This window comes from Pseudomonas sp. MF6751 (genome assembly GCF_016613265.1).
Classification (GTDB): Bacteria; Pseudomonadota; Gammaproteobacteria; order Pseudomonadales; family Pseudomonadaceae; genus Aquipseudomonas; species Aquipseudomonas fluorescens_BV.
Genome location: NZ_JAENSV010000005.1, coordinates 172,047 through 229,717, shown reverse-complemented (window position 1 = coordinate 229,717; position 57,671 = coordinate 172,047). Strand labels below are relative to the sequence as shown.

General features: G+C 60.4%; 49 protein-coding genes and 1 pseudogene (2 of these 50 cut by a window edge). 33 read left to right on the top strand and 17 right to left on the bottom strand.

Annotated features, from left to right (window positions below; genetic code table 11):
• The 3 genes in view from JJD66_RS07085 to JJD66_RS07075 are tightly spaced (at most 27 nt apart) and all read left to right on the top strand, a layout consistent with a single transcriptional unit that may run on beyond the window.
• Positions 1–40, top strand: partial view of a MexC family multidrug efflux RND transporter periplasmic adaptor subunit gene (locus JJD66_RS07085; protein ID WP_200647859.1) — the 3' end only. 1,112 nt of this gene lie to the left of the window's left edge; the window shows 40 of its 1,152 coding nt (coding positions 1,113–1,152); the start codon falls outside the window, past its left edge; the stop codon is at positions 38–40.
• Between the two features lie 27 nt (positions 41–67).
• Entirely contained in the window at positions 68–3,199 is a 3,132-nt protein-coding gene (locus tag JJD66_RS07080) for an efflux RND transporter permease subunit (protein WP_054918955.1), read from the top strand.
• A gap of 3 nt (positions 3,200–3,202) precedes the next feature.
• Complete coding sequence (locus JJD66_RS07075) at positions 3,203–4,612, top strand: efflux transporter outer membrane subunit (protein ID WP_054896429.1); 1,410 nt, start codon at positions 3,203–3,205, stop codon at positions 4,610–4,612.
• Between the two features lie 98 nt (positions 4,613–4,710).
• On the opposite strand, the gene JJD66_RS07070 is transcribed toward JJD66_RS07075, so the two are convergent.
• Positions 4,711–5,277 (bottom strand): TetR/AcrR family transcriptional regulator, encoded by a 567-nt coding sequence (locus JJD66_RS07070; protein WP_198715778.1) that lies wholly within the window; start codon positions 5,275–5,277, stop codon positions 4,711–4,713.
• A 207-nt stretch (positions 5,278–5,484) separates the two neighbouring features.
• Entirely contained in the window at positions 5,485–6,066 is a 582-nt protein-coding gene (locus tag JJD66_RS07065; protein ID WP_198715779.1) for a TetR/AcrR family transcriptional regulator, read from the bottom strand.
• A 97-nt stretch (positions 6,067–6,163) separates the two neighbouring features.
• Here JJD66_RS07065 and JJD66_RS07060 point away from each other — a divergent pair, with 97 nt between their 5' ends.
• The 13 genes from JJD66_RS07060 to JJD66_RS07000 all read left to right on the top strand — a co-directional run bounded on the left by JJD66_RS07060 (position 6,164) and on the right by JJD66_RS07000 (position 22,875).
• On the top strand, positions 6,164–6,361 hold the full coding sequence (locus JJD66_RS07060) for a hypothetical protein (protein WP_198715780.1): 198 nt from the start codon (positions 6,164–6,166) through the stop codon (positions 6,359–6,361).
• Positions 6,362–6,471: 110 nt separating this feature from the next.
• Positions 6,472–7,896: a DUF1329 domain-containing protein gene (locus tag JJD66_RS07055; RefSeq protein ID WP_200647858.1), complete on the top strand. Its 1,425-nt coding sequence runs from the start codon at positions 6,472–6,474 to the stop codon at positions 7,894–7,896.
• A gap of 21 nt (positions 7,897–7,917) precedes the next feature.
• On the top strand, positions 7,918–9,561 hold the full coding sequence (locus JJD66_RS07050) for a DUF1302 domain-containing protein (RefSeq protein ID WP_325167094.1): 1,644 nt from the start codon (positions 7,918–7,920) through the stop codon (positions 9,559–9,561).
• An 89-nt stretch (positions 9,562–9,650) separates the two neighbouring features.
• A complete protein-coding gene (locus JJD66_RS07045; protein WP_234452179.1) occupies positions 9,651–11,972 on the top strand; it encodes an efflux RND transporter permease subunit in 2,322 nt (773 codons plus the stop codon).
• A gap of 10 nt (positions 11,973–11,982) precedes the next feature.
• Positions 11,983–12,927, top strand: coding sequence for a WD40/YVTN/BNR-like repeat-containing protein (locus tag JJD66_RS07040; protein ID WP_200647856.1), 945 nt, complete (start codon positions 11,983–11,985; stop codon positions 12,925–12,927).
• Positions 12,928–13,170: 243 nt separating this feature from the next.
• The gene (locus JJD66_RS07035) at positions 13,171–14,454 is read left to right on the top strand and encodes an acyl-CoA dehydrogenase family protein (protein ID WP_200647855.1); all 1,284 of its coding nucleotides are present in this window, start codon (positions 13,171–13,173) and stop codon (positions 14,452–14,454) included.
• Between the two features lie 54 nt (positions 14,455–14,508).
• Positions 14,509–15,642, top strand: a complete 1,134-nt coding sequence (locus JJD66_RS07030) for a saccharopine dehydrogenase family protein (protein ID WP_054896436.1) — start codon at positions 14,509–14,511, stop codon at positions 15,640–15,642.
• Between the two features lie 10 nt (positions 15,643–15,652).
• On the top strand, positions 15,653–17,212 hold the full coding sequence (locus JJD66_RS07025) for an AMP-binding protein (protein WP_198715785.1): 1,560 nt from the start codon (positions 15,653–15,655) through the stop codon (positions 17,210–17,212).
• A 13-nt stretch (positions 17,213–17,225) separates the two neighbouring features.
• The gene (locus JJD66_RS07020) at positions 17,226–18,464 is read left to right on the top strand and encodes a thiolase family protein (RefSeq protein WP_200647854.1); all 1,239 of its coding nucleotides are present in this window, start codon (positions 17,226–17,228) and stop codon (positions 18,462–18,464) included.
• 11 nt (positions 18,465–18,475) lie between these two features.
• A complete protein-coding gene (locus JJD66_RS07015) occupies positions 18,476–19,843 on the top strand; it encodes an NAD(P)/FAD-dependent oxidoreductase (RefSeq protein WP_198715787.1) in 1,368 nt (455 codons plus the stop codon).
• 191 nt (positions 19,844–20,034) lie between these two features.
• Positions 20,035–21,507, top strand: coding sequence for a flavin monoamine oxidase family protein (locus JJD66_RS07010; RefSeq protein ID WP_198715788.1), 1,473 nt, complete (start codon positions 20,035–20,037; stop codon positions 21,505–21,507).
• A 9-nt stretch (positions 21,508–21,516) separates the two neighbouring features.
• Entirely contained in the window at positions 21,517–22,173 is a 657-nt protein-coding gene (locus tag JJD66_RS07005) for a c-type cytochrome (RefSeq protein WP_198715789.1), read from the top strand.
• Between the two features lie 39 nt (positions 22,174–22,212).
• Positions 22,213–22,875 carry a hypothetical protein gene (locus JJD66_RS07000; protein ID WP_200647853.1) on the top strand — a complete coding sequence of 221 codons (663 nt, stop codon included), beginning with the start codon at positions 22,213–22,215 and terminating at the stop codon, positions 22,873–22,875.
• Positions 22,876–22,963: 88 nt separating this feature from the next.
• Here JJD66_RS07000 and JJD66_RS06995 read toward each other — a convergent pair whose 3' ends face one another.
• The 5 genes from JJD66_RS06995 to JJD66_RS06975 form a co-directional block, all read right to left on the bottom strand.
• On the bottom strand, positions 22,964–23,620 hold the full coding sequence (locus JJD66_RS06995; RefSeq protein ID WP_200647852.1) for a c-type cytochrome: 657 nt from the start codon (positions 23,618–23,620) through the stop codon (positions 22,964–22,966).
• Entirely contained in the window at positions 23,620–25,104 is a 1,485-nt protein-coding gene (locus tag JJD66_RS06990; RefSeq protein WP_200647851.1) for a flavin monoamine oxidase family protein, read from the bottom strand. The genes JJD66_RS06995 and JJD66_RS06990 overlap by 1 nt, the downstream gene beginning before the upstream one ends.
• 187 nt (positions 25,105–25,291) lie before the next feature.
• Positions 25,292–25,954, bottom strand: coding sequence for a TetR/AcrR family transcriptional regulator (locus JJD66_RS06985; RefSeq protein WP_198715793.1), 663 nt, complete (start codon positions 25,952–25,954; stop codon positions 25,292–25,294).
• Between the two features lie 90 nt (positions 25,955–26,044).
• Positions 26,045–26,461 (bottom strand): RidA family protein, encoded by a 417-nt coding sequence (locus tag JJD66_RS06980; RefSeq protein WP_198715794.1) that lies wholly within the window; start codon positions 26,459–26,461, stop codon positions 26,045–26,047.
• A gap of 13 nt (positions 26,462–26,474) precedes the next feature.
• Positions 26,475–27,308: a phytanoyl-CoA dioxygenase family protein gene (locus tag JJD66_RS06975; protein WP_198715795.1), complete on the bottom strand. Its 834-nt coding sequence runs from the start codon at positions 27,306–27,308 to the stop codon at positions 26,475–26,477.
• Between the two features lie 727 nt (positions 27,309–28,035).
• On the opposite strand from JJD66_RS06975, the gene JJD66_RS06970 reads away from it, so the two are divergent.
• On the top strand, positions 28,036–28,374 hold the full coding sequence (locus JJD66_RS06970; protein WP_089041730.1) for a hypothetical protein: 339 nt from the start codon (positions 28,036–28,038) through the stop codon (positions 28,372–28,374).
• 120 nt (positions 28,375–28,494) lie between these two features.
• Here the strand turns inward: JJD66_RS06970 and JJD66_RS28435 are convergent, their stop codons facing one another.
• Complete coding sequence (locus tag JJD66_RS28435) at positions 28,495–29,220, bottom strand: methyl-accepting chemotaxis protein (RefSeq protein ID WP_370712708.1); 726 nt, start codon at positions 29,218–29,220, stop codon at positions 28,495–28,497.
• A 132-nt stretch (positions 29,221–29,352) separates the two neighbouring features.
• Positions 29,353–30,108, bottom strand: a pseudogene (locus tag JJD66_RS28430) (MCP four helix bundle domain-containing protein); the annotation flags it as partial.
• A gap of 157 nt (positions 30,109–30,265) precedes the next feature.
• On the opposite strand from JJD66_RS28430, the gene JJD66_RS06960 reads away from it, so the two are divergent.
• Positions 30,266–31,477: a multidrug effflux MFS transporter gene (locus tag JJD66_RS06960; RefSeq protein ID WP_105226847.1), complete on the top strand. Its 1,212-nt coding sequence runs from the start codon at positions 30,266–30,268 to the stop codon at positions 31,475–31,477.
• An 83-nt stretch (positions 31,478–31,560) separates the two neighbouring features.
• On the opposite strand, the gene JJD66_RS06955 is transcribed toward JJD66_RS06960, so the two are convergent.
• On the bottom strand, positions 31,561–32,475 hold the full coding sequence (locus tag JJD66_RS06955; RefSeq protein ID WP_200647850.1) for a site-specific integrase: 915 nt from the start codon (positions 32,473–32,475) through the stop codon (positions 31,561–31,563).
• 108 nt (positions 32,476–32,583) lie between these two features.
• Positions 32,584–33,396: a M949_RS01915 family surface polysaccharide biosynthesis protein gene (locus JJD66_RS06950; RefSeq protein ID WP_200647849.1), complete on the bottom strand. Its 813-nt coding sequence runs from the start codon at positions 33,394–33,396 to the stop codon at positions 32,584–32,586.
• Between the two features lie 411 nt (positions 33,397–33,807).
• Between JJD66_RS06950 and arnC the strand changes: the two genes are divergently transcribed.
• The 12 genes from arnC to JJD66_RS06890 all read left to right on the top strand — a co-directional run bounded on the left by arnC (position 33,808) and on the right by JJD66_RS06890 (position 46,897).
• Positions 33,808–34,842: an undecaprenyl-phosphate 4-deoxy-4-formamido-L-arabinose transferase gene (gene arnC / locus JJD66_RS06945; RefSeq protein WP_003191219.1), complete on the top strand. Its 1,035-nt coding sequence runs from the start codon at positions 33,808–33,810 to the stop codon at positions 34,840–34,842.
• Positions 34,839–36,830 carry a bifunctional UDP-4-amino-4-deoxy-L-arabinose formyltransferase/UDP-glucuronic acid oxidase ArnA gene (gene arnA / locus JJD66_RS06940; RefSeq protein ID WP_105226851.1) on the top strand — a complete coding sequence of 664 codons (1,992 nt, stop codon included), beginning with the start codon at positions 34,839–34,841 and terminating at the stop codon, positions 36,828–36,830. Before arnC ends, arnA begins: the two co-directional genes overlap by 4 nt.
• Positions 36,830–37,714, top strand: a complete 885-nt coding sequence (arnD, locus tag JJD66_RS06935; protein ID WP_200647848.1) for a 4-deoxy-4-formamido-L-arabinose-phosphoundecaprenol deformylase — start codon at positions 36,830–36,832, stop codon at positions 37,712–37,714. Before arnA ends, arnD begins: the two co-directional genes overlap by 1 nt.
• Complete coding sequence (gene arnT, locus JJD66_RS06930) at positions 37,711–39,366, top strand: lipid IV(A) 4-amino-4-deoxy-L-arabinosyltransferase (RefSeq protein WP_200647847.1); 1,656 nt, start codon at positions 37,711–37,713, stop codon at positions 39,364–39,366. Before arnD ends, arnT begins: the two co-directional genes overlap by 4 nt.
• Positions 39,363–39,710 (top strand): 4-amino-4-deoxy-L-arabinose-phosphoundecaprenol flippase subunit ArnE, encoded by a 348-nt coding sequence (gene arnE / locus JJD66_RS06925; RefSeq protein ID WP_105226854.1) that lies wholly within the window; start codon positions 39,363–39,365, stop codon positions 39,708–39,710. Before arnT ends, arnE begins: the two co-directional genes overlap by 4 nt.
• Positions 39,707–40,120 (top strand): 4-amino-4-deoxy-L-arabinose-phosphoundecaprenol flippase subunit ArnF, encoded by a 414-nt coding sequence (gene arnF, locus JJD66_RS06920; protein WP_200647846.1) that lies wholly within the window; start codon positions 39,707–39,709, stop codon positions 40,118–40,120. The genes arnE and arnF overlap by 4 nt, the downstream gene beginning before the upstream one ends.
• A complete protein-coding gene (locus JJD66_RS06915; RefSeq protein ID WP_105226856.1) occupies positions 40,117–41,499 on the top strand; it encodes a UDP-glucose dehydrogenase family protein in 1,383 nt (460 codons plus the stop codon). The genes arnF and JJD66_RS06915 overlap by 4 nt, the downstream gene beginning before the upstream one ends.
• Positions 41,500–43,122 (top strand): ArnT family glycosyltransferase, encoded by a 1,623-nt coding sequence (locus tag JJD66_RS06910; RefSeq protein WP_200647845.1) that lies wholly within the window; start codon positions 41,500–41,502, stop codon positions 43,120–43,122.
• 320 nt (positions 43,123–43,442) lie between these two features.
• A complete protein-coding gene (locus JJD66_RS06905) occupies positions 43,443–43,631 on the top strand; it encodes a type VI secretion system contractile sheath small subunit (RefSeq protein ID WP_256595417.1) in 189 nt (62 codons plus the stop codon).
• A 166-nt stretch (positions 43,632–43,797) separates the two neighbouring features.
• Positions 43,798–44,508 carry an HPP family protein gene (locus JJD66_RS06900; RefSeq protein WP_105226858.1) on the top strand — a complete coding sequence of 237 codons (711 nt, stop codon included), beginning with the start codon at positions 43,798–43,800 and terminating at the stop codon, positions 44,506–44,508.
• Between the two features lie 130 nt (positions 44,509–44,638).
• Positions 44,639–45,742 carry an enoyl-CoA hydratase/isomerase family protein gene (locus tag JJD66_RS06895; protein ID WP_200647844.1) on the top strand — a complete coding sequence of 368 codons (1,104 nt, stop codon included), beginning with the start codon at positions 44,639–44,641 and terminating at the stop codon, positions 45,740–45,742.
• A 3-nt stretch (positions 45,743–45,745) separates the two neighbouring features.
• A complete protein-coding gene (locus JJD66_RS06890; RefSeq protein ID WP_200647843.1) occupies positions 45,746–46,897 on the top strand; it encodes an acyl-CoA dehydrogenase family protein in 1,152 nt (383 codons plus the stop codon).
• Between the two features lie 125 nt (positions 46,898–47,022).
• Here the strand turns inward: JJD66_RS06890 and JJD66_RS06885 are convergent, their stop codons facing one another.
• From JJD66_RS06885 to JJD66_RS06865, 5 genes are read right to left on the bottom strand one after another with little or no spacing between them, the layout of a single operon-like run.
• Positions 47,023–47,796, bottom strand: coding sequence for an enoyl-CoA hydratase (locus JJD66_RS06885; RefSeq protein WP_054896511.1), 774 nt, complete (start codon positions 47,794–47,796; stop codon positions 47,023–47,025).
• 11 nt (positions 47,797–47,807) lie between these two features.
• Positions 47,808–48,935 (bottom strand): acyl-CoA dehydrogenase, encoded by a 1,128-nt coding sequence (locus JJD66_RS06880; RefSeq protein WP_034127453.1) that lies wholly within the window; start codon positions 48,933–48,935, stop codon positions 47,808–47,810.
• A 9-nt stretch (positions 48,936–48,944) separates the two neighbouring features.
• Positions 48,945–50,129: an acetyl-CoA C-acyltransferase gene (locus JJD66_RS06875; RefSeq protein ID WP_054896512.1), complete on the bottom strand. Its 1,185-nt coding sequence runs from the start codon at positions 50,127–50,129 to the stop codon at positions 48,945–48,947.
• Between the two features lie 12 nt (positions 50,130–50,141).
• Positions 50,142–50,909 (bottom strand): SDR family NAD(P)-dependent oxidoreductase, encoded by a 768-nt coding sequence (locus JJD66_RS06870; protein ID WP_200647842.1) that lies wholly within the window; start codon positions 50,907–50,909, stop codon positions 50,142–50,144.
• A 21-nt stretch (positions 50,910–50,930) separates the two neighbouring features.
• Entirely contained in the window at positions 50,931–52,580 is a 1,650-nt protein-coding gene (locus tag JJD66_RS06865) for an AMP-binding protein (RefSeq protein ID WP_200647841.1), read from the bottom strand.
• Between the two features lie 420 nt (positions 52,581–53,000).
• Here JJD66_RS06865 and JJD66_RS06860 point away from each other — a divergent pair, with 420 nt between their 5' ends.
• From JJD66_RS06860 to JJD66_RS06850, 3 genes are all read left to right on the top strand, one after another.
• Positions 53,001–54,059, top strand: a complete 1,059-nt coding sequence (locus tag JJD66_RS06860; protein WP_096144636.1) for a tetratricopeptide repeat protein — start codon at positions 53,001–53,003, stop codon at positions 54,057–54,059.
• A gap of 157 nt (positions 54,060–54,216) precedes the next feature.
• Positions 54,217–55,716, top strand: a complete 1,500-nt coding sequence (locus tag JJD66_RS06855; protein WP_034127457.1) for an ATPase domain-containing protein — start codon at positions 54,217–54,219, stop codon at positions 55,714–55,716.
• Positions 55,716–57,386 carry an ATP-binding protein gene (locus tag JJD66_RS06850; RefSeq protein WP_200647840.1) on the top strand — a complete coding sequence of 557 codons (1,671 nt, stop codon included), beginning with the start codon at positions 55,716–55,718 and terminating at the stop codon, positions 57,384–57,386. The genes JJD66_RS06855 and JJD66_RS06850 overlap by 1 nt, the downstream gene beginning before the upstream one ends.
• Before the next feature lie 63 nt (positions 57,387–57,449).
• Here JJD66_RS06850 and JJD66_RS06845 read toward each other — a convergent pair whose 3' ends face one another.
• Positions 57,450–57,671 carry the 3' portion of a response regulator gene (locus JJD66_RS06845; protein WP_032897270.1) on the bottom strand. Its footprint extends 156 nt past the window's final position, so 222 of the gene's 378 nt are visible here — the last part of the coding sequence; its start codon lies off the right edge, out of view; the stop codon is at positions 57,450–57,452.

Genomic DNA, 57,671 nt, shown 5'->3' with positions numbered 1-57,671 from the left:
CGCCCAAGCCCAGGCTCAGTCGCCTGAGTCGCACCAGTAAGGGCGCCGTCGCCGCGAGGATATTCCGATGTCTCTGTTTTTTATCAAACGCCCGAACTTCGCCTGGGTGGTAGCGCTGTTCATTTCTCTGGCCGGTCTGCTGGTCATTCCGATGCTACCGGTAGCGCAGTACCCCAACGTCGCGCCGCCGCAGATCAAGGTGACGGCGACCTATCCCGGTGCCTCTGCGAAGGTGCTGGTGGACTCGGTCACCAGCGTGATCGAAGAGTCGCTCAACGGTGCGAAGAACCTGCTGTATTTCGAGTCGACCAACAACTCCAACGGTATCGCCGAGATTGCGGTGACGTTCCAGCCGGGCACTGATCCGCAGCTCGCTCAGGTTGACGTGCAAAACCGCCTGAAAAAAGCCGAAGCGCGGATGCCGCAAGCCGTGCTGACCCAAGGTCTGGAGGTGGAGCAGACCAGTGCTGGTTTCCTGCTGATCTATGCGCTGAACTATAAGGAAGGCACCCAGCACAGTGACACCACCGCACTGGGCGACTACGCCGCGCGCAATATCAACAACGAGCTACGCCGGGTTCCGGGCGTCGGCAAGCTGCAGTTCTTCTCCTCTGAAGCGGCGATGCGCGTCTGGCTCGACCCGCAGAAACTGGTGGGCTACGGGCTATCCATCGACGACGTCAGCGCGGCCATCCGTGGCCAGAACGTGCAAGTGCCGGCTGGCAGCTTCGGCAGTACGCCGACCAGCAGCCAGCAGGAACTGACCGCCACCCTGGCGGTGAAAGGTACGCTGGATAATCCGGAAGAATTCTCTCGTATTGTCCTGCGTGCCAACGAGGACGGTTCGACGGTCAAACTGGGCGACGTCGCCCGCGTGGAAATCGGTCAGGAAAGTTACAACTTCAACTCGCGCCTGAATGGCAGACCCGCCGTGGCAGCGGCGATCCAGTTGTCGCCGGGCGCCAACGCGATCCAGACCGCAACTGCGGTCAAGCAGCGCCTGGCCGAACTGTCGGCCTACTTCCCGGATGATGTGGAATATTCCGTTCCTTACGACACCTCGCGTTTCGTTGATGTAGCGATCGAGAAGGTGATTCATACCCTGATCGAAGCGATGGTCCTGGTATTCCTAGTGATGTTCCTGTTCCTCCAGAACATCCGCTACACTTTGATTCCGTCGATCGTGGTACCGGTGTGTCTGCTGGGCACGCTGCTGATGATGTACGTGCTGGGCTTCTCGGTGAACATGATGACCATGTTCGGCATGGTGCTCGCCATCGGCATTCTGGTGGACGACGCCATTGTCGTGGTGGAGAACGTCGAACGGATCATGGCCGAGGAGGGCTTGTCGCCGGTCGACGCCACGGTGAAAGCGATGGGGCAGGTATCGGGCGCGATCATCGGTATCACCCTGGTGCTGTCGGCGGTGTTCATGCCGCTGGCATTCATGTCCGGCTCGGTCGGTGTGATCTACCAGCAATTCTCGGTATCGCTGGCGGTGTCGATTCTGTTCTCCGGGTTCCTCGCGCTGACGTTCACCCCGGCGCTATGCGCCACGCTGCTCAAGCCGATTCCACAAGGGCACCATGAAAAGCGCGGCTTCTTCGGCGCCTTCAACCGTGGCTTTGCCAAGCTCACCGATCGCTATTCAGTCCTGAACAACGGGCTGGTGGCGCGTTCCGGCCGGATGATGTTGGTGTACCTGGGCATTATCGCCATGCTCGGTTACTTCTACCTGCGCCTGCCGGAATCGTTTGTGCCGGTGGAGGACCAGGGCTACATGATCGTCGACGTCCAGCTGCCGCCGGGCGCGACCCGTACCCGTACCGAATCGACTGGCGAACAACTGGAGCGTTACCTGGCTACCCGTGACGCGGTTCAGTCGACGTTCCTGGTGTCCGGCTTCAGCTTCTCCGGGATGGGCGATAACGCAGCGCTGGCATTCCCGGTGTTCAAGGACTGGTCGGAACGTGGCGAAGATCAATCGGCCATGGCAGAAGTCAATGCGCTGAACGAGCAATTTGCCGTGGCCAACGACGGTGCGGTGATGGCCGTGCCACCGCCGCCGATTGACGGTCTGGGCAACTCCGGTGGTTTCGCCCTACGCCTGCAGGATCGTGCCGGCCTGGGTCGGGAAGCGTTGCTCGCTGCTCGTGATCAGGTGCTTGGTCAGGCCAACGGCAACCCGAAAATTCTCTACGCGATGATGGAAGGTCTGGCGGAGTCGCCGCAATTGCGCGTAGTGATCGACCGTGACAAGGCGCGCACCCTGGGGGTGAGTTTTGAATCGATCAGCAGTGCGTTGTCTGCCGCTTTCGGTTCGGAGGTGATCAACGACTTCACCAATGCCGGCCGCCAGCAGCGCGTGGTGGTGCAGGCCGAGCAGGGCGACCGGATGACTCCGGAAAGCGTGCTCAAACTGTACGTACACAACAGCGCGGGCGATCTGGTGCCGCTCAGTGCTTTCGTCACCACGCATTGGGAGGAAGGTCCGGTGCAGGTCGTGCGCTACAACGGTTATCCGTCGGTGCGCATCGTCGGTGATGCCGGGCCGGGCTACAGCACCGGTGAAGCCATGGCAGAAATGGAGCGTATCGCCGCGCAGTTGCCGGCCGGTTTCAGCTACGAGTGGACCGGTTTGTCCTACCAGGAGAAGGTCTCCAGCGGTCAGGCCACGCAACTGTTTGCGCTGGCCATTCTGGTGGTGTTCCTGCTGCTGGTGGCGCTGTACGAGAGCTGGGCGATTCCGTTGACCGTGATGCTGATTGTGCCGATCGGCGCCATCGGTGCGGTACTCGCGGTGATGGTCGCCGGCATGCCTAACGATGTGTACTTCAAGGTCGGTTTGATCACCATCATAGGTCTGGCGGCGAAGAACGCGATTCTGATCGTCGAGTTCGCCAAGGAACTCTGGGAAAAAGGTTACAGCCTGCGCGACGCCGCGATCGAGGCTGCACGGCTGCGCTTCCGGCCAATCGTGATGACCTCCATGGCCTTCATTCTCGGTGTGGTGCCGCTAGCACTGGCGACCGGGGCAGGGGCTGCAAGTCAGCGGGCAATCGGTACCGGGGTGATCGGCGGCATGCTCAGCGCGACACTGCTGGGTGTGTTGTTTGTACCGATCTGTTTTGTGTGGGTGCTGTCGATGTTGCGCAGTAAACCGGCTCCCATTGAACAACCCGCTTTGGCTCAGGAGTGACACATGCGTATTTCAGGATTTTCTACGCTGGTGATCGCCATGTTGTTGGCCGGTTGCTCGTTGGCGCCGACCTATGAGCGGCCCGTCGCACCGATTGCGGACAACTGGGCGGGCGAGTCGTTGAAACAGGGCGCTCCGATCAACCAGTTGGCGTGGCAGTCGTTCATCGTCGATCCCGACCTGCGCCGTCTGGTGGGTGTTGCGCTGGATAACAATCGCTCGTTGCGTCAGACCCTTTTGGACATCGAGCAGGCCCGGGCGCAGTACCGCATTCAGCGGGCCGATCGGGTTCCGGGGCTGAATGCAAGCGCGTCCGGCAATCGCCAGCGCTTGCCGTCGGACCTGGCCAGTGACGGCCGGGCAGGGGTGGCCAGCCAGTATCAGGTCGGTCTGTCGCTGCCCGAATACGAGCTGGATCTGTTTGGCCGGGTAAAGAGCCTCAGTGACTCTGCGCTGCAGGAATACCTGGCCACCGAAGAAGCAGCCCGCGCCGCGCAGATCGCGCTGATCGCTGAAGTCAGCCAGGCCTATCTGGTTCACGACGGCGCCCAGCGTCGGCTGGAGTTGACCCAACAAACCCTGAGCAGCCGCGAATACTCGTTCGCGCTGATCAGTCAGCGCCGCTCCAGCGGCACGGCGACAGCGCTGGATTATCAGGAAGCTCTGGGGCTGGTGGAACAGGCGCGGGCCGAACAGGAACGCAATCTGCGCGAGAAGCAGCAGGCGTTCAACGCGCTGGTTTTGCTGCTGGGCACAAAGGACGCGGGCAAGGTGATTCCCGAGCGGCTGACGACGCAGCCGATGCTGGTGCAAGACATCGCTGCGGACACCACGTCGACGCTGATCGAGCGCCGGCCGGACATTCTTGCGGCCGAGCATCGACTGCAAGCGCGCAATGCCGATATTGGCGCGGCACGGGCGGCGTTCTTTCCGCGTATCAGCCTGACCGGCAGCTTTGGTACTTCCAGCGCGCAGATGTCCGGTCTGTTCGACGGCGGTTCGCGCTCCTGGAGTTTCGTACCGAACCTTTCGCTGCCGTTGTTCGATGCTGGTCGCAACAGTGCCGGGCTGAGTCTGGCCGAAGCCCGCAAGGATTCAGCTGTGGCGGCCTACGAAGGCACGATTCAGACGGCGTTCCGCGAGGTCGCCGATGCATTGGCTGCCACCGACACCTTGCGCCGGGAGGAGGCCGCGCGCCGCGCACTGGCCAATACCAGCACTGAAACCCTGAGTCTGGCCAAGGCCCGATATGAAGGCGGTATCGACAGCCACCTGCGTTATCTCGATGCGCAGCGCACCAGTTTCGTCAATGAAACAACGTTTATCGAGGTCAGCACGCAACGCCAGATTGCTCTGGTCGATCTGTTCCGTTCGCTGGGCGGAGGTTGGTCCACGCCGACAACCGTTAGATAACGCCTGACAAGAGCTCCTTTGGTTGGCGCATCCAACCGCCTTTGCCCCGTAGACCGAAAGGTCTCGGGGCTTTTTTTTCCAGGAAAACCGAGTAAGGCTTACAACGCACTCGCTGCGCCGGCCGCGCCATGCAGGAACATCTGTTCCAGCACATTGGCCGAGTTGGCACTGGCCGCGCGCCCACGGCGCTCGGCATCAACCATGCCGAAAATCATGGTCAGGAACAGCTCCGTGAAAACCGCGGCGGTGACATCGATGCGAAACGCGCCCAGTTGCTGGCCACGCAGAAAAAAAGCATCCAGAGCGTCAGCATAAGTCTGCCAGCGGTCGCCCTCACCATTGACCGCAAACGTGTCGGGGCGGTACTGAAAGAGCAGGAAAACCAGCATTTCCCGATGCGCGAGATGCTCGCTGATCAAACTGCGCAACGCCTGTACCGGCTCGCCGTGCAACAGGTCGGTGGTGGTGGTGATCTGGTTTAGCACCGTCTCACCGTGGCTTTCCATCATCTGCACCAGGTTGTCACGGGTGCCGCAAAAGCGATGCAGCGTAGCCTTGCTGACGCCAGCCGCTTCAGCCAGTTCCTTGAGTGTCGCCCGAGGGCGATCAACGATGGCCAAGGCCAGCGCCTTGATGAGTCGTTCGTCTTGAGGAGTCAGGGTCATCAGTCGGTCTCGAATCGAATTTCAATCCGCCGAATTGTGCAGGAAAAGCTCATTACTGCAACGAAAACCACCGAAATAGAGCAAATGACTTCATCTGAGACAGTTTTTGTTCAACACGGAATCGGCGTTGCGCACCGTTCGAATGTCATGAACTGTAAAAAGCCTGGCGCGATCTGATCCCCATGCGGCGCCTGGGCAAGGATCGACTCAGTGACTGGCCACCAACAAGGCCAGCGCAGTGCAAGCAGTCTCGGTTTCGGCTCGCAATCGATCCAGATCACCGTGGGCCGACCAGGCAATGGTCAGCCCGTCTACCAGTTGGATCAGCAAGCGGCTGGTCGCCTTTAAAAACGCTTCGCTCAACTCAGTTCCCATGGCACGCTGCAGCGCCTGCTCGGTGGCTTCAATGGCCACCGAGTAAATCTTGCTGGCCATTTGCGGGTCATTGCGCATTGCCCAGAAGAACAACTCGGTCTGCGCCCTGGCCGCATCCGGGTGATCGATGAACCAGGTGATCAATTGCCGCAGAACTTCGGCTGCCGTCGCCGCAGCAGTGGCCCCGGCCGGTACCTGTTCCAGCGCTTGCGGTGGGAGGCTGAACAGCGATTCGTAGACGGCATAAAACAGGTCGTTCTTGGTATGGAACACGTAATGCAACGAAGCCAACGGACAGCCGGCTTGCGCCGCAATACGGCGGGTCGTGGCATTGGCTACGCCGTGCTCGGCGATCACTCTGATCGTTGCTTCGACGAAATCCTGCCGGCGTAATTCAGCGCCCATTCTGGCCATGGTTCAGCAATCTCCCTTATTCCTGGCGCCCCCGAAAACGAAGAGGGCGATGTCGACGCTTGCGGATCCTACAGCAACAAATCGCCAGACGTCATGAATGAAAACGATACGTGAAACGGTTGCACCAATAATGGTAACAACTGTTTCGTTAATTCCCGTATTGGTGCGTTCCGACGAAACAAACGGGAACATTCTCCGGCAGTTTCCTCGCACCGTCGTTCCGGTGATCGCGCAATCGCTTGATAAAAAACAACTAATTTCTGCCTTGCGGATCTTGGCACCGGGCTTGCTTTGATCACATGACTTGGTCAGTTGATCAAGTCAATTGATTAGGTTAGCGCAGGCAACGGGTTGCCACCGTCAAGACGACCCCGTTGCTGATCAAGGCCCACGAGGATCCTTCCCATGAACACAGTGATTGAGCGCCCCCATAACAATTTTTCTACCGGCGTCGTAATCCGGCATCTGGTCGCGGCCGTCGCGGCCTCGGCGTTTTTCTGTACGGCACAGGCAGCAGATAAGGATCCAGCATTACTCGGCACCAAACTGACTCCGCTGGGAGGCGAGGCGGCGGCCAGTGCCGACGGGGTGATTCCCGCGTGGACAGCACCCGGTCCTCAAGGTGGCAGTTGGACCCATGGCCAAGTGCGCGGCAAGCAATGGACGTTCAAGGATGACAAGCCGCTGTTCAGCATCGACTCGGGCAACGTCGATAAATACGCCAGCAAGCTTTCACCGGGCCAGGTAGAAATGTTCAAGAAGATTCCCGGCTACCGGATGGACGTGTACCCGACACGACGCAGCTGTGGCGTGCCGGATTTCGTCGCGCAGAACACGAAGAAGAACGTCGGTTTCGCCAAGCTCGACGGCGACGGCCTGGCGTTGCAGGAAGCCTATGTTCCAGGCATTCCGTTTCCATTTCCAGCCTCGGGTGCCGAAGTGATGTGGAACATGAAAATGCGCTATCGCGGCGTTGGCTTCGATATGTCGAAAACCGTTTCCGGAATTTCGCCACGCAAGGGCAGTGAAGACTGGCTGCGCACCTCCACCGACTGGTTCATGTACACACCATGGGGCGTGAAGGGCAGCGCGCTGTTCTCGTCATTCGATCGCCTGGAAGTCGCCACCTACTTCAGCTACACCGACCCCGCCGCGCTGGCCGGACAAGCCGGGGTGGTCACCACCAAGGCCGGCGAGCAAGCCACCACGTTCTATTACTTCCCGGGCCAGCGCCGCGTGCGGCGCATGCCGGCGTATTCCTACGACGCACCGCAAATCGGCCTGGACAATCAATACACCATCGATGAATCCAACGTGTTCTTCGGCCCCATGGACCGCTTCGACTGGAAGCTGCTGGGCAAGCAGGAAATGCTTGTGCCCTACAACTCGTTCGGGGCCTACGACAACTCGGCGAAGATCGAGGAGGTGGCCAAGCGCGACTTCATCGCTCCCGAATCGCGTCGCTATGAGCTGCACCGCGTGTGGGTGGTCGAAGCGACCGTCCGCCAAGGCATGCGCCATCAGGCACCGAAGCGTCTGTTCTACATCGACGAAGACAGCTGGAACGCGCTGATGGCGGTGGACTACGACAAGCAGGGGCAAATCTGGAAGGTCCGCGAGGGTTACACGATCCCGGTGTACGAGACCGGCACCTGCGACATGGAAGCCCAGGCGCAATACAACCTGGTTGACGGTCGCTACCTGTACGACATGACCTCCATTGGCACCGGCAAGAACGACCATCGCTGGCTGACCGACGGGGCGAGCAATCCGCGCCTGAAACGCGACTTCTACACCTCCGACAACCTGCGCGCCAACAGCGAACGCTGATAGCGGCTTTCGGGAACAGACATGAAAAAAATAATCAGTAGAACCTCAGGTCTTGTCATCGCGTGTGCAACCCCATTTGCCATGGCGTTCACCTTTGAAACCGAAAACATTCGCGGCTCATTCGACTCTACCCTCGCCGTGGGCATGGGGCTGCGCACCGAGTCGCGCGGCTGCAACCTTATCACCAGCGGCCCCGGCGGGCACAATCCACCCAGCGGCTGTCTGGCGCCCAGCGCCGGTGTTGGTGACCAGGGCGACTTGAACTACGACCGGGGCGACCTGTTCACCAATTACATAAAAGGCATCCATGAACTGGTGCTGAAGTTTCCCGAAGACTACACGTTCATGGCGCGCGGTAGCTGGATTCGCGACTTTGCCGCGACCGACACCAGCGGTGCGCTATCGGCTAACCGGCCCGAAGGTGTCGGTAGCGACGGCCTCACCCGCGGCGCCCGAGACGATCTGGAGTTCAAGGCGCGTCTGCTGGATCTGTGGGTGAGCAAGAGTTTCGATGTCGGTGACCAACGTGTTCGCGCTCGTCTGGGTAATCAGGTGATCAACTGGGGCGAGAGTCTGTTTGCTGCTGGCGGCATCAACAACACCAACGCTTACGATGTCATGGCATTGTCGCGTCCCGGTACCCAGCTCAAGGAAGCCTTGCTGCCGGCCCCGATGTTGAGCCTGGCGTCGGGGCTTGGTGCCGGGGTGAATATCGAGGCGTATTGGCAGTTCAATTGGAACAAAAGTGAGTTGCCGCCAGTGGGCAGCTATTGGTCCACCACCCATGCGCTGGGCGAGGGCAGGGGTACCTACGGGTACGATGAAAAAGAGGCGCGCAACAGCGGCCAATGGGGCGTGTCGCTGCGCTGGCAGCCTGACAACACCGATCTCAACCTGGGTCTGTACGTGATGCGTTATCACGACAAACTGCCGTCACTGAGCGTGCAGGTGGATCCGCAAACCTTCGCCGCGGCGCCGACCTGGGAATATCCGGAAGACCGCATGATGTACGGCATCAGCGCCAATATGCCGGTCGGCGACTGGGCCTTGGGCACCGAGTTGTCCTACCGCCCCAAGGATGCGGTACCGCTCAACCCGGTCATCGACGCCTGCTCCGCCAACGGTGGCAAATGCTGGAAAGACGCAAAGAAACTGCAATGGCACCTGACCGGCATCTACAGCATGACGCCGTCCAACTCGCCGACCTTGCTCGAATTCACCGGTGCCAGCACCGGTACTTTGTTGAGCGAACTGGTGGTCGTGAAATACCCGGGCCTGCATAACGACTACGCCGGAGAACCCATCGCCGCCGGCCTTAATACCTGGCAACTGGACCCGGCCATCGCGCCGAGCGCCAAGGGTAACAAAACCTCCTCTGGCATCAGCCTCGATTTGAGCCTGACCTATGACAACACGCTCATTCCTGGCTGGCAGGTCACGCCGGGAGTGTTCTACTCGCGCTCGATCAACGGACGCACCCCGAACCTGTCGGCCACCTTCACCGAAGACGCCAGCAGCATGAACCTGTACCTCAATTTCGTGCGCAATCCGGCGAGCTGGCAGATCTCGGCCAACTACGCAAAGTTCATGGGCGGCAAGACCCCTTACGATCAACTGCTGCGTGATCGCGATTACGTCGGCCTTGTGGTTTCCCGAACCCTGTGAGGCGCGCCGTGAACAGTTCCCTGAACCTTAAGCAAAGCACTTCGCGCGGCGTGTTACCGCGCATCGAACAATGGCTGTTCTCGCACCGCATGCTGACGTTGGCGAGCCTGGCGCTGTTCACCTTGGGCATGGCTTGGTTTGCCGTGCAGTTGCGCATGGAAGCCGGGTTTGAAAAGCAGTTGCCCATCGGCCACGAATACATCGAGACCTTTGAGACCTATCGCAATGACTTGCTCGGCGCGAATCGGTTGACGGTGGTGGTCAAGGCTCGCCAAGGGACGATCTGGAGCGAGGCAGGGCTCAAGCGTCTGTATGACGTCACCCAGGCGCTGATCTTTCTGCCCAACGTGTCGCGCAGCAGTGTGCGTTCGTTGTGGACGCCCAACGCGTTCGTCAATGAAATCACCGAAGAGGGCTTTCGTGCCGACCCGCTGGTACCAGGGACGGTAACGCCGGAAAGTCTCGATGAGACGAGCATAGCCATGATCGCCAACTCGACGGCGCAGGGTGGTTTTATCGGAACGCTGGTGGCTCGCGACCAAAGCAGCGCGATGATCACGGTCGACCTCAACGAGTTCGATACTAACGGCCAGCGCCTGGACTATGTGGCTTACAACCAGGTCCTGGAGCAGCAGATTCGCAGTCAGTTCGAGGACATGGATTTCGAGATCCAGATCATCGGCTTCGCCAAGCAGATCGGGGACATTGCCGTGGGCGCTTCGGCGGTTTTCGAGTTCTGTCTGCTGGCCTTGTTGCTGACAGCGGCTGCGGTGTTCTGGTACTGCCATTCGCTGCGTTTCACCTTGCTGGCGGTGGGTTGCTCGCTGGTTTCGCTGATCTGGCAGTTCGGCGCTTTGCGTCTGCTCGGCTATGGCCTCGATCCGTTGGCGGTGCTGGTACCGTTTCTGGTGTTTGCCATAGGGGTGTCCCATGGCGTGCAGCAGATCAACTTCATCATTCGCGAGATCGCCTGCGGCAAGTCGGTGGAGGGCGCTGCGCGTGCCAGTTTCAGTGGGTTGCTGATTCCCGGCATACTGGCGTTGGTCACCGCGTTCGTATCGTTCGTGACGTTGCTGTTGATCCCGATACCCATGGTGCGGGAACTGGCAATCACCGCTTCACTCGGGGTGGCGTTCAAGATCGTCACCAACCTGGTGATGCTGCCCGTGCTGGCCTCGATGCTCAGGGTGCAGGACGGTTACGCCGCAGCCGAGGAAGTTTCTCGCCAGCGCCGTGCCCGATGGTTGCACGGTCTCGCCCGTTTGAGCGAATGGCACAACGTGCGCTGGGTGCTGGGTATGGCCGTGCTGATCTTTGTCACGGCGGCGTGGCAAAGCCATGATCGAGTCGTCGGTTCTTTACAGGCCGGAGCCCCGGAACTGCGCGAGGATGCGCGCTTCAATCGGGATGCGCTGTCGATCGCCAGCAATTACGACATTGGTCTGGACTGGCTCAGCGTGGTCTTCGAGGTCAAGGTCGATGGCGGTGCGAACGACTGCGAGAACGTCGCTCTCGGCCAATATCAGGACCGTTTTGTCTGGGCCATGCAAGGTGTGCCTGGTGTGGTCTCGGTGACCTCGTTTTCCAACAGCCTGCGCCAGTTCAACGAGGGCTATAACGAGGGCAACCCGAAAATGAACGCGGTGCCCATCGACCCGACCAACTACTCATCGATGGCCGCCGAGGTGGCTCGGGTACCCGGCATGATGCGGCCTGATTGCAGTATGACCGCGGTGCATTTGTTTCTCGCCGATCACAAGGCAACCACCATTCACCGAGTGATCGCCGCGGCCAAGGCTTTGCGCAGCCAGTTCACTCAGGCCGGCGTGAGTGTACGTCTGGCGTCCGGTAACGCTGGCGTGATCGCGGCGATCAACGAAGAAGTGGAACGCAGCGAGCTGCCGATGATGCTTTATGTCTACGGCGCTATCGCACTGCTGGTGTTCGTCGTCTACCGCGATTGGCGCGCCGTGCTGGTCTGCTGCCTGCCGCTGACCCTGGGGACCTTCATCGGCTACTGGTTCATGAAAGAGCTGCAGATCGGCCTGACCATCGCCACCTTGCCGGTCATGGTGCTGGCGGTCGGCATCGGCGTGGATTACGCGTTCTACATCTATAACCGTCTGCAGTTGCACCAGGCCCTCGGACAGCCGATTACCAAAGCCGTCGAGCATGCATTGCAGGAGGTCGGCGTCGCTACGATTTTTACTGCTATCACCCTGGCGGCGGGCGTCGCCACCTGGGCGTTTTCCGATCTGAAGTTCCAGGCAGACATGGGCAAGCTGTTGGCTTTCATGTTTCTGGTCAACATGATCATGGCCATGACCGTTCTACCCGCGTTCGCCGTATGGCTGGAGCGGACATTTCCGCGGCGGCGCCCAGTGCGCCTGATCGGCTCACTGGTGCATTGAGGAGACAGTCATGCGAAAACTGATGCCTTTACTGGTTCTGATGTTGCCGGCGTTATTGCAGGCTTCGTCCTTGTCGGCTGTACCGGCGACACAAACGGCCAGCGCCAATGCCGCGACGCTGTTGAGCGCTGCCCGAGCCGGGGAGCGAACCGTTGCCGTCGGCGATCACGGCGTGGTGCTGTTGTCGGATGACCACGGTGGGCATTTCCGTCAGGCGACATCCGTGCCGTTGTCCACCCCTCTGACGGGGGTGTCCTTCGTCGATGCCCGTCAGGGTTGGGCCGTTGGTCACTGGGGGGCGATTCTGGCCACTGCTGACGGCGGCGATACCTGGCAGGTGCAGCGCCTTTCCAGTGCAGAAGATCGGCCACTGTTTGCCGTGCACTTTTTCAGTCCGCAGCAAGGGGTGGCGGTGGGGCTGTGGTCGCTGGTGCTGACCACCGATGACGGCGGCAAGAACTGGACCGAGCAGCGACTCGAAGCTCCGCCGGGTTCGAAGCGGGCTGACTTGAACCTAATGGGGCTGTTTGCCGATGGGCAAGGGCGCTTGTACGCCACCGCCGAACGCGGCCAGTTATTGCGCTCAGATGATCAGGGCAAGCACTGGCGCTATGTGGATACTGGTTATAGCGGCACGCTGTGGACGGGTGCGGTGCTGGGCGACGGCTCGCTGCTGGTGGGCGGGCAACGCGGCACGTTGCTGCACGGCTCCGCCGACGGCGTACGCTGGCAGCGCGTGCCGCTGCAAAGCAAGAGCTCGGTCACCGCCGTCGATGTTTCCGGGCAAACAGTCATCGCCGTAGGTCTGGACGGTTTGATCGTGCGCAGCGACGACGGTGGCCAAAGTTTCCATGAACAATCCAGCGGCGACGGGGTTTCGCTCACGGCGACCCTGCTGAACAGGGATGGCTCGCCGATCGTGTTTTCCCGCAGAGGCGTCGTTTCTCAGCGCTGATACCCGCGGGGATGTCGGGAGGCGGGCGCCATGCCGGTTTCCTGGCAGTTCAGCGCGATTTTTCTCAAACAAACTGCTGATTTCCGGCCGATTTTCCCGTGCCAGAAGGACTCTCCGCAGACTCAAAATAATAAACATAACGAATGTTGCGTTAAATAATTTTGCTTGTTAGAGTCGATGACAAATAACAAGACGCAGCATGTTGCACGCGCAGCGGCTGCCACTCTCGATGGAGGTACTTTGATGATCTCGCTCAAGTCGACACTCACCCTACCAGCCGCCGGACTCACCGGTTTCGAAACCCCGCTGACGGAAGAGGAGGCCGCGATTCAGGCCTCCGTGCACCGCTTCGCCAAAGAAGTGTTGCGACCATTGGGTCGCGAGCTGGATCGCATGACCGCCGAAGAGGTGGTTGCCCCTGGCTCGCCTTACTACTCGCTGTTTGCCGAGTTCGCCAAGCTCGGCCTCGACCCGGCGCTGTTGGCGCAGTTGCCACCGGACATGGCGGTGCGAATCGAATCGCTGATCGGTGAAGAACTCGGCTGGGGCGACGCCGGACTGGCGATCTCTTTGGGCTGCGCCGGTTTCCCTCTGCAAATGGCCGTTGCCGCCGGCAATGCCGAACTGGTCGAACTCTGCCAGGGCCGGATCGGCTGCTGGATGGCCACCCAACCCGACCGTGGCAGCGACAACCAGATCTTCGACATGACGCGGGACTGGCCAGCGGGCAAGCCCGGCAATATCGGCAACCTGACCGCCAAGGTGGTTGGCGATGAAGTCATCCTCAACGGCCAAAGCTCGGCGTGGGTCTCCAACGGCGTCATTGCCCAGGTGGCACTGGGCTTGATCTGCGCCGATTACGGTGACGGTTTTTACGATGAGAACGGCCGGCCGCACGGGATTGCGCTGATTATTCCGCTCGATCTGAAGGGCGTTTCCAAAGGCAAGCCGCTGGAAAAAATCGGGCAACGATCCTTGCCTCAAGGCGAAATCTACTTCGACAGCGTACGAGTGCCTCGGCGCTTTGCTATTGCCGAGCGCGACAACTACTACGGCGCCGTCAGTTCTTCCTGGTCGTTCGCCGGCACCCACATGGGCCAGGTGTTTACCGGTGTCGCACGAGCTGCCTTCGAAATGGCCCTGCAGTACTGCCATGAGCGCCGCCAGGGCGGGCACCCATTGATCGACCACCAGATGACCCGTCTGCGCCTGGGCGATATGTTGCGCCGGGTCGAAACGGCCCGTGCGGTCGCCCGACGTTCACTGAGCTTCGCGCGCCTGTCGCCGCAAACCCATCCGTACGCCACCGCCTCCGCCAAAGTTACGGTGACCGAAGAGGCGATGGCCGTTGTGCAGGAAGCTTTCCGCCTGTTCGGCGGCAATGGCACCACCCGTGAATACCTGATCGAAAAACTCTTGCGCGACACCCAGTCGTCATTGATCGAGGACGGCGAAAACCGGGTCCTGACCATGCGCCTGGGGCTGCTCGCCCAGCAGCTGTACGCCGAAGGCTGGGCCAACAACTGATTCTGCATTCACCCGACATTACTCATCCAAAAACAACAAATGAGGTAAATCCCGATGGCCAAATATCCTGTCGTTGTCTACGGCGCCAGTGGTTACACCGGCATGCTGATCATGGACTGGTTGATCGACCAGCACATCCCGTTCACCGCCGTCGCTCGCAACGCCGCCCGTGCTCAGGAAATGATGGCGCAACGTGTCGTCGGTCTGGAGTCGGCCACTTACGAAATCATTGAATGCGCCCACGAGGTCGACGCGCTGGTCTCGGTGTTCAAAGGTGCACGCGTGGTATGCAACACGGTCGGCCCGTTCATCAATTTTGGCCTGACTGCCGTAGAAGCGGCCTTGAAAGCTGGCTGCCATTATCTGGATCCAGCCGGAGAGCAGGCGCACATTCGAGCCTTGCGTGATCAGTTCGGCGAGCTGTATCGCCAGGCCGGGCTGCTGCTGTCGCCATCGCTGGCGTACATGTACACCTACGCCGAGATCGCCGCCGAATTGGCCCTGGAAACTCCGGGCGTCGATTCGCTGGAAACCGCGACACTGACTCGCGGCCCACGCACCGGTGCCGCTGGGGTGACTGTCGGTTCAACGGCGACCATTTTCGAGGGCGTCCGTTACCCCGGCGCCTACCTGTGGGAGAAGGAACTGGTGCCTTATGCGCCGAACACAAGCTTCAACGTGGTTTGTCCTGATCTGCTGGAAGCTGTGTTCTGCCTGCCTTGGGGCGGCACTTCACTACCGGTATTTTACGAAGAGGATGGCCGGGTACGCAGTTGCATGTCCTGTGTCGGCTTCTACGACAACCCGGTGATGAAAATGGTCCACGGCCTGGGTGAGAAGTGGGAAGCCGAATACAAGCACCTGCCCAAAGAACAGCAGGACGCGGTGATCCAGAGCCTCGTGCAATCGACCACCCCGAGCATGCCACCGCGTGAACGCAGCACTCTGCAACGCACCGTTGACTTCGCAATCGGTCGTGGCCAACTGACGGCCGTGCGTGCCACCGTGCATGGCATCACGCCTTACATCGCCACCGGGGCCTTGCACGCCGCAGCCGTGGTCAAACTGTTGAATAACGACACCGCCAGAACTGGTTTCGCCTCGGCCTCGAAAGCCTTCGGTCATCGCTATCTGCTGGGCTTCCTCGAGCAGCGTGGCCTGGCCCGCGCAACCGTTACTCAACTGTGAAGTGACTAACATGGCGATTATTGATTTCTTCGACCGTGGCTGGCGGATCAATCCGCACGGCGCGGCGTACATCCAGGACGATCGGGTGTTCACCTTCACCGAAGTCCGCAACCTGTCTAGCCGGATCGCCAATGCGCTGTTAGCCGCCGACCTGCCCGGCGGCACCAAGGGCGCAGTCTGGTCGGCCAACGATGCGGTGGCCTGGACCTGCACCCTGGGACTCTGGCGCGCCAACCTGTGCTGGATTCCCGTCGGCGCACGCAACAGCGCCGAAGAGAACCGTCACGTGCTCGATGCCTTCGACTGCGAGGTACTGTTTTTTCAACGAGAGTTCGCGCCGATCATTGACGCGTTGCGTCCGAGCCTGCCGAAAATCCGATTGTGGATCTGCATCGACGAGCACTTGCCGGGGGCGCCGTCGCTCAAGTCCTGGATCGAGGATCAGCCGGCCACGGCACCGGAGGTCGGGTATCAACTGGATGATGTCGTGGCGCTCTCGCCAACCGGCGGCACCACGGGGCTGCCGAAAGGGGTGATGAACACTCATCGCAGCATCCAAACGTTCTGCGCGCACTTCATGATCAATTTCCCTTATGCCGATGAGCATCCGCCGGTCAACCTGGCGGCGGCGCCGATGACGCATACCGCCGGCACGCTGTCCCTGCCGTGCACCTCGCGCGGAGGCACCGTGGTGATCATTACTAAGCCGGATCCGGCACTGATGCTGGCAATGATCCCGAAATACAAGGTCACCGAGACCTTTCTACCGCCGACGGTTATCTATCGACTGCTGGATGTTCCGGATCTGGCGCAGAAGGTCGATTTCAGCTCGTTGAAGTATTTTCTGTACGGCGCGGCACCGATGTCGGTGGACAAGCTCAAGCAAGCCATCGAGACCTTTGGCCCGGTAATGGCCGGCGGTTACGGTCAGACGGAAGCGCCGGCCTCGATTTCCAACCTGCCGCCCGCCGAACATTTGCACGGTGGACGTCTTGCAACGGACGAGCGTTTGTCATCGGTAGGCCGTCCTAATCCGCTGGTTCGGGTGGAAATTCTCAGCGACGCCGGAGACATTCTCGGCCAGGGCCAAACCGGTGAAATCTGTGTGCGCGGCGATCTGGTGATGAAGGGTTACTACAAGGATCCGCAGAAAACCGCAGAAACCATCGTCGATGGCTGGCTGCACACCGGCGACATCGGCCATTTCGATGTGCACGGCTACCTGCACATTACCGACCGCAAGAAAGACATGATCATCTCCGGCGGATTCAACGTTTACCCGAGTGAAGTCGAGCAAGTGCTCTGGAGCCATCCGGCGGTGCAGGACTGCGCCGTCATCGGTGTGCCGGATGAGCAATGGGGCGAGGGCGTGAAGGCCGTGGTCGAGTTGAGCGCCGGGCATACCGTCACTGCTGAGGAGTTGATCGAGCTGTGCAAGACCCGGCTCGGATCGGTCAAGTCGCCGAAAACCGTGGATTTCATTGCTGCATTGCCACGCAGCCCGGTCGGCAAAGTACTGAAAAAAGATCTGCGTGCCCATTACTGGCAAAACGTTGAGCGGCGTATTTGAGGGGGATGATCTGATGGAACCTATTTACATCGCCGGCATTGCCATGACCGAGTTCGGTCGCCACTTGGACCGAAGCCTTCAGGATCTGGCGCTGGAGGCCTTGCAAGGCGCACTCGCCGATTCCGGTGCCCTGCGCGCCGATATCGGCGCGGTGTTCTACGCCGGGATCACTAACGGTCATCTGCAAGGGCAACTGTCGATTCCCGGGCAGGTGCTGTGCAGCAAGATCGGCCTCGAAGGGGTGCCGGTGTACAACGTCGAAAACGCCTGCGCCTCAGGCAGTACCGCAGTTCATCTAGCGGTGCAGAGCTTGCGCTCAGGGGCTACCGACGTGGCATTGGCGCTGGGTGCGGAAAAAATGAACGTGCCGGACAAAGCGCGCGCGCTGGCCCTGTTCGAAACCGGCTGGGATGTTTCCACCGCCGAGGAAAACTACGCGACGCTGGTGAAAATGGGCGAGGGCATCGTGGTGCCGCCGGGCTCGGAATCCAATCGTCCGTACAGCAAGTTCATGGCCATCTATGCCGCCATGTGTCGCTGGCACATGAAGACCTACGGCACCACTCAGCGACAGATTGCTGCGGTGTGCGCCAAGAACCATCAACACTCGGTGCACAACCCGTATTCGCAATTTCGCAAGACCTTCACCATTGAAGAAGTGCTCGCCGCGCCGCCGATCACTTATCCGATCACGCTGCCAATGTGTGCGCCGTTATCCGACGGCGCGGCCGCCGCGATTCTCTGTACCGAGGCGGGATTGAAACGCATTGGTGCCGACCCGAAACGTTGTGTGCGGATCGCCGCCAGCGTGATCCGCAGCTTTACCCTGCGTGGGCTCGACGAGCCGCACAAGCACGTCAGCCTGTTGGCAGCGCGTGAAGCCTACGAGATCGCCGGCCTCGGCCCGCAGGACATGCACGTGGCCGAAGTACACGATGCCTCGGCCATGGGTGAAATCATCCAGGCGGAAAACCTCGGTCTTGCGCCGCTGGGGGAGGGTGGCGTGTGTGCCGAACGCGGCGATTTCACCCTGGGAGGCCGTCTGCCGATCAATCCCTCTGGCGGCCTCGAATCCAAGGGGCATCCGCTCGGCGCCACAGGGATCGGTCAGTTGTACGAGCTGACCACCCAGTTGCGCGGGGAGGCCGGTGCACGCCAGGTACGCGGTGCGCGGCATGCCATCCAGGAAAACGGTGGCGGTCTGCAAGGTGTAGAGGAAGCAGCCGTCGCTATTCACATCCTGAGTCGATAGGAGCACATCACATGTCCATGACCTACCAATCACGAGAGCTGGAAAGCCACTTCGCCGGCGGGCATTTCCGTCGGCTGGGTGGCTGGGTCGAAACTCCGGCTGATCTGCAACCCGAGCTCGAGGGCGATGTCAGCGCGGACGTCATCGTGATCGGTGCGGGTTTCGCCGGCCTGTCCACCGCCCTGGAACTGACGGTGTTGGGAGCGAAGGTGGTGGTTCTGGAGCAAGCGTTTGCCGGTTTCGGCGCCAGCGGGCGGAATGCCGGCTATTTGGGCGGCAGCGTCGGCATTGAGTTCGAGTTGTTCTTGAAACGTGTTGGCAAGGAAAAAGCGCAAAAAATCGTCAGGTTCTATGACGAAGCTGTCGCCTACGTCGAAGGTCGGTTACGCGAACTGGGGATCGACTGCGACTATAACGCCTCGGGCATCATCAGGGCGGGCATCCATCCGTCGCAGGAGAAAAGGCTGCGCAAAAGCATGGCCGTGGGCCACGAACTGGGTTCGCAAACGGAGTTTCTGGATCAGGCACAAATGCGCGCGCGGGGGATTCCACCGGCCTTTCTGTTTGGCTGCCTGCAACGCCACGGCGGTACGCTGGACCCTGGCAAATATGTGATGGGTCTGCGCCGTGCTGCACTTCAGGCGGGAGTGAGGCTGTATGAAAACACCAAGCTTGAGTCGTGCTCCGACGGGCCGACGATCACCTGCCGGACGCCATGCGGGCGGGCGAGCGCGCCGATAGTGGTGCTGGCCACCAATGCCTATACGCCGCAACTCGGTCTTCTGCGAGACAAAGTCGTTCCATTTCGAGTGTCGGCGGTCGAAACCGAGCCATTGACACCACAGCAGTTGGCATCGCTGGGCTGGGCAGGGCGGGAAGGGTTGACCACGCCGCACCTGGTGATGGAAAGCCATCGCCTGACCGCACGCAATACGCTGCTGATGACCACTAAACGGCTGGGTTATGCCTACGGCTCGAAAACCCCGAACATTCCCGATGAGGTGACCTACCGCGCGTTGCAAGACAACCTTGGCGTGCGTTTCCCGACGTTACGCGGTGTCGGCATTCAAGCGTGCTGGAGTGGTTATGTCAGCATGGCCTACGACGCGTTACCGGTGGTGGGCGAAACCGGGTCGCACCACAACATTCTCTACACCGCGGGTTGCTCCGGACACGGCGTCGCATCGCAGTCGCTGATTGGTCACCTGCTGGCAGAAAGAATCGGCGGTATCGAGCATCCGCTGCTCGCCGCGTTGCGGCATAAAACCCCGAAAACCCTGCCCGAACCGCTGCAGTGGTGCGCCGTGAATGTGGCGCTGGGAGGAGCACATCTGCTGGACGAATACACCAACCGCAAAGTTGCGCGCCCTCATGCCTGACGGCTGAGGCTTATAGAACCAACACGCTGAGTTTGCATGGTGACGCTGACCTTGAAGTCCTGGGGCCGGCAGGCGTTCGCCTGCAGAAAGACAAACGAATGTTTGCGTTTTCGTCGCTACTTTTTTACTGCCGCACCCACGCTCGGCCACGGGCGTTCAATCCAACAATAACGTGATGTGAGGCAACGAACATGAGCACTGACGCCCCTCCTGATTTGAAGCGCAGGCAACTACTCAAACTGGCCGGTGCCACTGCCGCCGTGGGATCGATCGGTTTGAACATTGGGCTGGCCAATGCCGCCGATGCGCTACTCAAAGGCAACCCGGACGATGTGTTTGATGTGGTGATCATCGGTGCCGGCCTGGCTGGTTTGACCGCCGCCCGTGACCTGCATCTGGCGGGTTGCGAGTCGCTACTGGTGCTTGAAGCGCGTGATCGTGTCGGTGGCCGCACGCTCAATCATGACTTGGGTTCCGGCTACATCTCCGAGGCCGGAGGCCAGTGGATCGGCCCCGGACAAACCGCCGTAGCGGACCTGGCCCGTGAGCTTGAGGTCGGCACCTTTCCCAGTTTCTATGAGGGGGAGACCGTGATCCTCGGTGGCGATGGACGTGTCGCCGTCGATTTGAAAGGCACCTTCGGTACCGACGAAAGCGTCTCGGCAAAACTCAGCGAGCTGTCGCGTGATGTGCCGTGCGGCGCGCCATGGAAATCCCCCCGAGTGGCCGAACTGGACAAGCTCTCGGCAGGCGACTGGCTTGCTCAGCAAAACATCAAACCGCAAGACCGCGCAGGGTGGAATGCCAGCTTTCTCCTGACCTGCGGTGTCACGCCGGCGAAGATGGGCTTCTTGCATTTTCTATCGATGATCAATTCGGCCGGTAGCGAATACATGCGGCTCGATTCAATCAAGGACAGCGCGCAAGGCACGCGGATCGTCGGCGGTTCACAGGTTCTCAGCAGCAAAATGGCGCAATTGCTGGGTGACAAGGTTCGCTTGTCGTGCCCGGTGCGCAAAATTGCTGACTGGAACGGCGACATCGTCAGACTGCAAACGGATCAGGGCGAGATCCGCGCCCGGCGCGTGATCATGGCGATTCATCCAGCACTGTGCCAACGCCTGCAGTTCGATCCAGCGCTGCCCGAAGCCCGCGCCGCTCTGCAGCGAGCCTGGCCGGCGCACTCGCCGGCGCGCAAGACGGCAATGGTCTACCCGCGGCCTTTCTGGCGCGACAAAGGCTTGAACGGCCATATCATTCAGGTCGGTGGGCCGGTCATCTGGGCATACGACAACTCGCCGCCAAATGGCGAAATCGGTGTGATCAATGCGTTCATTTTGAATGCCGCAGCCCCCACCAACCTTGAGGCCGCGAAGCGTATGCAGACCGAAATCTATGCACGTGCCCTGGGGGACGCAGCGCTCGAGCCGGTTTCCTATCACGATCATGACTGGGCGCATGCCGACCCGTGGACCATTACGTGCGTGTCGCCGATTCCCCCCGGTTTCTGGTCGACACATGGCGAGGCACTGCGTCCGCCCTGCGGCAATCTGTTCTGGTCGGGCACCGAAACCGCTGACATCTGGGCAGGTTACATGGACGGTGCCGTGCGCGCCGGACGCCACAGCGCCTTACAGGTGCTCAACGCGTTACGTAGGGTGTAGGAGGCGGCAATGAAAAAAATCATAGCGCTTGGCGTCATGGTGGTCATTGCGGTGCTGTTGGCGATTTTTGGCCGCGATCTGCTCGATCTGTATCGGCTGCAGAGTTACATCACCACCTCCACTGAGGCCTACCAGGCCGAACGCGGAAACTGGCCCCATCTGACCGATGCCTGCACCGGTTGCCATGGCAGCCACGGTAACTCGCTGAACTCGACGTATCCGAGCCTGGCCGGGCAACCCGCCGCGTATCTGTCCGCCCAGTTGCGCAATTTTGCGAGCGGACAACGGCTTGCGCCCAACATGGAGCCGTTGGCGATGACCCTCAGCCCGGATGAAATTGATCAGCTGGCGAAGTTCTACGCCCGGCAATCGGTCGGTGCCCATGGGGCTGTCAGCTCTGACGAGGGTCTGAAGGATCAAGGCAAACAACTGGTGCAAACCCGAGGCTGCACCGCCTGCCATGGTGCACAACTGATGGGCCACGAAGCCTACCCACGCCTGGCTGCACAAGGGCAGGACTACCTTTTGGCCCAGCTCAACGCTTTTGCCAGCGGCGAGCGCATTGAGCCCAGTGGTGCCATGCAAGCCATGGCCGCGGCGCTGTCAGCGCAGGAGCGACAAGCGATTGCGGCTTATCTGGCCGCACTCGTTCCTCAACCCCGCTAATCCATCAAATTATCTGTCAGCTGTACCGAGGCTATCGTTATGGAACCGAGAAATATTGTGCTGTGCCTTGCCTGTTTCTTGCTGCTTGCCAATGGGCTGACCTTCGGCATCAGGTTTTTGAAGAAAAGAAACCTGTTACTGGCTCTGGAGTGGTTTGTGGTTGCCTTTTCCGCAACAAACTTCCTGGTTTTTTTCCTGACGGGATCGGAGCATGCGTACCTGATTTCATACTTTTGCGACGCGTTCTCCAGAGCCTTCGGAATTCCGCTGATTACCGTGCTCGGGCTGATGGCGGTGACGCATGCCTACAAGCCGTCTGTGGGCAAGGAACTCATGATGTTTGCCGGCGCTATGCTGGGCACACTCGCGTTGATCTCGACCAAGGTTCTGGTCACGCTCCTACCGTATTTCTACGTGCTGATGTGGGTGATGTTTTCGGTCTACCTGGTGTATTTCGCGGTACGCCTGGCAAATGTCGGCGAGTCACTGCACGCGATCGGTGTGATGTTTGGCATGCTCGCATCACTGACCATTGCCTGCATCTACGATTTTTACAAGATCCCCGGCGACGACAGCAATGTGCTGCTGAACTTCTATGTGCTTGCACTGACCACCTGGGCTTATCTGCTGGTGCACCTGTATTACGCGTATTGCGCGCTGGAGCGCGCGAAGGGCGCAATGGCTGTTCTGCAAACGCGCTAGGGGGTAGTTGAAGTGTTCGAAGCCGCCGATCTGGCGGCTTTTTTGCGTGATGCAGAGGAGGGCGGGGGGCATCCTTGCCCGTGCAGGATCAAGGGTTCAGCTTGGCCAGATAATGCGCGACGGCCTTGATGTCTTCATCGGACAGGGTGCTCGCCATGGCATTCATGGCCTGCGTCGGATCGGTGCGTTGGCCACGCTTGAAAGCGCTCAGTTGATCGCTCAGATAAAGCTGCCCTTGTGCGGCGATACGCGGAGCCAGGGGACCGCCAGAGAGTTTTTCGCCGTGGCAGGCTGCACACCCATTGGCGGCGACCACACGCTGACCGCGCTGGTCCAGGGCATCATCCTTCGTCGGGACTTCAGTCACGCCAGGTTTCTGTTCGGAAAAATAGCCGGCCAGACGCTTGATCTGCTCGTCCGTCAGATTGGCCGCCAGTGGCTCCATCTGTGCGCTGTGGCGACGTCCTTCGGCAAACGCGTGCAACTGGTTTTCGATGTACGCTGCGGTCTGCCCTGCAAGCGCTGCGTATTGAGCGTCGCGCGGTTGACCGTTAGCGCCATGGCAAAGCGCGCAGGTGTCCTGTAACTGTGGCCACGCACCGCCATTGGCTTGGTATGCCGCGTCGTGCTGATCCACGGCCTGCATGAAACGATAGCCCGCCAACAGTTCCGGTCCATACATCGCAATTGATCCGGCCAACGCTGCGCTCACGACGATGGTTCCAACCATCATAATCCGCTTCATCAGGCGTTCCTCCGTGGTTGAAGCAACGCCTGCAGCGCTTCCATTGCCGCGCGATGTCCGGCGCGGACTGCACCGTCCATTGCCCCGGCCCAGATCTGCGCAGTCTCGGTACCCGACCAGATCATGCGCCCGACCGCTGGCGTCAGATACTCGCCCCATTGCGTCCAAAAACCGGGGGGCATGGGGGAAATACAACTCAAACTCCACGGGTCGATCTTGCCCCAGTCCAGATCATAAAACTGAATCGGGTGCAGGGCTTGTTCGCCCATGGCGCTGGCGTAAATCGCCGACAGGGTGTCCTGCGCAGTTTTGGGGTCATGGGGTAATTGGCCGGTTTTGACGAAGCCGCTGAGCACACCCAGGCTGCCGTCCGCTGGCGAATTGTCAAAGGCCCAGATCAGCGGACCTTCCACTTGCACGATCTGGCCGTTGAGGCCTTGGTCGCGCCAGAACGGGCGCTCATAGACGTGCACGGTCTTGCGCATCGGTGCATGGGCCGGCCAATGCCGCTGCAGCTCGGCACGCCCGGAGGGCAGGGGGGGATCGAAGACGATCTGATTGCACAACGCGGGGCTCAGCGCGGCAATCACCTGCCGCGTGCGCATGATGCCTTGATCGGTATGCAACTCGACGACATCACGGTCCCAACCGACAATCTTGCGCACTGGACACGCCAACCGGACTTTATCTGCGAGAGCGTGCGCCATCTTCAAACTGAGGATTTGCGAGCCGCCTACCAAACGTGATTCCTGCGCACCGCCTTGGACACCTTCGAGCTTTTCGAGGCGGCAGTCAGAGGAGTTGATCATCGCCAGGTAATGCAGGAGCCCCATGCCCGCCGGCGTGGTACCGAAGGTGAGGCTCACGGACATATTGAAGCCGATCTTGTCGACATTGCTAATGCCTTGCCCGGCCAGCCATTGGCCAATCGAGAGTTTGTCCAGCTCAACCGCATCCTTCGCTTTCCACGGCGCTTTGCTGGGGACGCCTTCGGCGAGTTTGTTCAGTTTTGCGACGATGTCAGTATTGGAATTCGGACCATCGCTGACGTCCTCTTGGACTCTTACCTCTTCTATCAGATAGACCGCCTTGCCCTTGTAGTACGTAGGGAAGGTTGCGACATCAAGCTGTCTGGCCAGATCGGCGATTGACGTTTGACCGGGGCCGATCCATTGCCCACCGGCCTCGCAGATTACGCCATTGCCTAGGTCATGGTTAAGTGTGCGACCACCGACGCGATCGCGGGCTTCAAGCACGACAAACGACTCGCAGCCAGCGGCCTGGAGGTCTCTGGCAGACGTAAGCCCGGACAGGCCTGCGCCAATGATCACCACATCCAGTATCGAGGTGTCTAAAGGTTGGGTTTGCGCCATCGCACGCCCGGTGACACCGAGCCCTCCGGCGAGGGCCGCGCCTCCAGCCGCTTGCAATAACAATCGTCGCTGTCGTGATTGCGTCGACAGTTCATCGAGATCCGCATCCATCTTCACCTCCGTCTTTTTATTTATAATAACAGATGTTATGCAAATATATGACGGAACAGGAATTCAGCAAAGTGAAATCGGCGCAATGACGATTAACCGAGGGGTGGTGAGAAAGGCGGGCGCCATTAAGCAGGATTCGCTGCGCAAATGAAGCGAATCTTCTTGATGCCTGAGGGCAGGGTATGGTTTAGCGAGCGGGGCTGATCAGCGTGATGACCGCATCCATCAAGGTCTTGCTGCGTTTGGCTTCAAATCGCTCTGGCTCGATTGGCAACATCATCATCCAGCCGTCACTCAGCGCGCTGAGCTGATCGGCGAGCAGATCGGCAGCAATGTCTTTGCGAATGATGCCCTGGGTTTGTCCTTTGCCCAGAATGCTTGCGAGATTCTCGCGAAAGCGCGAGTAACGTTTCTGGATTACGTCGGCAAACACCGGTTCGTGCCTTGCGTGGGCGAGCATCTGAAACAAGGCCAGCCAACGCGCCGAGTCATTGGCTTGAGTCAGGTTCAACCACTGCTCGATCATTGCCCTGACATCGACCTTTTCCTGATCGGCATCCAGCAAGTGATCGAACTCGTCAAACAGACTCTGCGCCGCCGCCGTGATCATTTCTTCTTTATTGGCAAAGTAATAGGTCACGGCGCCAGTGGTGCAGCCGGCATGACTGGCGACTTTGCGCAGAGACGTCCCGGCATAACCCTCCTGGGCAATGACTTCAATCGCTGCAGTCAACAGTTCACCGCGTTTTTCCAGACGATTACCTACCGGACGGCCGCGACGTGGGGCGGGCGCTGAATCACTGTCAATGGAGTGCTGACTATCCGTGGAAGGCGCTTGAGCATCATTCATGAGAGAAGGTGATTCCGTTGGTTGAAGGCGTTGAGCCGGCAGCGGCTGCGAACGCCATTTTGGCTTGGCACGTCGCGATCATGCAATCGTTCAGATTCGACCGCTGCCAATCACCGCGACGGCCCGAACTTCCACGCGCAAGCCCGGCATTGCCAGTTGTGAAATGCCGACAGCGGTCCAGGCTGGATAACGTTCAGGGAAGTATTCGTCCTTTACCTGTCCAAAAGCGTGCACTTCGACCTGCAGATCGGTATGAAACGTCATCAACTCGACTACATCGGCCAGGCTTGCACCCGCAGCTTCGAGGATGGTCCGCAAAGACTGAAGCGCCAGATGGGATTGCGCCTGGATGCCTTCGGCTGGAACCATGGCCTCGTCGATACCGACCTGGCCGGACACCCAGATCATGTTGCCGACGCGTGTCGCCTGGGAAAAGTGGAAGTTGTCGTAGATTGCCTGGGTGTGACCAGGGTTGAAGGACTGACGCTGCAGGTCTTGAGTGTTCATGGCAATGCTCCTTTTATATTAATTGGCGGAACGTTGGGTGGCGGAAGCCGTCTCCCGCTTTCAGGGTCGACAGCTCTTCAGTAAACAGCACGCCTTGCTGCGGGTAACCGCTCGCGCTGTTTTCTGGTAAAGGATGGAAGGTGGCGTCGTCGCCAAAGAAACGGAAAACGAAGGTGTGACGATCCGGGAAGGCATCATCCACCGGAGCGCCACCATGCAGTGAACCCGGATGCAGCAAGACGATATCGCCGGGCTCGGTAGCCCACGAAATGATGTCGAATGATTCGGGATCGTTTTGGCGCAGCGCCTCGATATCCGGCAGGCGTGGCAATGCGTCGCCGCCATGCAGCGGCTGAGTCGGATCGTTTGGATCGCGAAACGTAGTGCCGTCGTAGCGTGGTCCTTTGTGTGAACCTCGAACGATTTCCAAAGCGTTTTTCTTCGGCACTGATTCAAAACTGACCCAGGCATTGGCCCAGTGGTTTCCGGCCCACGGCAGATAAGACGTGTCCTGATGCCAAAGCGTGCGAGATCCGCGCCCACCTGCTTTGAGAAACACCTCTTCGGCGAAGTACCACACGTTTTCCGAGCCCCAGAGCTGCGCAAACAGCTGGCCAAAGGGCAGGGAGGTTACGAGTTCTTCAAGACGCGCCTTGGCGACGGGGTTGGCATTGTCAACATGGGACTGTTGCTCAGTCCCGTCGAACATTCGGGTTGCATGAGGGCCGTGATTTTCGACTGCCCAGTCATAGGCTGCCCGGCACTCAGCCAATTGATCTTTGTTCAGAAAACCTTTGATCAGGACGGCCCCGTCTTCCAGGAACGCCTTTCGCACAGAGAGTTGCATGAGAGCTTTCTCCTCGAAAATGCCACGTGGCAATTTCGATGCTAGCAGCCCTCAAAATTAAACACAACGATAGTTATGTTAATTATGAAGAGCCATTACGATGACAGAATCTTGAAGATCTGTGCATACCAGCAACGGCGCCGTCACGATCAAAGATGAGGGTTTCAGCTGCGCAGTCCTCACTCGGCGCCAAGCATCACCTTGTCTGAGCGCACAGCCCCGGCTTTTTGCGTAGCTATAGAAAGCCTGGATCGCTCGCAGATGCGCCGCCGCAGTATTGAAAGCGCGGTTCCTGAGTCTGAGTTGGACGTACATAAAGGGGCAAGCATGGGCAACGGTGCCACGTCATCAGCTTGCACGAGCAGCGGTAGTCGTTGACTTGAAGAGAAACGGCACATGGGCATGGCCCGTTGAAAGAGTAGGCGTAAAAACGAATTCGTCGAATCAGTGACTTACGTGGCTTATGAACATTTCTAACATGGCCTGTCGTTTAACATAATATACATTATGCGTACCATCATGTACGGGACCGGGGGGCTCTGGTGATGAGATTTCGAGCCTGGCACAGGCTTCGATCACTTGGCAGCAACCCGTACCTGGATATCAGTAAAGCGTAAGTCAAACAGGCTCGCGACACCTGACGACAACTCCGTCACGGTTGGCTTATCCGAGCACGTCATGAGAATCTACACGCTCAAACCACAGCTACCGATAATTGAGGTCATGGATGAAATTCAAGTTGTCCTTCACGCGCAAGAACAAATCAGACTCAATGGAAATGGACATTTTCACACTTGAAGTCGATGCTCATGTTGAGCCAAAACGAATCGCTGATTTTGATCAAGGCACAGCTTCAGTTAGCTTTGGATACCCAGGAATCACTGAGGAATACAGTATTGTCAGTCCACCTACCCAAGATGACCTAGTAGTTTTGGAGCTGGCCGGCAAACCGATTTTCAGGCTTTGGCAGCGAGATTCGGATGATTTGAGCATTGGTGCACCGATTACGGTGAGCCAAGGCGAATTCGACCAGACTCAGGGCCGTGTTACCCGACGAACCTGGTGATACACGCGTAAATTAGATGGAGGGCCATGAATTCTGGTCCCTCCGCCTCCGTACATATTCATATGCATTATAACTAAACTAAATAACTATTTAGTTTAGTTATATATGGGTCGTCATCCATCAAAGCCTAAACCGATCCACCGACTGCGAAAGCTTCCCCGCCAGACTCGACAATTCATCCGTCGTCGACGCCGTCTCGCCAATCACCCGACTGTTACTTTCCGACATTCCCGCAATCCTCTCCACCTGATGAGCAATCTCATTGCTGGCCAGGCTCTGCTCACTAATAGTGCGGGAAATATCGTTGACCAATTCAGTGGTGCTCAGCGTGGCCTGGAGGATCTCGCGAATGGCACGTTCCACTTCGGCAGTCACCGCCATGCCCTTGTCCACTTGGGCAACGCCCTCCTCCATGCTGATCACCGCTTCACGGGTGTTTTGCTGGATACTCCCGACCATGCTGGCGATTTCCTGGGTGGAGGCGCTGGTGCGTCCGGCCAGGCTGCGCACTTCGTCGGCCACGACTGCAAAACCGCGTCCTTGTTCACCGGCGCGGGCGGCTTCGATGGCGGCGTTCAGGGCCAGCAGGTTGGTCTGGTCGGCAATCCCCTTGATCACCTGGATAATGCTGTAGATCGCCTCGGACTCCTTGTCCAGCGTGCGGATCACTTGGGCCGACTGTTGGGCAGAACGGGCGATGCCGTCCATGTCGCTGACCACTTGGTGGATGACCCGGCCGCCATCCTTGGCCAGGGTTTCAGCCTGACTGGCCATGTCCAGGGCACGTTGGGCGTGACGGGTGATTTCTTCGATACTGGCGGTCATTTCGCTCGCGGCGGCGGCCATGGTGCTGGCGGCGACGCTTTGTTGTTGGCTGCTGCCTGCCACTTCATGGCAACCCTGGCTGAGGCGCTCGCTCATGCCATTGACGCCATGGGCATTGCTGCGAACCACTTCGATCATGCCGCGCAAATCCCGCTGCATCGTCGCCAGGCTGCGAATCAGTGCACTGGCTTCGTCCTGGTTCTTGGGTTCGACAATCGGCTCGCTCAGGTTGCCATGGGCAATGCTCAGGGCAATACGGCTGGCGGTGCGCAACGGCCCCATGATGCTCAGGGTCACCCAACGTCCTTGGGCCAGCAGCAACAGCAGGCTCGCCCCCAATACGATAATCAAGGTCCAGTTAGCGTTGCTGATGGTTTGCCGGGTACCGGTGCTGGTGAGTTGGGTATGGTTTTCGATCAGTTCGCTCAACGCCGCCATTTGTTCTTCCAGCTGGCTGAACGCGGCATTGAAGGTCTGCAGTTCCCCTCGTGCGGCCTCGGGATTGTCCAGGGCCAGCGCGACGATGCGCTCGCCGGCACTGATGTAGGTGTCCAGGCTGGGTTTGATTTTTTCCAGGCTGGCCTTGATCGAGGCGTCCAACGGCAGCTTGAGATTGTCCGCCAGCACCTCGCGAAAGTGCTCGGCATGCTCCTTGATCGAGCTGTTGACCTCGGCCGGCGTACTGGTGCTTTTGCCCAGCCCGACCAACATGGCCGACAGTACATCCGCACGCAGGGCGTCGTGCATCATGTCGGCTTCCATGTGGTTGCGCAGTACCGTCATGCTAACGTCGTTGTCCTGTACCGCATCGGCCATCCGCGTATTGCCCAGGTAGCCAGCCAGGCTCATGATCAAAGCGGTGAGCAACCCGGTCGCAATCAACAGCACCAAGCGTAATTTGATCGTCATAGTGGTACCCCGTGCCAGGACCGCCGGTTGGGAACCCAACCGTTTCAATGTCGCTGCTAGCTGTATCGGCAGCTGTTGCTTGTTAGTGAAGCCTAAGTTTGCGGATCTGCGCGGTTCCCTTAAGCTGACCGTCCGTTGCTCTACCTGGATCTGCCAAATGCCTCAACGTATCGCCCGTCTCGCCCTGTTGCTGGGCTTGATCACCGCCGTCGGTCCGTTTGCCATCGACATCTACCTGCCGGCGCTGCCGACCCTGGGCGCCAGCCTCCAGGCCTCGCCGGCGGCCGTGCAGATGAGTTTGACGGTGTTCTTCATGATTATCGGCGTGTGCCAGTTGTTCTACGGCCCCCTCAGCGACGTGTTCGGGCGTAAACCACCGATTTATGCGGGTTTGGTGATCTTTGCCATTGGCAGCGTCGGCTGCGCACTGGCCCCGACTATCGAAGTGCTGATCGGCTTTCGAGCCATACAAGCGTTCGGTGCCTGTGCGGGCATGGTGATCCCACGGGCGATTGTCCGTGACCTGTACACCGGCCATGAAGCGGCGCGTCTGATGGCTTTGTTGATGCTGGTGATGAGTGTTTCGCCGATCCTCGCACCACTGGCCGGCAGCCTGGTGATTTCGATCTGGAGCTGGCGCGAAGTGTTTGCCGTGTTGGCGGTGGTGGCCGTGCTGTGTCTGGTGATGACCGCAGTACAACTGCCAGAAACCCACCCGGCCGAGCGCCGCCTGGGCAAGACACTGGGCCAGGCGTTCGGCAGTTATGGCGCCCTCCTCCGCGACCCGGTCTTTACGGGTTTGTCGGTGGTGTGCGGGTTTGGCTTGGCCACCTTCTTCGTGTTCATCGGCAGCGCGCCCTTCGTGTACATCGAGTTTTTTGGCCTGACGCCAACCCAGTTCAGCCTGTGCTTTGCGCTCAACGCGGCCTCGTTTTTCGCCATGAGCCAACTGACCGCCCGCCTCAGCGCCCGCTTTGGCCTGGCGCCGTTGATTCGCTGGTCGGTGGTGGGCGTGGCAGCGGTCATGAGCTTGCTGGCGGGCACCACACTGTGGGGTGACAGCCTGGGCTTGATGATGGGGCTGTTGTTTATCGGTTTCGGCTTTCTTGGCCTGCTATTGCCGGCGGCCGGGGTGCTGTCGCTGGAGGATCATGGTGCGGTGGCGGGTTCTGCGTCTGCACTGCTGGGTGCGATCCAGATGGTCACGGCTGCTGTGGCTATGACCTTGGTGGGCGTGTTCGCCGACCATACTCCAGCGCCGATGTTGATCGGGATTGCGCTGTGTGCGCTTGCCGCGATGGTTACCACGCTGTGGACCTTGCGCCGCTTGCCAGCTCACCTGGCCTCAAGCGTGCCGCCACCCTCCTGATCCAACATCCTGGTCGCCTGTGAGGCCCTCTTCGCAGGCAAGCCAGCTCCCACATTGGATCGTGGCGTGTCTCAGGCTACCACCTACAAATCAAATCGGTCCACCGCCCGCCGCCGCTCATTGTCGTCACGCACGTCATAGCTGGCAGTGGTCTGGATGTTGGTGTGATGCGCCAGTTTCTGCGCAATCGACAAATCATGCTCCTCGATCACCCGGGTGATAAACGAACGACGGAAATCATGGGGCATGATCTTGACCCCCACCTGATCACCGCGCTGGCGTGCGATGTAGTAAATCGCATGCTTGGTGATCCGCTCTCGGGTGATATGGCTGCCTCGCCGGATGCGGTTGAACAGGAAGCTGTCGTCCTGCTCGCCTTCCTTGAGGTGCTCGCGACGAAACGCCAGCCAGGCCTGCAGTTTGGCAAACGCCCAGTCCGGCGCGTACTTGACCAGCTCTTTGTTGCCCTTGCCGATCACGCGCAAGCTGCGCTCGTCAAAGTTGATCTGTGCCAGGTCCAGGTTCACCGACTCCGACTTGCGCATGCCCGAGCCATATAACAGACCGATCACTGCGGCATCTCGCAGGCCCTGAGGTCGAGGGTCGGCGGCGCAGACGTCGAGCATCTCGCGGATCAGGGTGCGGCGCAGGTTGCGGCCCTGGCCCAGGCGCGTGCCGGGTGTGGCCTTGACCGAGCGCATCTTCAACAGGTGGTCCTGGCTGATCAAGCTCATGCGCCACGCTTCATTCATCACCCCGCGCACCGCATTCACATACAGCGACGAAGTGTTCGGCGCTAAGCCGTCCTCGCGCAAGGCAGCCACCAATGCGATGACGTGTTCGGGCTGCAGCAGGTGCCAGTCAATCTCTTCGAGGTTGAGGTCTTCGAAACCCAAGCGGTCGGCGGCATCCTGCAGCACGTAGCGCATGGTCAGTTGGCTGGAAGGCGCCAGGCGGGTGAGATATAGGGTCAGCGGGTTGCAAATGGACTCGGTCAAGGTAGATCAGCCTTTGGATTAAATACACCGACCAACTATTTGATTAATCGATGTATTTAGTGGATTGGCGAAGGCCGAGTCTACCCCAGGACCGGCCCTGGCACAAAATCACGGGGCCGATTCGTCGTCTTCGCTGGCTGCCTGGGGTTGGGCCTGGGATTGGCTCCAGTCAGCGTCCTGTTGCTGCATCAGCGCGAACCAATGCTGGCGCATAAAGGCGAGGTAATTGTCCGGCGCCTTGGCAAAGTCCTTCTCGTCACCATAGCAACCTGGCAGTGGCAGTTCGGTGCCCTGCTCCTTGTATTGGCTGACCAGCGCTTGCTGCGCCGCGACGCTGCAGTCGGTGGGCAGGGGCATGCCGCGCAAGGCACCAGCGTCCTCGTCCCACCAACTGGCGCCCACGCGGTCAAGGCCACGCAGACGATACTTCTCGGACTTGCCGGCATGCATGATCAGCTTGAATTCGTTGGGGCTGACATCACTGGTGCAGGCCCGCGAATAACCGACCGTGGCCTGGGTATTGCCGTCGCCCAGCAGGTCGGTGACCTTGGTGGCAGCCCGGTCAAAGCGCAGCCCTGCGTCGAATTCGCAGTGCTGCACATCGTCGTACAGCATCCACACGCGCTTGGGGCGCTCGCCACTCAGCACGTATTGCGCCGCGTAGACAAAGGCCGATTGGGTACCATCGTCATCGCGCTCACCGACTTGCTCAGCGAGTACCAGCAGGTTTTTGCCTTGGCGGTCATCCCAGGTGTAAGCCGCGATCTGCTTGCCGCGCACTTCCACCCCGTCCGGCACCTGGTCCAGTGGGGTCAGCGGAACGCCTTGATCGGCCCGCACGCTGGTGACACAGGCCACCGTCATCAACAATCCCATCAGCGCTGGCCGCAACTGGCCGCGTAAAAGCTGCACGCTATTCATCCGAGTACCCTGGCAAGAGAGGGCTTACTTTACCGGCACTTGAGCGCTAATGCAGAGAAGATTGTTGAAGGGCAAGCATTGGCCTGATCACAAGGCTGAGATTGAACCAAGCGCCCTGTATAACGCTCCGATACTGCCATCTGACGTCTAGATGTAACGCCTTGATTACCTAGCTGAACCCTAGCTGTCTACCTGTCAAATAAACGGGTTTTTCATCCGCCTTTCATATTCGTTGAACATTTTTGCGCTTAACCTTGTATCCAACACTTCAGAGTAATCCGGGGTTTATCGACTAACCTGTTGATTACACTTTATCTTTAGCTCCGCGTTGTCGTCTGCGGGCTGTAGTTTTGCCCAATAATCACTGCCGTTTTCGCGCTCCAAGTTGCTCCAGCCCGAGGTCATGAATCTTTGAAACCCTACCCTATTCATTGCGTGTCGATCGTTATCCCGGTCTACAACGAACAAGAAAGCCTGCCTGAGTTGCTGCGTCGCACCACGGCAGCCTGCAAGCAGCTGGCCTACGAATACGAAATCATCCTGGTGGATGACGGTAGCCGCGACAATTCGGCCCAATTGCTCGAAGACGCCGCCGCGGAAGACGGCAGCAATGTGGTAGCGGTGATCCTTAACCGCAACTACGGCCAGCACGCGGCGATCATGGCCGGCTTTGAACAGTGCCGTGGCGAAGTGGTGATCACCCTTGACGCCGATCTGCAGAACCCGCCGGAAGAGATCCCGCGCCTGGTCGAGCAAGCTGCCCTGGGCTACGACGTGGTCGCCACCGTGCGCAATAACCGCCAGGACTCGGCCTTCCGCCGCTGGCCGTCGCGCTTGATCAACCTCGCCGTGCAGCGCTCTACCGGCGTGGCCATGACCGACTACGGCTGCATGTTGCGCGCCTACCGCCGCACCATTGTCGACGCCATGCTCGCCTGCCGTGAACGCAGCACGTTCATTCCTATCCTGGCCAACGGCTTCGCCCGCCACACCACGGAAATCCTGGTGCACCACGCCGAACGTGAGCACGGCGAATCCAAATACAGCGCCATGCGCCTGATCAGCCTGATGTTCGACCTGCTGACCTGCATGACCACCACGCCCTTGCGCCTGCTGTCCATCGTCGGTTTCAGCCTGGCGGCGCTGGGCGTGCTGTTTGCCTTTGCCCTGATCGTCATGCGCCTGGCCTTCGGCGCCGACTGGGCCGGTGATGGCCTGTTCGTGCTGTTTGCGGTGTTGTTTGTGTTCACCGGTGGCCAGTTCATCGGCATGGGCCTTTTGGGCGAATACCTGGGCCGCATGTACAGCGATGTCCGCGCCCGCCCACGCTTCTTTATTGAAAAAGTGCTGCGCAACCAACCGGCAGCACCGGCTCCAGTCGTCGTGGTCGACGGCCTGGTGTCTTCCCATACTTCTACTTCTTCTTCGGATCAGGTCCAGTCATGAGTTCAAAAGCTGTTGTATTCGCCTACCACGATATTGGCTGCGCAGGCATTGAAGCGCTGCTCAGCGCCGGTTACGACATCGCCGCCGTGTTCACCCATGCCGATGACCCCAAGGAAAACAACTTCTACGGCTCCGTCGCCCAGCTATGCGCCCGCAATGGCATCCCGGTACATGCACCGGAAGACGCCAACCACCCGCTGTGGATCGAACGCATCGCCAAGCTGAACCCGGAGTACATCTTCTCGTTCTACTACCGCAACCTGCTGAGCGAGCCGCTGTTGGCCACCGCCCGCAAAGGCGCGTTCAACCTGCACGGCTCGTTGCTGCCCAAGTACCGTGGCCGCGCCCCGGCCAACTGGGTGCTGGTCAACGGCGAAACCGAAACCGGTGTGACCCTGCATCGCATGGTCAAGCGTGCCGATGCCGGCGCCATCCTGGCCCAGCAGAAAGTCACCATCGAGCGCACCGATACCGGCCTGAGCCTGCACGCCAAGCTGCGTGATGCGGCCACGGCGCTGCTGCGTGATGCCCTGCCACAGCTGGCCCAGGGCAAGCTGAGCGAAACCGCCCAGGATGAGAGCAAAGCCACCTACTTCGGCCGTCGCACCGCCGCCGATGGCAAGCTGGACTGGAAAAAACCTGCCGAGCAACTGTTCAACCTGGTGCGTGCAGTGACCCAGCCGTACCCTGGCGCCTTCTGCGCCGTGGGCGAGCACAAGCTGATCGTGTGGCAAGCCGACGTGGTCAAGGGCAACGAAGGTCTGGCGCCTGGCCGTGTAATCAGCGTCAACCCGCTGCGCATTGCCTGCGGTGAAGATTCCCTGGTGGTCAAGTTCGGCCAGCGCAACGAAAACGGCCTGTACCTGGCCGGCCCGTCCCTGGCCGATGAACTGGGCCTGGTGGATGGCTCCGTGCTACGCGGCGCCGAGTCGGGTCGCAAGCCGCGCCGTACCCGTGTGCTGATCCTGGGCGTGAACGGTTTTATCGGTAACCACCTGTCCGAGCGCCTGCTGCGTGACGACCGCTACGAAGTCTATGGACTGGACATCGGCTCCGACGCCATCGAGCGCCTGCGCAGCCACCCGAACTTCCATTACGTGGAAGGCGACATCAGCATCCACACCGAGTGGATCGAGTACCACATCAAGAAATGCGACGTGGTGCTGCCGCTGGTGGCCATCGCCACGCCGATCGAATACACCCGTAACCCGCTGCGCGTATTCGAACTGGACTTCGAAGAAAACCTCAAGCTGGTGCGCTACTGCGTCAAGTACAACAAGCGCGTGATTTTCCCGTCGACCTCCGAAGTCTATGGCATGTGCCAAGACCAGTATTTCGACGAAGACACCTCCAACCTGGTAGTGGGCCCGGTCAACAAGCAACGCTGGATCTACTCCGTCTCCAAGCAACTGCTGGACCGCGTGATCTGGGCCTACGGCGACAAGGGCCTGAAGTTCACCCTGTTCCGGCCATTCAACTGGATGGGCCCGCGCCTGGACCGTCTGGACTCGGCGCGTATCGGCAGCTCCCGCGCCATTACCCAGCTGATCCTCAACCTGGTGGAAGGCACGCCGATCCGTCTGTTCGACGGTGGTGAACAGAAGCGTTGCTTCACCGACATTGCCGACGGCATCGAAGCCCTGGCACGCATCATTGATAACGACAATGGCGTCTGCGACGGGCAGATCATCAACATCGGCAACCCCGAAAACGAAGCCAGCATTCGCCAGCTGGGCGAAGAACTGCTGCGTCAGTTCGAGGCTCACCCACTGCGCCACAACTTCCCGCCGTTCGCCGGTTTCCGCGACGTCGAGAGCAAGGCGTTCTACGGCACAGGCTACCAGGACGTGGCGCACCGCAAGCCGAGCATCGAAAACGCCAAGCGCCTGCTGAACTGGGAGCCGAGCGTGCAGATGAGCGAAACCATCGGCAACACGCTCGATTTCTTCTTGCGTGAAGCCATGCTTGAAATTGCGGATAAAAAGTAATGCAGGCAGGTCTTCGCATCGACGTCGACACCTACCGCGGCACCCGTGAAGGTGTGCCACGGTTGCTCGACTCCCTGGCCGAAGCCGGGGTCAAGGCGACGTTCTTCTTCAGTGTCGGGCCGGACAACATGGGGCGTCACTTGTGGCGCCTGATCCGCCCGCAGTTCCTGTGGAAGATGCTGCGCTCCAACGCTGCCGGCCTGTATGGCTGGGACATCTTGTTGGCCGGCACTGCCTGGCCAGGCAAGCCGATTGGCCGAGACCTGGGGCATTTGATGCGCCAGGCCAAGGCGGCCGGGCATGAAGTCGGCCTGCACGCCTGGGACCACCATGGTTGGCAGGCCAACACCGGGCGTTGGAGCGAGGCACAACTGGTCGAGCAAATTCGACGCGGCGTAGACACCTTGAGCGACATCCTCGGCGAACGAATCGACTGTTCAGCGGCCGCTGGCTGGCGTGCCGATGAGCGTGTGGTGCAAGCCAAGCAAGGCTTCAACTTTCGCTACAACAGCGATTGCCGGGGCACCAGCCTGTTTCGACCAACCCTGGCCGATGGCAGCGCGGGCACCCCACAAATTCCGGTAGACCTGCCGACCTTCGACGAAGTCGTCGGGCCGGTGGTGGCTGCCAATGATTTCAACCGCTTCATTCTCGAGCGCTTCAGCGCGTCGAAGCTGAATGTCTATACGATCCACGCGGAAGTAGAAGGGATTCTGATGGCCAATGATTTTCGCCAGTTGCTCGCCCGGGCCGGGCAGCGCGGCATTGATTTCAAACCCTTGGGCGAGCTGTTGCCCACGGATGTGACCACCCTGCCCCAGCAACAGTTGGTGCGCGGCGCATTGAGCGGCCGCGAGGGTTGGCTGGGAGTGCAGCAGGCATGATCCGCCGCTGGGCTTTGCCCCTGCTCCTGCTGGCGTTTGCCGTGTTCTACCTGCTGCCGTTGGCCACCCATGGCCTGTGGATTCCAGATGAAACCCGCTATGCGCAAATCAGCCAGGAAATGCTGCTGACCGGCAAGTGGGCCGCGCCGCACTTCATGGGTATTCGCTACTTCGAAAAGCCCGCCGCAGGCTATTGGATGATCGCGCTGGGCCAGGCGATCTTCGGGCAGAACCTGTTCGGCGTGCGGTTTGCCTCGGCATTGAGCACCGGTTTGAGCATTCTGCTGGTGTATCTGGTCTCTCGCCGGTTGTGGAACGACCCGCAAAAAAGCCTTGTCAGCACGCTGCTCTACATGAGCTTCGTCAGCGTGGCCGCGCTGGGCGGCTATGCCAACCTGGACCCGCAGTTCACCTTCTGGGTCAACCTGACAGGCGTGGCCTTGTGGTTCTGTTTCGACAGCACCACGCGGCGTGCGCGCTTGTGGTCCTGGGCCTTGCTGGGCCTGGCGTGCGGCATGGGCTTCATGACCAAGGGCTTCCTGGCCTGGTTGCTGCCGGTGCTGGTCGCCCTGCCCTACGCCGTCTGGCAAAACCGTTTTGGCGAGTTGTGCAAATTTGGCCCTGTCGCCGTGGTGGTGGCGATTGCTGTCAGCGTGCCGTGGGCCTTGGCCGTGCACTTGCAAGAGCCGGACTACTGGCATTTCTTCTTCTGGCACGAGCACATCCAACGCTTTGCCGGTGAAGACGCCCAGCACGCCGAACCTTTCTGGTATTACTTGCCGCTGCTGGTCGCGTTCGCGCTGCCGTGGGTTGCGCTATTGCCGTCCGCGTTCAAGCAGGCCTGGCTGCAACGGCGTGTGCCGAAAACCGCGTTCCTGCTGCTGTGGCTGTTGATGCCCCTGGCCTTTTTCAGCCTGGCCAAAGGCAAGCTGCCCTCCTACATCATGCCGTGCATGCTCCCCCTGGCCTTGCTGATGGGCTCGGCCCTGAGCGACAAACTGGCTCAAGGCCACGGCCGCGTGCTGCGCATCAATGGTTGGTTGAACCTGGTGATCGGCGTGCTGGTCTTGCTGGCCCTCAGCTGGTTCCAGTTGAAGAAGCCGGTATACGAACCGGGTGAGGAAACCCTCAGCCTGGTGCTGGTGTTCATCTTTTTGTTCGGTTGGATCGTCGTCAATCTGCTGCAAGCGGCGCGCCCTTTGGCATTGTGGGCCGCGCCGCTGATCGGCAGTGGATTGCTGGTGCTGCTGGTGCCTGCGGCGTTGCCCCATTCGGTGGTTTACAACAAGACTCCGGACCAGTTCATCATTGATCACATCGATGAATTGCAACCCAGCGTTGCCCTGCTGAGCAACGACCTGGGCGCCGCCTCGGCGCTGTCCTGGCGCCTCAAACGTCCCGATATCACGCTGTACAACACCTCCGGTGAGGTCAAGTACGGCCTGGCTTACGAGGATACGGCCCCGCGTCTGGTCGACCGTAACCGCATCCAGGCGTGGATGGCCGAAACCCGTCGTACCGGCGCGGTGGGCGTGGTGATGCGCGTCAATAGCACCGGCGAAAAAGAAGAACTCGCACTGCTGCCCACTGACGGCAAGCGTTATGCGCAAGGCAAGATCGTGATCCTGATTTTCCCGCAGGTCGCGCCATGATCACCCTGCTGCTACTGCTCACGGCCTGCCTGCTGACCTGCATGGGCCAAGTCTCGCAAAAATTCGCCGTGGAAAGCTGGCGCGGCGTGCCGGACGGCTGGGCACCGAAACTGCGCTCGCCGTGGTTGTGGTCGGCGCTGGTGTGCCTGGGCCTAGGCTTGCTGGTGTGGCTGCTGGTGTTGCAGCGCCTGGAAGTCGGCATTGCCTACCCCATGCTCAGCTTGAATTTTGTGCTGGTCACGCTGATGGCGCGCTTTGTGTTTCACGAACCCATTGATGGCCGTCACTGGCTGGGTGTGGGGCTGGTGATTGCCGGCGTGGTCTTGCTGGGGCGTCAGGTATGAGCCGCGTACGGGGTTTCGCCCTGGCCTTGGGCAGTGTCGGCCTGGTAAGTGGTGCCCAACTGGGCATGCGCTGGAGCATGACGCGTCTGCCGCTTCCCACCCAATGGCTGGCTGCCTTCACGGATAACAGCATCGACCTGGGCGCCCTGGGCGTGGTGATCCTGGCGATCATCGCCTATGCGCTGTCGATGCTGTGCTGGCTCGGCGCACTGAAGCACTTACCCCTGGGCCGCGCCTATTCGCTGCTCAGTATCAGCTACGCGTTGGTGTATTTGCTGGCCGCCAGCCTGCCGGTGTTCAACGAAGATTTTTCGCTTTCAAAAACCCTGGGGGTGGCCTTGGTCATCCTCGGCGTACTGGTTATCAACTCTCGTCGTGCTAGCACCTCAAGTCCCAGGAATACCCCATGAAAATCAGTGTATTTGGTAGTGGTTACGTTGGTCTGGTTCAGGCCACTGTATTAGCCGAAGTCGGTCACGATGTCATTTGCATGGACGTTGACAAGCGCAAGGTCGAGTCGCTGCAGAAGGGCCATGTGACCATCTTCGAGCCGGGCCTGGCAGCCATGGTCAAGGACAACCTGGAAAGTGGGCGCCTGCACTTTACCCACGACGAAAAGCTCGCCGTCGAGCACGGTGAAGTGCTGTTCATTGCCGTGGGCACGCCGTCGGATGAAGACGGTTCGGCCGACTTGAAATACGTGCTGTCGGTGGGTGATGCGGTCGCCCGCCATCGCGTGGCGCCGGTGATCCTGGTGGAAAAATCCACTGTACCGGTCGGCACTGGCGACACATTGCGCGACCACATCCTCAATAACCTGCGCGCCGCCGGCCGTGAATTGCAGTTCGATATCGTCTCCAACCCGGAATTCCTCAAGGAAGGCTCCGCCGTTGCCGACTGCCGCCGCCCGGACCGGATCATCATCGGCTGCGAGCGTGAAGAGGTGCGTGACGTGATGCGCGACCTGTACGCGCCCTTCAACCGCAACCACGACCGCATCATCTTCATGGACCTGCGCAGCGCCGAACTGACCAAGTACGCCGCCAACTGCATGCTGGCCACCAAGATCAGCTTCATCAACCAGATCGCCGAGTTGGCTGAACACCTGGGTGCCGACATTGAGTCGGTGCGCCTGGGCATCGGTGCCGACTCACGCATCGGCTACCACTTTATCTACCCCGGCTGCGGCTATGGCGGCTCGTGCTTCCCCAAAGACATGCGCGCCCTGATCCACAGCGCCAAGCAGGCCAACTGCTCCAGCGACCTGCTCGAAGCCGTGGAAGCCATCAACCAGCGCCAGAAGAGCAAGCTGTTCGAGCGCATCAACGCGTTCTTCCAGGGCAATCTCAAGGGCAAGACGTTTGCTTTGTGGGGCCTGGCCTTCAAGCCCAACACCGATGACATGCGTGACGCCCCCAGCCGCGTGCTGATGGAAGCCCTGTGGGCTGCCGGGGCCAATGTGCGCGCCTTCGACCCTGAAGCCATGCAGGAAACCCAGCGGATCTACGGCGATGACCCGCGCCTGATGCTGATGGGCACCCCGGAATCCACCTTGGGCGGCGCCGATGCGTTGATCGTGTGCACCGAATGGCAGCAATTCAAGGCGCCGGACTTTGACCTGATTCACCTGCGCCTGAAAACCCCGGTGATCTTCGACGGCCGTAACCTGTACGACGGCGAGCGCCTGACGCGCAAAGGCTTCAAGTACTTCCCCATCGGCCGCGGCGACTCCTGCGAGTTACCGATCCCCCAGCAAAACTGGGTGGAACAGGTCAAGGACGCTTGCTAAGTGAACATCGCCTTACCGTCCGGGCAGCGTGCAACGATCCGCCGCCAGTCCCTGGGGCTTGGGCTCTTGGCGCTGCTGCTGTTTATCGTCGGCAATTGGCACCAGGCGATCATCGGCTTTGATTCGCGCTTTGTGCTGTTTGCCCAGGAAATGCTGCGCCATGGCCCGAGTTTCTTTCCCACCACCTATGGTCAGCCGTATGCCGATTACCTGGCGACATCGACCCTGCTGACGTGGCTGCTGTCGTTGCCCCTGGGCCAGGTCACCAGCCTGACGGCGTGGCTGCCCACGGCGGTCGCATCAGCGCTGATCGTGGTGCTGGTCTATCGCCTCACCGCGCCCTACTCGCCACGTTGGGGCCTGCTGAGTATTGCGATGCTGCTGCTCAGCAGTACGTTCATCAGCGAAACTCGGGCGGTCTCCCTTGACCAGATGCTCGCCGCCGTGGCGTTGGCGGTGTTCTACCTGGGCTATGCCCATGATCATTTCGCCGCCGCCAAGCGCCTGCATTGGGTGTTTTTGCTGTTGCTGCTGGGGTTTGCCATTCGTGGCCCGATCGGCCTGGTGATCCCTACGGGCGTGTTGTGCAGCTACTACCTGATCAACCGCCAGTGGCGCCAGCTGTTCAGCTTCGGCCTGCTGGCACTGGCGCTGCTGGTGGCGTGCGTCGGTCTGTTGCTGCTGCTGGCCAAGCTCAGCGGCGGTGAAAACTTCATGCATGACGTGATTCGCATGCAGTTCCTGGGGCGAATGGATGGCAGCGAAGGCTCGGGCGGCGTCCTGTATTACTTCACCAGTTCCCTGGGCAACTACGCCCTGGCCTATCCACTGGCATTGTTAGTGCTGCTGGCGGTGCTGATGAACGGTCGACGCGCGCCGGCCCCGGCCTTGAAGCTGGTGCTCTATTGCGCGGCAGCGGCTGTGCTGGTGATGCTGGGCCTGTCGGTCCCCCAAGCCAAGAAAGCGCGCTATATCCTGCCGATGCTGCCGATGGCCGCGATCATTGCCGCGTATCCCTTCGCGGTCACGCAAGGGCGACAGTTTGCGTGGCTACGCGCCTTGATGCTGGGCATCTGGACGCTGTTGCCAACGCTGTTGGCCATTGGCTTGGTGGTGGCGCGGCGGCGCTACCCGGAACCACTGGCCGACCTTGAGCTGATCTTCGTCGTGCTTGGCACGCTACAGGTGCTGGCCCTGCTGGCATTGCTCCGCTCGCGGCTGCGCACCTACGGCCCCGCCTTGGCCGCCGTGCTCGCCCTCTGGACCACCTACATCATGGTGGTTGAACCCCTGGAACGTCAGGTGTACGACACCCGCACCTTCAGCCTTGCCGTCAAGGCGCACGTTCAGCAGCAACCGGCGCCGCTGGTGTTGCATGCACTGGGCAAAGACGCGAAAGCTATCAAGTTCATGGTCAACTTCGATTGCGACAAGGTGCCGCTGTTTACCCAATTGCCTGCCGAATTGAAACCGGTCCAGGCACCGGCATGGTTGGTCATGAGCCAGGCTGACTTCCAGGCACTGGACGATCCGCGCCTGCGCTCAATCACGCCGACGCTCACCGCAGCGTTCGACAAAAATCCGTATGTATTGCTGCACTTGGCAAAAGCCACGACGCCTTGAGTGCTTTGCCCGCTGCACTGTAAGAAAGCACGCCCACTCCTCCACGAGTGGGCGACTTTCATCATAGGTACCAAGAAAACACCTACATTTGTTTGCGTAATGGCTGGTGCACTTTCCCTTCCGGTGCTCGGAGCCCAACTGTAGACTCGCTGCCACGTGCACTTACTATCTACCACCCGACCGCCAGGACTGCCCTGAAACGCTTGGGCCAGGGCACTTCATGACAACAAGGACGTTGTAGGCTGCCCGCGCGCGATGGCTTACTTCATCGAGAGGACAATGCCGTGCGAGAAAACCTATTGACCATTCCTTTACCCAGGCTGGATCGCTTGATGGCGTTGCGTGACGCACTGGTGGCGTTGAAGGGGCCGCTGGCCGACGATCCAAGGCTGCGCGAAGACCTTCAAGCGCGTCTGTTCAATGAAGAAAACCATAGTCGCGTGCTGGGCAAGATCAATCCGGCTACACCCGCAGACTCCGGGCCGATTACCTACGGCGAGGCCTTTTAGCTGCATTTATTTTGCATTTAACCCTCATTAATATGCATTGGCGCCGCGTTATCAAGCACTGCACACTGCACAGGTTCCTTCCCCCAAATGTTGGAACCTTCAAAGGGCTGTTCCGGGAAACCAGGCAGGCCTTTTTTTTCGCCCGCTGTTTATGGACCGTCTTTCAATGCTCGCTCGCTGGTTACCCGCTGCAATCAACACCCGTCCCGCCGAATGGAGCCGTGCAGCCATCGGCATGGCCCTGGGCACGATGCTCAGTGTCTGGGCCTGCGCCCAGGTGTTCGGCATGGAGGTGGCCCTGCACCTGCTCGGCCCTCTTGGCGCATCGGCCGTACTGTTGTTTGCCGTGTCGTCGGGGGCGCTGGCCCAACCCTGGTCAATCATGGGCAGTTACCTGTGTGCAGGCGTCGTCGCGTTGCTGGTCGCCCGCGTCCTGGGGCGCACCTTGGGCAGCGCGTGCCTGGCGGCGGGCATGACCGTGATCCTCATTTGCTGGCTGCGCTGCCTGCACCCACCGGCCGGCGGCCTGGCCATGACCCTGGTGCTGGCCGATCCGGCATCGGTCGGCCTCGGCTGGTACGAGCTTGCGCCGGTGATGCTCGGCGCCGGCGCCCTGCTCGCCTGCGCGCTGGCCTATAACAATGCCACGCGCACGCGTTATCCCAAGGGCCTTGCCGAGCCTGCCCCGGTTATCCTGGGCACTGCCAATGCCGTGAGCGAGCCGAGCATCACGGCAGCCGACCTCAAGCTCGCGTTGGCCGAGATGGAGCAGTTCTACGATGTCGAACCGACAGAGTTGGAGCAACTGATCCACGCCGCCGAGGGCCATGCCCGACGTCGCAGTATCGGTGAGGTACTGGCCAGCCGGCGGGTTTGACCGGCACTGCATAAATGCAACAACCACCTGCAGGATTCCGGGTTGTACTGGGCAAATTTGCACTGGTACGATCACGAGAGAGTTCACCCGCGAACATCTTGATAAAGACAATAAAAGCAGGGAGTTAGAGATGACTGCTCAGGTTTCATCCCAAGCAAGCCGCGCCGAGGTCCAGCAGGACGCTGTCCTGGCAAGCGTGCGCAACCATATCGGCCACCTCACCCTCAATCGTCCCGCTGGCTTGAACGCCATCACCCTGGACATGGTCCGCCAGTTAACCGCGCATTTGCAGGCCTGGGCCGACGACGCCGAGGTCTACGCCGTGGTACTGCGCGGCGCCGGTGAGAAAGCCTTTTGCGCCGGCGGCGACATCCGCTCGCTGTACGACAGCTTCAAGCAAGGCGACACCCTGCACCAGGACTTCTTCGTCGAGGAATATGCCCTCGACCTAGCCATTCACCACTACCGCAAACCCGTACTGGCGTTGATGGACGGTTTCGTCCTCGGCGGTGGCATGGGCCTGGTGCAAGGCGCGGACCTGCGTGTAGTCACCGAACGCAGCCGCCTGGCGATGCCGGAAGTGGCCATCGGCTACTTCCCGGATGTCGGCGGCAGCTATTTCCTCTCACGCATCCCGGGTGAGCTGGGTACTTACCTTGGGGTGACTGGCGTGCAGATCCGTGCGGCCGATGCCTTGTACTGCGGGTTGGCAGACTGGTACATCGACAGCGCCAAGTTGGTTGAGCTGGATCAGAAACTCGACGGCCTGCACTGGCACGACTCGCCGCTCAAGGACTTGCAAGGCGCACTCGCCAAGCTCGCCGTGCAGCAATTGCCCGACGCCCCCTTGGCGGCCTTGCGCCCGGCCATTGACCACTTTTTCGGGTTGCCAGACGTGCCCAGCATCGTCGAGCAGTTGCAACAAGTCACCGTGGCCGATAGCCATGACTGGGCGCTGACCACCGCCAACCTCATGCAGACCCGCTCGCCCCTGGCCATGGCCGTGACCCTGGAGATGCTGCGCCGTGGCCGCCACTTGCCACTGGAACAGTGCTTTGCCCTCGAACTGCATCTGGATCGCCAATGGTTCGAGCGCGGCGACCTGATCGAAGGGGTTCGCGCCCTGATCATCGACAAGGACAAGACTCCGAAGTGGAACCCGCCCACCCTCCATGCGCTGGATGCCAGCCATGTGGACAGCTTCTTCCGCGACTTCGTGCAGATTGGGAAATAAGCCATGCAAGATCTTGAATACACTGAAGAACAAGTGATGATCCGCGACATGGCGCGGGATTTTGCCCGAGGCGAAATCGCCCCCCATGCCCAATCCTGGGAAAAAGCCGGCTGGATCGACGACGCCCTGGTGGCGAAGATGGGCGAGTTGGGCCTGCTAGGCATGGTCGTCCCGGAAGAATGGGGTGGCACCTATGTCGATTACGTCGCCTATGCCCTGGCCGTGGAGGAAATATCCGCCGGTGACGCTGCGACGGGCGCGTTGATGAGCATCCATAATTCAGTGGGTTGCGGGCCGATCCTCAACTACGGCACAACCGAACAGAAACACACCTGGCTGGCCGAACTCGCCAGTGGCCAGGCCATCGGTTGCTTCTGCCTGACCGAACCCCAGGCCGGTTCCGAAGCCCATAACCTGCGCACCCGTGCCGAGCTGCGTGATGGCCAATGGGTCATCAATGGCGCCAAGCAGTTTGTCAGCAACGGCAAGCGCGCCAAGTTGGCCATCGTGTTCGCCGTGACCGATCCAGACTTGGGCAAGAAAGGTATTTCGGCGTTCCTGGTGCCCACCGATACCCCAGGTTTCGTGGTCGACCGCACCGAGCACAAGATGGGCATTCGTGCGTCAGACACCTGCGCCGTCACCCTCAACCAATGCAAGGTTCCCGAAGCCAATCTGTTGGGTGAGCGCGGCAAGGGGCTGGCCATCGCCCTCTCCAACCTGGAAGGCGGCCGCATTGGTATCGCCGCCCAGGCCCTGGGCATCGCCCGCGCCGCGTTTGAAGCCGCGCTGGCCTACGCCCGTGATCGGGTGCAGTTCGACAAGGCAATCATCGAACACCAGAGCGTGGCCAACCTGCTGGCCGACATGCAAACCCAGCTCAACGCTGCGCGCCTGCTGATCCTCCACGCCGCACGCCTGCGTACTGCCGGCAAACCGTGCTTGTCCGAAGCCTCCCAGGCCAAGCTGTTCGCCTCGGAAATGGCCGAGCGGGTCTGCTCCAAGGCGATGCAGATCCATGGTGGGTATGGGTATCTGGAGGATTACCCGGTGGAACGCTACTACCGGGATGCACGGATCACGCAGATTTATGAAGGCACCAGCGAGATTCAGCGGATGGTGATTGCCAGGGAGTTGAAAAACTACCAGCTCTAACGGACAGACACAAAACCCTGTGGGAGCTTGCCTGCGATGCAGACACCTCGGTCCATCAGCTAACCGAGGCGATGCCATCGCAGGCAAGCCAGCTCCCATCTTTGCTATGCGGGGTTTGGCAGGGGTTACTTATCCTTGAATTCCGGCGCCCGCTTGGCCACGAATGCGGCCATGCCTTCCTTCTGATCCTGGGTCGCGAACGCCGCATGAAACACCCGGCGCTCAAAGCGCACGCCTTCGGACAGGCTGACTTCAAACGCACGGTTCACGCTTTCCTTGACCATCATGCTGATCGGTACGGATTTACCCGCGATCAGGGCGGCCACTTTCAGCGCTTCTTCCAGCAATTCATCGGCGGGCACGATGCGCGCGACAATCCCGCAGCGCTCGGCCTCTACCGCGTCAATAAAACGCCCGGTCAGGCACATTTCCATGGCCTTGGCCTTGCCCACTGCACGGGTCAGGCGCTGGGTGCCGCCCATGCCCGGCAGCACGCCGAGATTGATTTCCGGCTGACCGAATTTGGCGGTGTCGCCGGCAAGGATAAAGTCACACATCAGGGCCAGTTCGCAGCCACCGCCCAGGGCGAAGCCATTCACGGCGGCGATGATCGGCTTGCGGCGATTGGCCACGCGATCGCTGTCGCTGAACAAGTCGTCCATATAGATCTGCGGGTAGGTCAGCTCGGCCATTTCCTTGATGTCGGCACCGGCCGCGAAGGCTTTTTTCGAGCCGGTCAGCACGATGCAGCCAATTTCAGGGTTGGCTTCCAAACTGTCCAGCGCCTGGTTCAGCTCACTGACCAGTTGTGCATTCAAGGCGTTCAGTGCGCTGGGACGGTTGAGCGTGATCAGCCCGACACGGCCCTGGACGTCAAGCAGGATGGTTTCGTAACTCATGTATCGGCTCCTTAAAGATTGCGTGAGATGACCATGCGTTGAATATCGCTGGTGCCTTCGTAAATCTGGCAGACCCGCACATCGCGGTAGATCCGCTCCAGGGGGAAGTCGTTCAGGTAACCGTAACCGCCCAAGGTTTGCAAGGCGGCCGAGCAGACTTTCTCGGCCATTTCGGACGCAAACAGCTTGGCCATGGACGCTTCCACCAGTGCCGGCTTGCCACTGTCACGCAGGGCGGCGGCGTAATGCACCATCTGCCGGGCGACGGCGATCTGGGTGGCCATGTCGGCCAGGCGAAAGGCCACGGCCTGGTGTTCGATCAGCGGCTTGCCAAAGCTTTCACGCTCACGGGCATAGTCGCGGGCCGCTTCGAAGGCGGCGCGGGCCATGCCCACCGACTGGGAGGCGATGCCCACGCGGCCACCTTCCAGGTTGGCCAAGGCGATTTTGTAGCCCTCGCCCTCCTCGCCCAGACGGTTGGCCACCGGTACTTTCACGTCTTCAAACAAGATCTGGCAAGTGTCCGAGGCATGCTGCCCCAGCTTGTCTTCCACCCGTGCCACGGTATAACCGGGCGAATCGGTGGGCACGATAAACGCGCTGATTCCACGCTTGCCTGCGGCGGGGTCAGTGACCGCAAACACAATCACGATCCCGGCGTTTTGCCCGGAGGTGATGAACTGTTTGCAGCCGTTGAGTACATAGTGGTCGCCTTCGAGGCGCGCACGGGTTTTCAGGCTGCTGGCGTCGGAGCCGGCCTGGGGTTCGGTCAGCGCGAAGGCACCGAGCATGGCGCCGCTGGCCAGGGGCGTGAGGAACTGCTCTTTCTGCTGGTCATTGCCAAACTTGAGGATCGGTACGCAACCCACCGAGTTGTGCACGCTCATGATCGTGGAGCAGGCACCGTCGCCAGCGGCGATTTCTTCCAGGGCCATGGCGTAGGCCAGGTAGCCGGTGTCGCAACCGCCCCACTGTTCCGGGACCAGCATGCCGAAAAATCCCAGTTCGGCCATTTCCCCAATGGCCTCCTTGGGAAAACGATGCTCGCGGTCCCACTCGGCGGCGAAGGGTTTCAAACGCTCCTGGGCAAATTGCCGGGCGGCGTCGCTGATTTGCAGTTGTTCGTCATTGGGCAACATAGGTCATCCTCAATACAGGCATTCAACGGCCATGGCCGTGGCTTCACCGCCGCCAATGCAGATAGCGGCGACGCCACGCTTGAGGCCCTTCTGGCGCAGGGCGGCGAGCAACGTCACCAGGATGCGTGCGCCGGAGGCACCAATGGGGTGGCCCAATGCACAGGCACCACCATGCACGTTGACCTTGTCGTGGGGAATCTCCAGCTTGCTCATGGTCACCAGGCTGACCACGGCGAAGGCCTCGTTGATTTCGAACAGGTCCACCTCGTCGAGGCCCCAGCCGGTCTTGCTCATCAGTTTGCGAATCGCCCCCACCGGCGCCACCGGAAACAGCCCAGGCTCATCAGCAAACGCGGCGTGCCCGTGGATCACTGCCAACGGCTTGAGGCCACGCTTGAGCGCCTCGGACTCACGCATCAGCAACAACGCCGCGGCGCCATCGGAGATCGAGCTGGAGTTGGCTGCTGTCACTGTACCGCCGTCACGGAACGCCGGTTTCAGGCTGGCAATCTTGTCCAGCCTGGCTTTCGGCGGTTGCTCATCGTGCAGAATGGTTTTTTGTTCTTTACCCACGGTGACCTGCACCGGGACGATTTCACTGGCAAAGCTACCGTGGGTGATGGCCTCTTGTGCGCGGGTCAGGGAAGCGATGGCAAACGCGTCCTGGGCTTCCCGGGTAAAACCATTGTGCTCGGCGCAGTCCTCGGCAAAGGTGCCCATCAGGCGCCCCTTGTCGTAAGCATCTTCGAGGCCGTCGAGGAACATATGGTCCAGCACCTTGCCGTGGCCCATGCGGTAGCCGCTGCGCGCACGATCCAGCAGGTACGGGGCGTTGGACATGCTTTCCATGCCGCCTGCGATCACCACATCCACGCTGCCAGCGCGCAGCGAGTCGTGGGCCAGAATCGTCGCTTCCATACCGGAACCGCACATTTTGTTGAGGGTGGTGCAGCGCGTGCCCTTGTCCAACCCGGCGCCCAGGGCAGCCTGGCGGGCAGGCGCCTGTCCAAGCCCGGCGGGCAGCACACAGCCAAACAGCACTTCGTCAACAGCATCGGTGGCGATACCGGCACGCTCGACCGCCGCACGAATGGCGGCTGCGCCCAGCTGCGGTGCGGTCAGGCTTTTGAGGTCGCCCTGGAAACCGCCCATGGGCGTGCGCACGGCGCTTACAATAACAATAGGGTCGTTCATGGCAATTGCTCCTTATTTGGCGGCCATGCGCAAGGCACCGTCGAGACGGATCACCTCGCCATTGAGCATGCTGTTTTCAATGATGTGGCGTACCAGCGCGGCATATTCGGCGGGCTTGCCCAGGCGTGGCGGGAACGGCACGCCGGCAGCCAGGGAGTTGCGGACTTCGTCGGTCATGCCGGCCATCATCGGGGTTTCGAAAATGCCCGGTGCAATGGTCATCACCCGGATACCAAAGCGCGCCAGTTCCCGTGCGGCAGGCAAGGTGAGGCTGGCGATCGCGCCCTTGGAAGCGGCGTACGCAGCCTGGCCGATCTGCCCATCGAATGCCGCCACCGAGGCGGTATTGATAATAACGCCGCGCTCGCCGTCGGCATTCGCCTCGGTTTCAGCGATAGCCGCAGCGGCCAGGCGCAACAGGTTGAAGCTGCCGACCAGGTTGACGTTGATCACCTGGGCGAAGCTTGCCAGGCCGTGCGGGCCATTCTTGCCGAGGATCTTCTCGCCACGCACCACACCCGCGCAGTTGACCAGGCCATGCAAGCCACCAAAGGCCTCGACCGCTGCCTTCACCGCCGCTTCTGCAGCGGTTTCCTGGCTGATGTCTGCTACGGCACTGCGGGCGTTGTCGCCCAGTTGCTCGGCCTTGGCGGCCACAGCGTCAGCGTTCAAGTCCACCAGCATCACCTTGGCACCTGCGGCGACCAGCATTTCAGCCGTGGCCGCGCCGAGTCCCGACGCGCCGCCGCTGACCAGGAATACCTTGTTTTCAATCTGCATCGTTGTTTCCTTTTAAAGGGATCACGCCACGGCCGCCTGGGCCTTGGCTATTTCCTGATTGCGCAAAATAAAGCGTTGCAGCTTGCCGCTCGGGGTCTTGGGCAAGTCGCTGACAAATTCGATTTCCCGCGGGTACGCATGGGCGGCCAGGCGCTGACGCACATGCAGGCGCAACTCTTCAGCCAGCTCCGGGGTGGCACGGTATTGCTCACTGATCACCACAAAGGCTTTGACCAGCTCGGTGCGCTCCGGGCAAGGCTTGCCGACCACGGCAGCCTCGACCACCGCAGGGTGTTCCACCAACGCGCTTTCCACATCGAAAGGGCCCACGCGGTAACCGGATGTAGTGATCACGTCGTCGCTGCGCCCGACAAAGCTGATGCTGCCGTCCGGGTTCAGCTCCACGGTGTCGCCGCTGAGGTAGTACTTGCCGACGAACGCCTTGGTTTTCACGCCGTCGTACCCGGCAAACCAGCACATAGGCGATTGCTCGCGGTCGATGGCCAGGATGCCGGGGTGGCCGGCCGGCAGTTCCTGATGGTTGTCATCCAGCACCACGATGCGATGCCCTGGCGAGGCAAAACCCGCCGAGCCGACATGCACCGGATGCGCCAAACCATGGTGATTGCACAGCACCATGCCTAGCTCGGTCTGGCCGTAATGGTCGTGGATGGTCACGCCCAGGTTGTCGGCGAACCAGCGGATCACCTCCGGGTTCAATGGCTCGCCGGCGCTGCTGACGATGCGCAGCTTGCCCTTGATCGAACGGGCGAACTGTTCGCCACCGGCAATCAACAGCCGATACGCCGTGGGCGAGCCGGTCAGGTTGGTGATCGCGTATTTATTGATGACCCGGCAGGTGCTTTCCAGAGTGAACGGGCCATCGTAGAAGGTAATCGGGTGCCCCATGGACAACGGCCCGGTCACGCCGAAATAAATGCCATAGGCCCAGCCAGGGTCGGCAACGTTCCAGAACGCGTCCTCGGGGCGCAAGTCCACGGCGTCGCGCATGTAGCCCTGGAACGCGACGATGGCCTTGAGCGGTACCGACAGCGCCTTGGACGGGCCGGTGGTGCCGGAGGTGAACATCAGCAGGAACGGCTCCTCTGCGCCCAGCAGCACCGGCTCGCAGTGAGAAGAGTAATTGGGCAGTTCGGCCCAGAAGCTGTAGTCGCCCCGCACGATACCTTCGCCTTTGGCCCCGGCGACTGTGACGATGGTCGGGCAGTCGGCGACCTCCGCCAGCTTGGGACGGTTCACTGCATCGGTGACTACCAGCGCTGCGCCAGAGCTGTTCAAGCGATGTTCAATCGCCTTGGGGCCGAACGCGGTAAACAGCGGCTGATAGACCGCGCCGATGCGCCACGTCGCCAGCACGACCACTAACAATTCGGCAGTACGGGGCAACAGGCCCGCCACTTTGTCACCGCGCTTGACGCCCTGGGCCAGCAGGAAGTTGGCGAAACGTGCGGCCTGCTCCTGCAGTTCGGAGAAGGTAGAGGTGGCGCTGCGCCCGTCCTTGCCTTCCCAGAACAACGCGATGCGCCCCGGCAGCGCGTGACGGTCACAGCATTCCACACAGGCATTGAGCGCCTGCAGATTGCCGGCCAGTGCGGCGTCGACGGTATGCTGGTAATCAAACTCGGTGGTGGCAGCCAAATACTCACGCATCGCTTCCTATCCTTCTGTGTTTTTATTTTCAGGACGTTTACAACTCGATAAACCGCTGAAATAGTCGCTCCAGAGCGGCGCAGCGGCAATGGTCAAAGCCTTCAACTTGGCTGACTGGTTTGGCCAGTCCGTAGTGAACACGGGGGGCTTTTTCGCTTTTCTGTGGGAGCTTTGCCTGCGAAGACGGCGTGTCAGTTACCACACCTGTTACGGCATCACCGCTTTCGCAGGCAAGCCAGCTCCCACAGGGTTATCTATCGCCCACGGAATCAGCGCCAAGCGCAAATCTCTGTAGGAGCGGGCTTGCCCGCGAAGGCGGTGTGTCAGTTACCACCTCAGTCACTCAACCACCGGTTTGACACTCGCCTTGCGCTGGCCGAAGCTGTCCACTTTTAGCTGCCCAAGCTTTCGGACGCCTGCATGTCAAAGTCACGCCGTTACTCCATCATCGGCCTGTGCGCCCTGTTGCTGATCGTACTGATCACCTGGTTTTTCTCCCGTACCCCGGCAGTGGCCGTCGCCCCGGCCATCGCCCATGGCTATTCCAAGGCCTTGAAGCAGGCGCATAACGGCGAGCCTGGCGCCGCACGTGTGTTGTACCAACAGCTGGGCCGGCCGGATCTGTCGCCCGAACGCCGCGCCGCCTTGCATGCGGAGCTGCCCAATTACCCCAGCCCCCAGGCGCTGAAACTGGCCGACAAAGACCTGGCCAATGAGTCGGCGCTGGTGCGCGAAGCCGCCATTCACAGCATCGTCGGCCTGGTGCCAACCGGCCAACGTACCTTACTGCTCGGCCCGGTGCTGGACGATCCCGAACAATCGGTGCGCTTTGCCGCCGCCAACGCCTTGCTTGGCCTGTCGCCCGATACCCTGGGTTTGTACTTTGGCCCCCTGCAGCAGGTGCTCGACGAATTCGTGACAACGCTGAAGGCCCAGCCCGAAACGGCTGAAGGCTGGATTCAATTGGCGCGCCTGTACATCCACAGCGCCCTGCTGCCGGAGGCGCAAAACGCCCTGGAGCAGGCAATGCGCTTGCAGCCGGACAACCTGCAAGCGGTGGTATCGCAAATCGAACTGCTGGACAAACAAGGAAAGACTGACGAGTCGCGTCAACTGCTGGCCCGACAATTGGCTGCGCACCCCGAGTCGGCCTACCTGCAACATGCTCTGGGCATGTGGCTGCTGCACCATGGCGAGCGCCCCTACGCTCTGCTCGGCCTGTCCAAGGCGGTGGAGCTCGCGCCGGACAACCCGGATTATCGCTACGACCTGGCCACGACCTTGCACGCCCAGGACGAAGTAGAGGCGGCCCAGCGCCAGTTGGAAGAAATCGTCCAGCGTCACCCCGCCAACCGCAAAGCCCGCGTGCTGCTGGTCAACTACTGGAAAGAGACCGGCCAGTTGCAGAACGTCCAGGTGCTGCTCGCTCAGCTGGAGCAACAGAACCCGGATGATCCGGCGCTACAGCAGGGCCTCTGACCTGCGATCAGTTCAGCACTGCAAAAACTTGTAAAAGCGCCCTCTCTTCGTACAAATCATTCAAAACGTTGAACCGCCAGTGGCCACTACGGTCAAGTGAATATGGCGCGTCCCATTCGGCGTGCCCCTCTACTTGTACGTGACCTGAGGGCACTTCTTGAGTACATCCAAACAGCTGTTGAGTGAAAAGGCGGCCACCGGCGTCGAAGGTCTTGATGACATTCTTGCCGGGGGGCTATCGCGAAGCCACGTGTTTTTGCTCGAAGGCGAACCCGGCACCGGTAAAACCACCGTGGCCCTGCATTTTCTGCGGGCCGGTGCGCAGAACGGCGAACGTTGCTTATATATCACCCTGTCCGAAACCGAGCACGAACTGCGCCAGGGTGCCAAATCCCACGGCTGGGACCTGGATGAGCATATTCATATCTTCGAGCTGACCCCTCCGGAAAGCCTGCTCAACGCCGATCACCAGCAAAGTCTGCTGTATTCCTCCGACCTGGAACTGGGCGAAGCCACCCGCCAGATCTTTGAAGTGGTAGAACGGGTCAAGCCGACCCGCGTGGTGGTCGACAGCCTGTCTGAGATCCGCCTTCTGGCGCAGAGCTCCTTGCGCTATCGCCGGCAGATCCTGGCGATCAAGCACTACTTCGTACGCTATGACGCCACCGTACTGCTGCTGGACGACCTGACCACCGAGTCCCTGGATAAAACCGTGCACAGCGTGGCCCACGGCGTGATTCGCCTGGAAGAACTGACCCCCACCTACGGTGCCGAGCGTCGGCGTATCCGCGTAGTGAAATACCGTGGCCAGAAATACCGTGGCGGCTTTCATGATTTCACCATCATGGGCGACGGCATTCACGTGTTCCCGCGCCTCGTAGCGGCCGAGCATCGCGGTGGTTATAACCGTCAAACCTTGAGCAGTGGCATCGAGGAGTTGGACTCTTTGCTCGGCGGTGGTATCGAGACCGGCTCCAGCAGCCTGATTCTCGGCCCGGCGGGCACCGGCAAGTCGCTGATCTCGATGATCTTCGCCGCCGCCGCCGTGGCGCGAGGCGAAAAGGCTGCGCTGTTTATCTTCGATGAAGAACTGGGCCTGCTGTTCGAGCGCATGAAAAACATGGGCATTGATCTCGCCGCGCTACGGGACACCGGCAACCTGCTGATCGAACAGGTAGACGCCGCTGAACTCTCCCCCGGCGAATTTTCGCACCGGGTTCGTCGCTGCGTGGATGAGCGCGGCATCAAGACGGTGGTCATCGACAGTATCAACGGCTACCAGGCCGCCATGCCTGAAGAAAACGCGTTGATCCTGCATATGCATGAGCTGTTGCTGTACCTCAACCGCCGCGGTGCCGCGACCTTCATGACGGTGGCCCAGCACGGCCTGGTGGGCGACATGCAGACGCCGGTCGACATCACCTACCTGGCTGACACCGTGATCCTGCTGCGTTACTTCGAGGCTCTGGGCAAAGTTCGCCGGGCCATTTCGATCATCAAGAAAAGGACTGGCTCCCATGAATCGACTATCCGCGAATATCGCATCGGCAGCCGTGGCATGACCGTGGGTGTTCCCCTGGATAACTTCCAGGGTGTGCTGCGCGGCATTCCAACCTATATGGGCGCCGGCTCCCCTCTGCTCAAGGATGAGGGCTAGTGCCGGCCCTGTCCCCCGTCTCCGAGCGCGCCATCGTGCTGGCGCCCATGGGCCGCGATGGTTCATTGGCGCTGATGATGCTTAACGAAGCCGGCTACAGCGGCATCGTCGCCAGCAACCTGGGGCAAGTGTGCGAAGAACTGGCGCAAGGCGCCGGCCTGCTCATCATTGCCGCCGAGGCGCTGCGAGGCGTAGACCTTGAACCACTGCTCGAGCAATTGCACCAGCAGCCGGCGTGGTCCGACCTGCCGATCGTACTGATGACCCACCATGGCGGCAAAGAGCAGAACGGCTCCACCCGGCTCAGTGGCTTGCTGGGCAACGTCACGTTTCTGGAGCGGCCTTTCCACCCCATTACCCTGATCAGCCTGGTGAGCGCCGCGCTGCGCGGTCGGCGTCGCCAATACGAAGCACGGGACCGGTTGATTGACTTGAGCGAGAGTGAACTGCGGCTGCAGCGCACCCTGGAAACGCTTGAGCAGCAAGTGGAAGAACGCACGGCTCAACTGCGCCACAACGAAGAGGCCTTGCGCCAGTCGCAGAAAATGGAAGCCGTCGGCCAGTTGACCGGCGGTATCGCCCATGACTTCAACAATATGCTCACGGGCATTATCGGCAGCCTGGAACTGCTGCGCAGGCGGGTATCCCGAGGCAAGCTGGATGACCTGGACAGCCTGATCGACCTGGGCGTGACCTCCGCCAATCGCGCGGCCAGCCTCACACACCGGTTGCTGGCGTTTTCGCGCCGACAATCGCTTGACTCCAAGCCCGTGCAGATCAATCAACTGGTGGCAGCGATGGGCGAGTTGCTGCAACGCAGCATCAACGAAAGCATCAGCCTGGACATGCGTCTGAGCGATGCCCTATGGACCGCCGAAGCCGACCCGAACCAGCTCGAAAGCGCCCTGCTCAACCTGGTGATCAACGCGCGCGACGCCATGCCCACGGGTGGCACGCTGACCGTGGAGACCACCAATCGCCACCTCGACAGTGTCTTTACCGCCGCCTACGGCACCTTGATCCCGGGCGACTACGTAGAGCTGAGTGTCAGCGACAACGGTTGCGGCATACCGCAACATCTGATGGGCCGCGTGTTCGATCCGTTTTTTACAACCAAACCCATCGGCCAAGGCACCGGTCTTGGGTTGTCGATGATCTACGGCTTCGCTCGCCAGTCTCATGGGCATGTGACCATCCACAGCGAAGTCAACCAAGGCACGACGGTCAGCCTGTTTCTGCCGCGCTTCATCGGTGAGCCCCAGACACAGGCGCCGCTCAACCCGACACTGCTGCCGTTTGCCAATGCTGGGGAAACGGTGTTGATTGTCGAGGATGACCCCGCGGTTCGGGTGCTGGTCAGCGCTGTGCTCAAAGAACTGGGGTATGGGTTTATCGAGGCTGGGGACGCGAATACGGCGGTACCGATCATTGAATCCGAACAGCGCATCGACCTGATGATCAGCGATGTCGGCTTACCCGGTATGAACGGCCGGCAACTGGCGGAAATCGGCCGGCAGATTCGTCCTCAACTCAAGGTATTGTTCATCACCGGCTATGCCGAGCACGCCGCCGTGCGAGGGGGGTTCCTGGATCCTGGCATGCAGTTGATCACCAAGCCGTTTACCTTCGATTTGTTGACCGCCAAGGTCCGAGAAATGATCAGGGCCTAGGGCGGTCACGCCACCTGATAAAAGGAAAACGTCGAGATGCGCAGGGTCTCAAGTTGTGGGGTATTACGCCAATAACCGCTGGATATGCTCCTGCAGCGTATCCAGATCGAACGGCTTGGCCAGGATCGGCGCATTGCGCGTGATGGGGCTGTGGCAGTCCAGAATTTCCTGCGGGTACCCGCTGATAAAGATCACCTTCAGCTCCGGACGCAATTTGATTGCCGGCTCGGCAATCTGCACGCCCGAGATCCCACCCGGCAGGCGGTAATCGGTGACCATCAAGTC

Excerpts from the sequence above, each read along its gene's own strand:
- JJD66_RS07080 (WP_054918955.1), top strand. The coding sequence starts at position 68 with ATGTCTCTGTTTTTTATCAAACGCCCGAACTTCGCCTGGGTGGTAGCG.
- JJD66_RS07075 (WP_054896429.1), top strand. The coding sequence starts at position 3,203 with ATGCGTATTTCAGGATTTTCTACGCTGGTGATCGCCATGTTGTTGGCC.
- JJD66_RS07070 (WP_198715778.1), bottom strand. The coding sequence starts at position 5,277 with ATGACCCTGACTCCTCAAGACGAACGACTCATCAAGGCGCTGGCCTTG.
- JJD66_RS07065 (WP_198715779.1), bottom strand. The coding sequence starts at position 6,066 with ATGGCCAGAATGGGCGCTGAATTACGCCGGCAGGATTTCGTCGAAGCA.
- JJD66_RS07060 (WP_198715780.1), top strand. The coding sequence starts at position 6,164 with ATGAAAACGATACGTGAAACGGTTGCACCAATAATGGTAACAACTGTT.
- JJD66_RS07055 (WP_200647858.1), top strand. The coding sequence starts at position 6,472 with ATGAACACAGTGATTGAGCGCCCCCATAACAATTTTTCTACCGGCGTC.
- JJD66_RS07050 (WP_325167094.1), top strand. The coding sequence starts at position 7,918 with ATGAAAAAAATAATCAGTAGAACCTCAGGTCTTGTCATCGCGTGTGCA.
- JJD66_RS07045 (WP_234452179.1), top strand. The coding sequence starts at position 9,651 with ATGCTGACGTTGGCGAGCCTGGCGCTGTTCACCTTGGGCATGGCTTGG.
- JJD66_RS07040 (WP_200647856.1), top strand. The coding sequence starts at position 11,983 with ATGCGAAAACTGATGCCTTTACTGGTTCTGATGTTGCCGGCGTTATTG.
- JJD66_RS07035 (WP_200647855.1), top strand. The coding sequence starts at position 13,171 with ATGATCTCGCTCAAGTCGACACTCACCCTACCAGCCGCCGGACTCACC.
- JJD66_RS07030 (WP_054896436.1), top strand. The coding sequence starts at position 14,509 with ATGGCCAAATATCCTGTCGTTGTCTACGGCGCCAGTGGTTACACCGGC.
- JJD66_RS07025 (WP_198715785.1), top strand. The coding sequence starts at position 15,653 with ATGGCGATTATTGATTTCTTCGACCGTGGCTGGCGGATCAATCCGCAC.
- JJD66_RS07020 (WP_200647854.1), top strand. The coding sequence starts at position 17,226 with ATGGAACCTATTTACATCGCCGGCATTGCCATGACCGAGTTCGGTCGC.
- JJD66_RS07015 (WP_198715787.1), top strand. The coding sequence starts at position 18,476 with ATGTCCATGACCTACCAATCACGAGAGCTGGAAAGCCACTTCGCCGGC.
- JJD66_RS07010 (WP_198715788.1), top strand. The coding sequence starts at position 20,035 with ATGAGCACTGACGCCCCTCCTGATTTGAAGCGCAGGCAACTACTCAAA.
- JJD66_RS07005 (WP_198715789.1), top strand. The coding sequence starts at position 21,517 with ATGAAAAAAATCATAGCGCTTGGCGTCATGGTGGTCATTGCGGTGCTG.
- JJD66_RS07000 (WP_200647853.1), top strand. The coding sequence starts at position 22,213 with ATGGAACCGAGAAATATTGTGCTGTGCCTTGCCTGTTTCTTGCTGCTT.
- JJD66_RS06995 (WP_200647852.1), bottom strand. The coding sequence starts at position 23,620 with ATGAAGCGGATTATGATGGTTGGAACCATCGTCGTGAGCGCAGCGTTG.
- JJD66_RS06990 (WP_200647851.1), bottom strand. The coding sequence starts at position 25,104 with ATGGATGCGGATCTCGATGAACTGTCGACGCAATCACGACAGCGACGA.
- JJD66_RS06985 (WP_198715793.1), bottom strand. The coding sequence starts at position 25,954 with ATGAATGATGCTCAAGCGCCTTCCACGGATAGTCAGCACTCCATTGAC.
- JJD66_RS06980 (WP_198715794.1), bottom strand. The coding sequence starts at position 26,461 with ATGAACACTCAAGACCTGCAGCGTCAGTCCTTCAACCCTGGTCACACC.
- JJD66_RS06975 (WP_198715795.1), bottom strand. The coding sequence starts at position 27,308 with ATGCAACTCTCTGTGCGAAAGGCGTTCCTGGAAGACGGGGCCGTCCTG.
- JJD66_RS06970 (WP_089041730.1), top strand. The coding sequence starts at position 28,036 with ATGAAATTCAAGTTGTCCTTCACGCGCAAGAACAAATCAGACTCAATG.
- JJD66_RS28435 (WP_370712708.1), bottom strand. The coding sequence starts at position 29,220 with ATGGCCGCCGCCGCGAGCGAAATGACCGCCAGTATCGAAGAAATCACC.
- JJD66_RS06960 (WP_105226847.1), top strand. The coding sequence starts at position 30,266 with ATGCCTCAACGTATCGCCCGTCTCGCCCTGTTGCTGGGCTTGATCACC.
- JJD66_RS06950 (WP_200647849.1), bottom strand. The coding sequence starts at position 33,396 with ATGAATAGCGTGCAGCTTTTACGCGGCCAGTTGCGGCCAGCGCTGATG.
- arnA (WP_105226851.1), top strand. The coding sequence starts at position 34,839 with ATGAGTTCAAAAGCTGTTGTATTCGCCTACCACGATATTGGCTGCGCA.
- arnD (WP_200647848.1), top strand. The coding sequence starts at position 36,830 with ATGCAGGCAGGTCTTCGCATCGACGTCGACACCTACCGCGGCACCCGT.
- arnT (WP_200647847.1), top strand. The coding sequence starts at position 37,711 with ATGATCCGCCGCTGGGCTTTGCCCCTGCTCCTGCTGGCGTTTGCCGTG.
- arnE (WP_105226854.1), top strand. The coding sequence starts at position 39,363 with ATGATCACCCTGCTGCTACTGCTCACGGCCTGCCTGCTGACCTGCATG.
- arnF (WP_200647846.1), top strand. The coding sequence starts at position 39,707 with ATGAGCCGCGTACGGGGTTTCGCCCTGGCCTTGGGCAGTGTCGGCCTG.
- JJD66_RS06915 (WP_105226856.1), top strand. The coding sequence starts at position 40,117 with ATGAAAATCAGTGTATTTGGTAGTGGTTACGTTGGTCTGGTTCAGGCC.
- JJD66_RS06900 (WP_105226858.1), top strand. The coding sequence starts at position 43,798 with ATGCTCGCTCGCTGGTTACCCGCTGCAATCAACACCCGTCCCGCCGAA.
- JJD66_RS06895 (WP_200647844.1), top strand. The coding sequence starts at position 44,639 with ATGACTGCTCAGGTTTCATCCCAAGCAAGCCGCGCCGAGGTCCAGCAG.
- JJD66_RS06890 (WP_200647843.1), top strand. The coding sequence starts at position 45,746 with ATGCAAGATCTTGAATACACTGAAGAACAAGTGATGATCCGCGACATG.
- JJD66_RS06885 (WP_054896511.1), bottom strand. The coding sequence starts at position 47,796 with ATGAGTTACGAAACCATCCTGCTTGACGTCCAGGGCCGTGTCGGGCTG.
- JJD66_RS06880 (WP_034127453.1), bottom strand. The coding sequence starts at position 48,935 with ATGTTGCCCAATGACGAACAACTGCAAATCAGCGACGCCGCCCGGCAA.
- JJD66_RS06875 (WP_054896512.1), bottom strand. The coding sequence starts at position 50,129 with ATGAACGACCCTATTGTTATTGTAAGCGCCGTGCGCACGCCCATGGGC.
- JJD66_RS06870 (WP_200647842.1), bottom strand. The coding sequence starts at position 50,909 with ATGCAGATTGAAAACAAGGTATTCCTGGTCAGCGGCGGCGCGTCGGGA.
- JJD66_RS06865 (WP_200647841.1), bottom strand. The coding sequence starts at position 52,580 with ATGCGTGAGTATTTGGCTGCCACCACCGAGTTTGATTACCAGCATACC.
- JJD66_RS06860 (WP_096144636.1), top strand. The coding sequence starts at position 53,001 with ATGTCAAAGTCACGCCGTTACTCCATCATCGGCCTGTGCGCCCTGTTG.